Below are 48,194 nucleotides of genomic sequence, written 5' to 3' on the forward strand. Positions count from 1 at the left end.
AGACTGAGCGTATGGGCCAGAGCCGCCGCGCGCACAAACACCCCGTTGTAGATCGGCCGTCCCATCAGCTCGGCCTTGTGCCGCTCCACTGCGGCCACCGCGACACCGAGGTCATCCGGCGCCATGTCGCCCACACCGGCCTTCTCCACGACCTGAAGGATCCAGGCCAGATCAACCTCGTTGGACACGTGCGGCCTCGTTCTCGATGAAGTCGCCCCACTCTTGGATGAACGTCCCGGTGTACTCCAGCGAGGCCGCGCGCTGAGGATTGGTATCCGCCGTCACAAGCCGCTCGATGTACTCATTGAGGCTTATTCTCTGATCGGCAGCCGCCATACGGGCAGCGTCGGCAGCGGACTCGGACATCCGGACGTTGAATTGCGTCTTTGCCATACCGAGGACGCTAGCGCCTCCTATCACCGAATACCAGCAGACCGTCACCACGCAACGACTCAGCGTTGCGACACGAGAGATCGGCGCCATCACAGGCCAGGCCCCGTCACTGACGGACACCCTCATCGCCTTCCCTGGGGAGGTCGTTGCCGCTTCGGTGGGGTTCGGTGTGGGTGGGGTGCGGGAGCGCTGGCTCCCTTCGGTCGCAAAGAAAAAGGCGCTCCTACGGGAAGGGGGAGGGGCGCTGCCGCTTGTCACCGGGCTGTCGGGTGGGTGGGTTGCGGGCGTCAAGGCGGCTTGTGCGGCATCGGTCCGCGTCGGCAGATCCTGAACACTCGGCTTTCGCTGACACCGAGTTGCTCGGGGCGGCGTACCAGCGTCCTGGCTCACGAAACTGGCCGGCGGGGAAGGCTCTCAGCGGAGAGGGAGTTCAGTATCCGGCCGGGCGCACCAGCCCGGTCTCGTACGCGAAGACCGCGGCCTGGGTCCGGTCGCGCAGGCCCAGCTTGACCAGGATCCGGCCCACATGAGTCTTCACGGTCTGTTCCGCCACCACCAGATGCTTGGCGATCTCCGTGTTCGACAGGCCCTGGGCGATCAGGGACAGGACCTCGGTCTCGCGTTCGGTCAGGCGGCCGATGCGGCCTCTGAGCGGGGCGCGGGGGGCGTCGGTCATCCGGGAGAACTCGGCGATGAGACGCTTGGTGATGTTCGGGGCGAGCAGGGCGTCGCCCGCCGCCACCACCCTTACTGCCTGGGCGAGTTCGTCGGCCGACGCGTCCTTCAGCAGGAACCCGGACGCGCCCGCGCGCAGCGCCTCGTACACGTACTCGTCGAGATCGAAGGTGGTCAGGACGAGGACCTTGACGGTGGCGCCGGCCGGTTCTGTGATACGGCGGGTCGCCTCGATGCCGCCGAGTTCGGGCATCCGGATGTCCATCAGGACGACGTCGGGGGCGAGATCGGCAACCTTGGCGACGGCGTCCAAACCGTTCACGGCTTGACCGACGACCTCGATGCCGGGCTCGGCGTTGAGCAGCACAGTGAAGCCCTGGCGGACCATCATCTGGTCGTCGGCGATCAGCACGCGGATGGTCATGAACTGTCCTCCAGAGGAAGCATCGCCGCTACTTCGTAACCACCTTCGGGCGTAGGCCCGTTGGAGAATTCGCCGTCCAGCATGGCGGTGCGTTCGCGCATGCCGAGCAGCCCATGCCCGATGCTCTGCGAGGGCGTCACCGGTCTGTCCGGCGCGGTGTTGGTGACCCGGATGGTGATACCGGTCGACCGGTACCCGATCTCCACCCGCACCTCCGCTCCGGGCGCGTGCCGCATCACGTTGCTGAGCGCCTCCTGCACGATACGGAACGCCGACAGCTCGACGCCCGGCGGCAGCGGGCGCCGCTTGCCCCTGGTCTCGGTGGCGATGGTGAGCCCGGCCCCGCGCACCTTGCCGACCAGTTCGTCCAGCCGGTCGAGGGTGGGCTGCGGGGCGTGCCGCGCCCCCTCCGGCAGGGCGTCCTCGGAGCGCAGTACGCCAAGGACCCGGCGCAGCTCCGTGAGCGCCTCGACCGCGTTCTCACGGATCCCCGCGAGGTTCTCCTTCAACTCTTCGGAGGGGTTCTCGACCAGGTGCGGGGCGACCTGCGCCTGGATGGAGATCACCGACATGTGGTGGGCGACCACGTCGTGCAGCTCGCGAGCGATCCGGTTGCGCTCCTCGAGGAGGGTGCGCCGGGCCCGCTCCTCGGAGGTGATCTCCGCCTGTACGACCAGTTCCGTACGGGCCATCCGGCGACCGCGAAGCGCGGTGCCGACCACCACCGCGGCGGCGAGAATCGCGACAGCGCTGGGGACGTCGTCGTTGTGGGCCCGGGGAAAGAACGTGCTGCAGGCCAGTCCCGCCAGGACGCTGATCGTCAGCGCCTCGACCGCCACCCGGGGGCGGACCCGCAACGCCAACAGGAGCAGCACTCCGGCCTGCGCGGTGACCCCGGAGATGGCCCAGGGGTAGAGCTGGCCCGGGCCGACGTTGGGCTCCGAGACCAGCGCGACGGTGACCATGGCGATCGTCACCGCCCACCAGGCCGGCACCGGCCGGGACATCGCGACGACGAGCGCCACGGCCTGGGCCAGGCCGAGCAGGGTGGCGTAGTCGCCCAGCTGGTAGTACCAGCGGAACTGACTCACGCTGAACACGGCGACGAACGCCGCGAACATCACCATTACCAACCAGAACACCGGGCGCCAGACCGGATAACCCGGCTCCCCCATGCGCGGCATCGGATCGGCGGCAACCGTCCACAGATCCTCGCGCAGGGCGCGCGGCGCCTTCCGCAGGGCGGCCAACAGCCGCTCCCTGGACCCCGTTTCCCCCGGCTTCACGGGATCCACCCTAAGCATCGTGCACCACCTCCGCCCGGTCAGGGCGCCCTTCGCGCACCACTGTGGTGCTGCGCCGCTGTCTCTGTTCGTACGTCCTGAACGTCGCCCAGCACACCAGCAGCGACACCGCGAACACCGGCAGCCAGGCCAGCCGGGCCAGCACCCAGCCCAGGCCGTCGGGCACGGTGTGCAGGCCGGTCAGGGGCCGGCCCGCGAACAGGCCGATCGCGGTAACCGCCATCATCGCGGTCTGGTGCCAGAGAAAGATGGTCATCGCGGAGAGGTTCACCAGCGCCACCACCGCCCAGGCCGCGGGCCGCTTCAGCACCCGCCGCAGCGGGCCGAGCAGCAGCAGGGCCGCCCCGCACTGGGCGAGGCCGAAAGTGACGACTGCCAGGGTCGGCGGGTCGAGGTTGGAGATCTCGGCGCCGGGCACCCCGACCATGGAGGCCGGGTAGCCGGCGAACAGAACGAGGAGCGTGCTGGCGAGCGCGCCCCCGATCAGCAGCACCCAGCCGGTCGTACGGCCCCGCAGGCCCTCCCGCGCCCAGGCCGCGCCCAGGCAGTACGGGACGAGCCAGCCCGCCGCCACATTGATCCAGCCGAGCCAGCCGGGGCCGCTCAGGCCGAACCGGATCAGATCGATGTGCAGCACGACGGCGAGCGGCCACAGCGGATGCAGCCTCGCCACCAGCGGGGTCGCCGCCGTCAGCGCTGCGAAGACCAGCAGGAACCAGAGCGGGGACAGCACCAGCTTGCACAGCACGCGTATGGTCTCCTCGCCCACCCCGGAGGCGAGCATCGCGCACGCCGCGACGGTCCACACCACCAGCACGGCGGCGACCGGCCGGCTCAGCCGGGCCATCCGGGCGCCGAGCCACTGCCCGTACGTCACGCCCCGGGCGCGGGCGGAGGCGTAGCTCCTCGCACCCACCTGCCCGCCCACCAGAAAGAAGACCGCCAGGGTCTGGAACATCCAGGAAACGGGGGTGAATTGGGGCAGGTACTGAAGCGGGCTGGCGCCGTGCAGCGTGCCACTGTCGGCGACCAGGGCGGTGACCAGCCAGTGGCCGAGCACCACACCCAGGATGGCGAGGGCGCGCAGGGCATCGATAGCACGGTCGCGGTCGGGAGGAGTCGCGGAATCGATCCGCTGCACGAATTCACGCATGACGGCCCCCCGGAGCCCCTTCGGATTCGGCTTCTCCGGCGACGATCCGGGCGATGTTCTTCAGCGATAAGGAACCGGGCTTCAGATAGTCGCTGTGGCCGCCGTTGCCCGCCGCGAAGACCTTGGCGCCGAACTCCGGCGAAACCGGGTCGGTCCCGAACCCGACGGTGACGAAAGGCAGGTGGAGCTTCACGTGCGGCACGTCGGCGATCCAGTCGTTGCCGCCCCGGCCCGCCCAGACGGTGGCCCCGGTGTGCATCGCGGCGACACTGTCGACGCCGGTGCCGGGGCTGCCGTACAGGACGATGTCCGCGACCTTCAGCCCGGACGCGGCCCGGGCGCAGACGACGGAGCCGTAGGAGTGGCAGAGGACGGAGGTCCGGGCGGCAGGCTTGAGCTCGCTCAACTCCCGCACGAACGTGCGCAGCCCAGGAGCGGCGGCATCGGCCCGTCCCGATGTCAGCGCCTCCGGGCTCAGCGTGGCCGGCGTTTCGTATCCGAGCCAGGCAATGACGGCGGACCGGCCGCCCAGCTCCCGCCGGAGCGCTACAGCGTCGTTCCGTAAGCGCCGGTAACTGTCGAGACTGGTGTCCGCACCCGGGACCAGCACGGCGATGCGATCGGCCCGGGACAGATCACCGAAGACCTCGGCGGTGCGGCCGCCGTCGCGGCCGTCGAAGGAGAGGAAGTGTCGCGCCGGGCCCGCCATGACGCGCAGCTCGGCGGCCCGCTTCTGGTCGCCGTGGCCGACGGCCATCCGCTCGGCGGCCCGGATGCCGTCGCGGTTGGCCGTGTACCGCTCGGCGAGGGCCGCGGGTGTAGCTGCACGCAGCGGAGCCAGGACGGCCGGGACGGGCGCCGGAACGGCCGCGGGGCGGGCCGCACCCGACACCGGCACGGCCACCGAGGCGGTGACGAGGGCGGCGAGCAAGGTGCGGCGCAGGCGGCTTCTGCGCGGGGGGGACGCCATGTCGGTATGTGGTCCTTTCAGTACCGGATGTCTGTCGGTGCTTCCGGTACCGAAGCTATGGATCACGCCTTGTCGTCGGCGTCCCGCCGGGGAGTGCACTTCCGTGTAGCTCCGAAGTACTACGGGTAGTGCCCCCTCGCCCTGCACCCCCCGCCCACACCCCACATCAAGGGGCGGAGGCGGCGGCTCAGTAACGGCCGCACACCCGCCCGCCTGCGTGGAATCGTTGCTGATGTCATACGACGCCCGTACGAACGAGTACGCCCTACGGCTGCGCGCCCGGAAGGCGACCGAGGCGGAGGCCGTCACCTGACACGCCACGCAGGTTGCACCGCGCCCCGGTGGGGCCAGTTCGGCGTGGGTGTGTGCGGGAGCGCTGGCTCCCTTCGGTCGCAAAGAGAAAGGCGCTAACTGCGGAGGGGATGGAGGGGGGCTCGTCTCGTCGGTTGGCTCCCGGGCCGGTGGGCGGCGGGTGTCAAGGCGGCTTGTGCGGCTGTTGTCCTGTGGGTGTCCGGGGTCTCGTTGCCGGATCCTGGTAGAGATGGTCGGTGGCGACGCCTTTTGCCCGTGGGCGGCTGGGCTGCCGTAACCGGCGGCTGACGGGTGATTGGGAGCTGGGCTCCGGGGCGGGGGGCCGACGGGCGCCGGGGGGTCCCGTTCCGTCCGGTGGGCGGCTGGCGTCCAGGCGGGGGGTGCAGAAACGTTCCGGCGGGGCGGGTGGCTCCCTGCCTTGTTCGGGGCGGTGAATGGTTGGGGTCCGCGCAGCTAGGGTGCGGTCTCGGTCCGCGAAAGTCGCCACCGCCACCCCTTGGCGGCATTTGCTCCATTTCATGCCCGACTTATCAGGTCCACGTAGGCTCTCAGTGCCAAAAGTGAAGAGATATGCCTGAATTACCCACTTCCGGACTTCACTAACTGCACTCAAATCCACTCAAGGGACCACCCGGGGCCCACCAGGCTGCGGCGGCTCACCAACGGCCCCGCAAACCCGCCCGCCTGCGCGGACTCCCAGTCATGCCTGCGTACACTCCCGTCTCACCGAAGTGCGCGCAGGCATGACTGGGAGTGTACGCAGGCACGAGGGGAATTGCCCGATATGTCGACTGGGGGAAAGGCTGCAAGATCCCGCTGAAACGATTCTGCGGCGAGCGGATCCACGGGACCCGCATCCCCCGAGCCCTTCCCCCGCCTGGACGCCCGGCGCCCACCGGGCGGGAGGCCCCCGCCCGCCCCTCGACCCGGGGCCAAGCCACCAACTACCCGGCAGCCGCCGGTTACGGCAGTCCAGCCGCCCACGGAGTAGAGGCGTCGCCACCGACCATCTCTACCCGGATACGGCAACGAGACCCCGGACACCCACCGGACAAGAGCCGCACAAGCCGCCTTGACACCCGCAACCCACCCACCCGACAGCCCGGTGACAAGCGGCAGCGCCCCTCCCCCTTCCCGTAGGAGCGCCTTTTTCTTTGCGACCGAAGGGAGCCAGCGCTCCCGCACCCCACCCACACCGAAATGGCCCCACCGAAGCAGCCCCAGCCCTGCGCCCTGCGCCCTACGCCCTACCGCTGACGGAACCCAGGAGCGGCCGCCGTCTTGAGCTCGAACCAGACCGCCTTCGCGTACCAGCCCAGCGGATCGGCGTCCGTCGTGCCCCAGTTGTCGGCCAGGGCCTCGACGAGGCCCAGGCCTCGGCCGTAGCGCTCGGCCGTGTCGGGGATGGGGGCGGTGGTCGGCCGCGCCGGGCAGCCGTCGTACATGCCGACCCGCAGCAGGGGAGGCTCCAGACAGAGGACTACGCACGAGCAGTGCTGTCCGAGGCCGTCGACGCCGCCCACGGCTCAGCCTTTCTGGACGCAGAGGCGCAACTGGCCAACCACAGGGGGATCCTGGAGCGCACGGCGAAAGTAGCGCTGCCCACGAAGGAGTCTCGTGAGTTCGTCCATGCCATCGCTCAGCACACATAATGTCAGGGACATGTCTGAGATCAACTGGCAGAAGTCCTCCTACTCGGGACAAGGTGACGGGGCCGAGTGCATAGAACTGGCCGCCGCCGGAACCATCCGCCTCCGCGAGAGCGACGACCCCGGCGTGATCGTCACCACCACTCCGGCGCCGCTCAAGGCGCTGCTCCTCGGCATCAAGGCGAGCGAGTTCGACGGCGACGCCAGCCCCGTCACCACCGCCCCGCAGCCGCCACCCATCACCCAGCCGTGACGAGCCCCGCCATGTGATCGGTGAACCACTCGCAGGCGAGCCCGGCGACCTGCCGCAGGGCACCCGGCTCCTCGAAGAGGTGGGTGGCGCCCGGCACGACATGCAGCCGGTTCTCGCACCGCAGTTGCGCCTGGGCGCGGCGGTTGAGGTGGAGGACGAGGTCGTCGTGGCCGCCGACGATGAGGAGGGTGGGGGCGGTGACGTCGGGGAGGCGGGCGGCGAGGTCGGGGCGGCCGCCGCGGGAGACTACGGCGGCGATGGCGGAGCCGGCTTCGGCGGCGGCCGAGAGGGCGGCGGCGGCGCCGGTGCTGGCGCCGAAGTAGCCGATGGGCAGATTGTGGCGGTCGCGGAGCCAGCGGGTGGCGGCGGTGAGGCGGGCGGCGAGGAGCCCGGTGTCGAAGACATTGTCCCGGTCGAGCTCTTCCTCCTCGGTGAGGAGGTCGAGGAGAAGCGTGCCGAGGCCGGCCTGGTTGAGCTCGGTGGCGACGAAGCGGTTGCGGGGGCTGTGGCGGCTGCTGCCGCTGCCGTGGGCGAAGACCACGATGCCGACCGCCTGCTCGGGGAGGGTGAGCTGTCCGTCCAGCCGCAGGGAGCCGGCTTCGACAGCGACCTCGCCGTCCTTGGCGGTGCGGGTCAGGTAGGCGATGACCTCGTCGTCGGAGGTCTGGGTGAAGTCGGCGTACCACTCGCCGATGGAGGACAGCCGCCTCGGGGTCTGCACGGCGACCAGTTCGTCCGCGTCGTCCCCGAGCCGGGCGGCCCAGTCGTGGGGGGCGACGGGCACTGCGAGTACCACTCGGGCGGCGCCGCCGGCGCGGGCGATGCGGCAGGCGGCGCGGGCGGTGGAGCCGGTGGCGACGCCGTCGTCGACGACGATGACGGTCCGGCCCTCGATGCGGACGGGCGGTCGGTTGCCGCGGAAGCGGCGGGCACGGCGGGCGAGTTCGAGGCGTTCGCGGTCCTCGACGAGGGCGAGTTCGTCGTTCGAGACGTGCGCCATGTGCATGACGTCGCGGTTGACGACCCGCACCCCGCCCTCGCCGATGGCGCCCATGCCGACCTCCGGCTGATAGGGCACGCCCAGCTTGCGGACGACGCTGACGTCCAGCGGTGCGCCGAGCGCCTCGGCGACCTGGGCCGCTACCGGGACGCCGCCTCGCGGCAGGCCGAGTACGACGACGTCCCGGCCCCTGAGGTGGTCCAGTTCGGCGGCCAGGAGCCGGCCCGCTTCAATACGGTCGGCGAAGAGCACGGGGCTCACCTCATCCCTTTATGTCAGCATATGCCGCTGCCGCTCTGCCGCCGCTCCTCACTTCTCGTCGTTGCGCCAGCGCGGGTCGGATTCCCACTCCTCATTGCGCTCTTCGACCGTCTCGACGGCATGCGCGGCTTCTTCGGGGGTTGGGTAGGGGCCCAGGCGGTCCTTGGCCGGGCATTCCGGACCTTCCTCGACCTTCCTGTGCTCCAGGCAGTAGAACCATTCGCCGGGCTTGCCGGTGTGCTTGGGTGCGCGCTTGAACAAGGCCATGGAGCCATGCTGCCCGACAGCCCGCCGATACACTCGTTGGCATGTCTGTCCTGGTACCCGGCAAGCTCTCGCCCCCCCGCCCCGTCCCCGCGTCGATCCCGCGTCCCGAGTACGTGGGGAAGCCCGCGCCGACGCCGTACACAGGCCCGGAGGTGCAGAGCGCGGAGATCATCGAGAAGATGCGGATCGCGTCGCGGATCGCCGCCCGGGCGATGGAGGAGGCGGCGAAGCACATAGCGCCGGGCGTGACGACGGACGAGTTGGACGCGGTGGCGCACGAGTACATGTGCGACCACCAGGCATACCCGTCGGACCTGGGCTACCGGGGGTTCCCGAAGTCACTGTGCGCGTCGGTCAATGAGGTGATCTGCCACGGCATCCCGGACTCGACGGTCCTTCAGGACGGGGACATCGTCAACCTCGATGTGACGGCGTTCATCCACGGGGTGCACGGCGACACCAATGCCACGTACTTCGTCGGGGACGTGGACGAGGAGTCGAAACTGCTGGTGGAGCGCACCCGGGAGTCGCTGAACCGGGCGATCAAGGCGGTCAGGCCGGGCCGGCAGATCAATGTGATCGGCCGGGTGATCGAGTCGTACGCCAAGCGCTTCGACTACGGCGTCGTAAGGGACTTCACCGGGCACGGCATCAATACGTCGTTCCACTCCGGGCTGATCGTTCCGCACTACGACGACCCTCGCGCGACCACCGCGATCAGGCCCGGGATGACCTTCACCATCGAGCCGATGCTGACCCTGGGTACGTACGAGTACGAGGTCTGGGAGGACGGCTGGACGGTCGTCACCAAGGACCGTAAGCGCACCGCGCAGTTCGAGCACACGCTTGTGGTGACCCACACCGGCGCGGAGATCCTGACGCTTCCTTGACTATTCCATTACTTTTGCTTGACTAAAATCCGGGCAAAGTAAGGTGAGCCTAAGATAAGTTAGGGCAGCCTTCCCAAAGGTGATGTCCGCTCGATCTTTTGGCCTGCCTTCTTTCTGAGCTTTCTGAGCCGCCTGGAGTAGACCCATGTCGTCCGTCCGCATGTCAGCTGTTGCCGCCGCAGGCATGGTGGTCGCGGTCACCGCCGTCACAGGCTGCGCAGAGAAGTCGGAGGGTAAGGGGAGCTCCGGCGCGATCACGGTGACCGCGACCGACAGCAAGTGCGAGGTGTCGAAGACCTCCTTCCCTGCCGGGCATGTGCAGCTGGCGGTGCAGAACAAGGGATCCAAGGTCACCGAGGTCTACGTCTACACACCGAGCGACAAGATCGTCACCGAGCGGGAGAACATCGGCCCGGGTACCAGGGCGACCGTCACCGCCGAGATCAAGGCGGGCACATACGAGATCGCCTGCAAGCCCGGCATGAAGGGCGACGGCATCCGGCAGAAGATCACCGCCACCGGCAAGGGCGCGGCCAAGAAGACCGACCCCCGGCTGGACGCCGCGGTGGCCTCGTACCGCAAATACGCCCAGGAGCAGGCGGACCTGACGATCCCGGCGGTGCAGAAGTTCGCCGACGCGGTCAAGAAGGGCGACGTCGAGGCCGCGAAGGCGCAGTTCGCCACCTCCCGGATCGGGTGGGAGCGGACCGAACCGGTCGCGGAGTCCTTCGGCGACATCGACCCTAAGACCGACACCCGTGAGGACGGTCTGGAGGACGGCCAGAAGTGGACCGGTTGGCACCGCCTGGAGAAGGCACTGTGGAAGGACAAGAAGATCGGCTCGGCGGAGAAAACCCTCGCCGATCAGCTGGTCACCGACCTCAAGGACTGGCAGAAGCGGGTCGGCAAGGCCGACATCACCCCCACCAGCATGGCCAACGGCGCCAAGGAGCTGATGGACGAGGTCGCCACCGGCAAGGTCACCGGCGAGGAAGACCGCTACAGCCACACCGACCTCTCGGACTTCAAGGCGAATGTCGAGGGCGCCCAGCAGGCGTACGAGCTGCTGAAGCCGGTCGCCGCCGAGAATGACGCGGCGCTGACCAAGGAGCTCGACAAGCAGTTCACGGCGATCGGCACCCTGCTCGTCCAGTACCGCAAGAGCGGTAGCTCGTCGGGGGTGGAGTTCGTCTCGTACGACACCGTCGGCAAGGCCGACCGCAAGAAGCTCTCGGACGCGGTGAACTCGCTGGCCGAGCCGCTGTCGCGGCTGGCCGCCGCAGTGGTCGCGAAGTAGCCGGGTCCGCACCGGCACGGGTTCGTCCTCAATCGCCGGACGGGCCGGACGGGTGGACGGGCCGGACGAGCCGGAAAAGGGCGCTCCAGGACACAGCGGCAGGAAGGCAGAAGCTCATGGCTGACGAACCCGCGCTCAGCGCGGGCATCGCGTTCGCGCCGGCCGAGGCGAGCGCGGTGGTAGCCCGCCGGCGAGTCATCGGCTGGGGCGGCGCGGGCGTCGTGCTCGGTGCCACCGCGGGCGGGAGCGCCGTGGCGGCCGTGCGGTCGGACAACGGTACGCGGACCGCTGCCGCGGCCGGTGAGGCGGTGGCGTTCCACGGCACGCACCAGGCCGGGATCGTCACACCGGTGCAGGACCGGCTGCACTTCGCGGCGTTCGACATCACCACCGACGACCGGGACGAGATCGTCCGGCTGCTCAAGGACTGGACGGCGGCGGCCCGGCTGATGGCCGAGGGCAGGCCGGTCGGCGAGGGCGCGGTCGGCGGACTCGCGGAGGCGCCGCCGGACGACACCGGGGAGGCGCTGGGCCTCCAGCCGTCGCGGCTGACGCTGACGGTGGGCTTCGGGCCCGGATTGTTCAGCCGGTTGGGACTGAGCCGTCCCGAAGCCCTGGTCGACCTGCCGAAGTTCCCCGGCGACGCGCTCGACACGCGCCGCAGCGGCGGCGATCTGTGCGTACAGGCGTGCGCGGACGATCCGCAGGTCGCGGTGCACGCGATCCGCAATCTGGCCCGTATCGGCTTCGGGAAGGTCGCGGTCCGCTGGTCGCAGCTCGGCTTCGGCAAGACGTCCTCGACAACGCCGGAGGCACAGACCCCGCGCAATCTGATGGGCTTCAAGGACGGCACGCACAATGTCGCCGGTTCCGACCGGGCCGCGCAGAGCAAGCACGTGTGGGTGGCGCAGAAGGACGGCCCGGCCTGGATGGCCGGCGGGTCGTATCTGGTCGCCCGCCGCATCCGGATGCACATCGAGACCTGGGACCGCACCTCGCTCAAGGAGCAGGAGGACGTCTTCGGCCGCACGAAGGGCGAGGGCGCCCCGATCGGCCGGAAGCGCGAGCGGGACACCCCGGACTTCAGGGCGATGAAGGCGGACGCGCATGTCCGCCTCGCGCACCCGGACAACAGCGGGGCGACGATCCTGCGCCGGGGCTACTCCTTCACGGACGGCACCGACGGGCTCGGCAGGCTGGAGGCCGGGCTGTTCTTCCTCGCGTACCAACGTGATGTGCGCTCGGGCTTCATCTCGCTGCAGAAGCAGCTGGCGAAGCACGACGCGCTCAACGAGTACATCCAGCATGTGGGTTCGGCGGTCTTCGCCGTGCCGCCGGGCGTCAGCGGCAGCGACGACTGGTGGGGCCGGACCCTTTTCGAGACCGCTGAAGGAGCGTGATCAAGCGTGATCGGCAACTATCTGATCGGCCTGCGCGAGGGGCTGGAGGCCAGCCTGGTCGTCTGCATCCTCATCGCCTACCTGGTCAAGTCCGGCCGCAAGGAGAAGCTGCCGCCGGTCTGGGCGGGTGTCGGCCTCGCGGTGGCGCTCAGCCTCGCCTTCGGCGCGGCCCTGCAGTACGGCTCGTCGACGCTGACCTTCGAGGCCCAGGAAGCGCTCGGCGGCTCACTGTCGATCATCTCGGTGGGCCTGGTGACCTGGATGGTCTTCTGGATGCGGCGCACCGCGCGGCACCTCAAGGCCGAGCTGCACGGCAAGCTGGACGCCGCGCTGGCACTGGGCACCGGCGCACTGGTGGCGACCGCCTTCCTGGCGGTGGGCCGCGAGGGGCTGGAGACCTCGCTGTTCATCTGGACGGCGGTACAGGCCACCGACGACGGGGTCCGGCCGCTGGTCGGGGCCGCCCTGGGGCTGCTGACCGCGGTGCTCCTGGGCTGGCTGTTCTACCGGGGCGCGCTGCGGATCAACCTGGCGAAGTTCTTCACCTGGACCGGCGCGATGCTGGTCGTCGTGGCGGCCGGCGTGCTCGCGTACGGCGTCCACGATCTCCAGGAGGCCGGCTGGGTGCCGGGGCTCGGCAGCCGGGCCTTCGACATCAGCACGACGATTCCCCCGGACAGCTGGTACGGCACGCTCCTCAAGGGCGTTTTCAACTTCCAGCCGGACCCGACATGGCTGCAGGTCACGGTCTGGGTGCTCTACCTCGTGCCGACGATGTTCCTCTTCCTGGCCCCCGGTAGGGTGGCGGCGCCGACCACCACTCCCACTGCCCCGAAGGAGCCCCAGCCCGATGACTCGCAGGTCCCGGACGCGCCGGTCGCGCTTGCTGACGGCGGCGGCACTGTTGACGCTGACGGCGGCGACGATGACCGGGTGCGTGACGGTGCACGGGGAGCGGGCGCTCGTACCGGCGGTGACGAAAGCTGAGGCCGCCAAGACCCTCAGCGATTTCGCCAGGACCAACAACAAGGCCAACCGGGCGTACGACGCGACACTCATCTCCAGCATCGAGACCGGCTCCCGGGGCGCCATCGACGAGGCCGGGCTGAAGGCGCACCACGCCGCCTCGCCGGGCGGCAATCCCACCTACACGCCCATCAAGCTGACCGACGCGCACTACCTCATACCCCAGCAGCGCGGCTGGCCCAAGTGGTTCGTCGCCGACGTCCACAGCAGTCAGACGCCCAACAGCCGCTGGCTGCTGGCGTTCCAGCGCGGCAGCGCGAGCGACTCGTGGAAGGCGTCGTACCTCGGGGTGGCACCGGAGAGCGCGCTGCCCAAGCTCGCCCGGGACAAGGACGGCTATGTCGAGCCGGTGCCGGTGACCGGCTCCGATCTGCTGGTGCAGCCGGCCCTGCTGGGCAGCGACTACGCCGACTACCTGCAGCGGGGCGCCAAGGGCTCGGATGTCTTCGCCGCCGGTGACGCGACCTCCGGGGAGCGCGCCACACGTGCCAAGGATTCCCGCTCCGCCGACTCCGTGACGCTGTACGCCGACCAGCCCGCGAGCCCCGGCGCCTTCCTGCCCTTCGCGCTGCGCACCAAGGGCGGCGGTGCGCTGGTGTTCTTCAGCACCCGCCACACCGCGAAGACCGCCTACCGCACCGGTGTGACCCCGCCGGTCGACCAGTTCGTCACGGCACTCATGACCGGCACCGCCAAGCACGCGGTGACCCTGGACCAGGTCTCCGAGCAGTTGGTCACCGTGCCGGCCAAGGCGGACGGCGGCAAGGTGCGGTTTCTGAGCCGGCTGGTGGGGCTGGTGGCGGCGAAGGGCGAGTAGATCAGGGCTGGGCCCGAATAGGGTCTAAAGCGGCCAGGCCGCCGCTTCTGGCTGGTGCCCCATCTGGGAGCTCGCGTCGTTGAGGATCTCCAGCAGCGGCAGGGGGTCGGGAAGTGCCCGGTCGGGGCCGTGTCCCGGGAGCCATTCGACCCCGTCGCCGGACGGCAGCCGGGAGGGCGGCAGCAGCACATAGCTGCCTCGGCAGTGCCAGCGCAGACCGGGGTGCTCGTCGAGGGTCTCGGGATGGCAGTCGAGCTCGCAGGGCCACCACTCGTCCTCGTCGACGGGCGTGCCCCGGGTGGCGGTGAAGAAGAGCAGCCGCTCCGCGCTGTAGGAGGCGACGGGGCCGACGGCCGAGGCGTCCTCGGTCGCCAGCCGCGCCAGGGCGATCCGCCCCGCTCCGGCGGGGACGTCGAGGACGTCGTGGCTGCTGCCGGTGGGGGTGATGAAGTTGGCGAGCGGCTGGCCGCGCAGCCAGTGCGTGATCTTCTCCGGGTCGGTGGTGGCCTGGCTGGCCCAGGCGAACGAGACCGGGTGCATCCCCGGTGTGGGACAGCCGATCCGGTCGCAGGAGCAGCGGTAGCCCGACACGCCCGAGGGGTGGGCCGCGGGTGCCAACGAGAAGGTCGCGGCGGCGGCCGACAGCAGCAGGTCCTCGCGGCGCAGATCCTCGCGGCTCCGGGCTGCCGGGGCCGCGTCCGCCCTGTCGTCGCCGTCCCCGGATCGGCGGCGCAGCCAGTCGGACAGCCTGCTCTTGCCTGCCATCAATCCCCTTCCCTCGCCCCGTGAACTCCGTATTCCACCGTACGTAACGCCCACATGACCAGAAGTGGAATCCACGGATGGTGCACCTATCCTGCTCCCTGTCAGGGCGCTGTGCGTACCCGGGGTGGCATCTGAGTGTCACCCATTCGGGGGATAATTACTGATAATGGCGGTACATTCGCTTAATGTGATTCAGGTGATCAAGCGAGCCATCTTGACCTTCGCCGCGGCACTGTCGCTCACCAGCCCGGCCCTGCCTCCCGCGACAGTGGCCTACCAGACACCCGTGAAGCCCACCCCGATCACCTACATCGCCCACCGGGGCGGCTCCCTGGAAGTGCCGGAGAACAGCATGGAGGGCCTGCGCGCGGCCTACCAGCGGGGCACCGCTCAGATCCTGGACTTCGACACCCGGCTGCTCGCCGACGGCACACCCGTCGTCATGCACGACGCGACCCTGGACCGTACGACCGAGGAAACCGGCCCGGTGCGGAACCTGACCCTGGCGGAGTGGAAGCTCGTACGGATCATGCCGCGCCCCGAGCTGGGCCCCGGCTGGCATCCCGAGCGGCCGCCGACCGTGGCGGAGGTGCTGGATGCTTTCGGCGGCCGGATCCGGCTGACGCTGGAGGCGAAGGACCCGGAGAGCCTGCCCGCGCTGGCCCGGATGATCAAGGAGCGGAAGCTGACGGCCTCGGTGTATGTCAACACCAATCTGCCGTCGCTCGCCCAGCAGATCAAGAAGGACGGCCTGCTGACACAGCTGTGGCGGTCGGCTGCGCAGATGCGGACCGACCGGCCCGAGCAGTGGCGGGGCTTCGTGGACGCCTTCGATGTCGACTACCTCGCGAGCGACGCGGACCTGCGGAAGTTCGTACAGTCCGGGGTGCCGCAGGTATGGGCGCACACCATCACCACCGTGCGGGACCGGGACCGGGCACTGCGGCTGGGGTGCAACGGGATCATGACGGACGCGCCGGGACTCATGCGCCGGGGGGAGACGGGAGTAGGATCAGTTTTCCGACAGCATGTCGGCAACCTATCGACTTAGGTATACCTAAGTTAACAGGATTCCCTCCAGGCGGAGGCCCGACGCAGGAGGTCCTCTTGGCTACGTACACGTCCCCGCCCACCTCACCCTCCCCGTCTCCGTTCTCCACTGTCATCCGCACCGCGAGCCACGACCAGCACACCGAGGCCGAGAACTCCACCTTCATCAGCGACCTGCTCGGCGGACGCCTCGGCGTCGACGCCTTCGCCCGCTACACCGAGCAGCTGTGGTTCGTCTACCGGGCTCTGGAGGTCGCGGCGGACGGCCTGTCCGGCGACCCGGTCGCCGGACCCTTCGTACGACCGGAGCTCATGCGCGTCGCCGAACTCGAACGCGACCTCGACCACCTGCTCGGCACCGGCTGGCAACGCCACGCCGCGCCCCTCCCCGCCACCGCTGTCTACGCCGCCCGGGTCACCGAGACCGCCCGCGAGTGGCCGGCCGGCTATGTCGCCCACCACTACACCCGCTATCTCGGCGACCTCTCGGGCGGCCAGGTGATCCGTGACATCGCCGAGAAGACCTGGGGCTTCCGGCGCAAGGGTGACGGCGTCCGCTTCTACGTCTTCGAGCGGATCGGCAATCCGGCCGCCTTCAAGCGCGAATACCGCGCGCTGCTCGACGCCCTGCCGGTCGACGACCTGGAGAAGCAGCGTGTCGTCGACGAATGCCGGCGCGCTTTCGCTCTGAACAGCCGGGTCTTCGCGGAGCTGGGCGCCCGCTTCCCGCTCAGCGCGTAAGAGGCCGCGCGAATAGGTGGGGCGGGTAAAAGCCGGGCTGCCGCAGGCACGTTCGGGTCTGCACAATCCGCCCCTCGTGCACGATCATGTGCGCTAAAGTGTGCGTTACCGCACACAAACTCGGGGGAGTACTCGTGTCGGAAACGGAAGTCACCACGGCCGACGGCGCCACTCCGGCGGAACCGGATGCCCTGCTCACCGAGATCGCCGCACTGCGCGCCGCGGCCCAGCAGTTCACCACGGCCACCGCGCAGCAGCACGCTCTGGCGGAGCGCCGTGAAGAGATCATCACCCGGCTCCATGACGAGTTGCAGCGGTCGCGCCGCGGCGAACTCGACGCCGCGCTCGATCTCGTACGGAATTCCCTGATCCGGCTGCACGACCAGATCATCCGGCAGGCCGCCCAGCTCAAAGCGCCGCTCGGCGTGGAGGAGTTGACGGCGCTACTGCGGGCGGTCGCCGATGACGCCGCGGACGCGGTGGCACAGACCGGCGTGGACCGGTATACGCCGAAGGCCGGAGAGCCGTACAACTCCGCGTGGCACCGGCCGGTGGGGCGGGTGGCGGCGGAAACGCCCGACGCGCACAATACGGTGGCCTCGTCGGTGGCGGCGGGCTTCGCACAGGACGAGCGGATCGTTCGCAAGGCCGAGGTGGTGGTGGCACTCTGGAGTCCACCGGTGGGAGCCGTGGACCCGACCACGCCCACGCCACCATCGCCGGAAGCGCGGTAGGGCACTTCACGGAACGTCGGACACGAGGGGGCCGTATGGCCGTTTACGGCATCGACCTTGGCACCACCTACTCCTGCATCGCCTGCATAGACGACGTGGGCAGACCGACGGTGCTGCGGAATCTGGAGGGCTCGGACACCACCCCGTCGGTGGTGTACTTCGAGGGCCCGGAGAGCACGGTCGTCGGCCAGAGCGCCAAGGACTCGGCGGTGCTCGACCCGGAGGGCGTAGTGGCCCTGATCAAGCGGGACATGGGCGAGCCGGTGGTGCGCAATTTCCACGGCAAGCCGTTCACGCCGGAGGAGATCTCGGCCCGCGTGCTGCGGAAGCTGGCCGACGACGCGCAGATCAGCGGCGGGCACGAGGTGCTCGATGTGGTGATCACAGTGCCGGCCTATTTCGGGCTCGCGGAGCGCGACGCGACCCGCAAGGCGGGCGAGATCGCCGGGCTGCGGGTGCTGGACGTGGTGGCCGAGCCGATCGCGGCGGCGCTGGACTACGGGGCGTTGAACGCGGCTGACAACAGCGACCGGGCGATCCTGGTGTTCGACCTGGGCGGCGGCACCTTCGACACGACCGTACTGACGCTGCACGGGACCGAGTTGAAGGTGGTGTGCACCGACGGGGCCAAGGAGCTGGGCGGTTCGGACTGGGACGACCGGATCGTGCTGCACCTGGTGGAGGAGTTCCGCACGCGCTATCCGGACGCCGGGGACCCGCTGGCGGACGCTCAGACCGAGACTCAGCTGCGGAAGGACGCCGAGGAGGCGAAGAAGTCGCTCTCCTTCAGGGAGAGTTACACGGTGCGGGTGATGCACCAGGGCCTGGTGGCGCCGGTGGAGCTGACCCGCGAGCTGATGGAGGAGCTGACCCGGGATCTGCTGGACCGCACCCTCGATCTCACCCGGCGCACCGTGGAGCTGGCGCGCGAGCGCGGAATCGACCGGTTCGACGATGTGCTGCTGGTCGGCGGCTCCACGAAGATGCCGGCCGTCGCCCAGCGGCTGAACGAGGAGTTCGGCTTCGAGGCGAAGCTGCACAACCCCGACCTCGCGGTGGCGCGCGGCGCTTCGCTGTACGCCCTGGACCGGGCGCTGTATGTGATCTCCACCGGCGAGGTCAGCCTCGACAAGGTGCCGACCGTGCCGGACCTGGGCCCGATCAGCCACAAGCCGTACGAGATCTCCACGGTCGCCTCGCGCGGCTACGGAGTGAAGTGCTGGGACCCGGACACCGACCGCGACTATGTCTCGCACCTGGTACACGCCAATGACGGGCTGCCGGCCTCGGTCACCGAGGACTTCTTCACCACCGCGGCCAACCAGCGCCAGGTCCATGTGCAGGTGATGGAACAGGCCGGTTCGGTGGAGTCCGAGGAGCTGGACCACAACGCGGCGGTCGCCGACGGGATGCTGGACATCCCGCCGGGGAAGCCACGCGGCTTCCCGATCCAGATCGCCTTCACGCTCAACTCCTCCGGGCTGCTCGATGTGGTGGCGACCGAAGGGCAGTCCGGCAAGGAGCTGCGCATGACGGTGCAGATCGGCGGCATGACGGAGGAGGCCGTCGAGGACGCCCGGGTCTCGCTGAGCCGCGAACGCGTCTCCTGACTGATCGCCAGGAGCGGGGGGCGGCATGGCATTCGACGAGGTGCGGTACCGGCGCGAGGTCCTCGACAAGGGGCTGCCGCTCAGGGACGACCTGCGGTGGCGGTACCAGCTGCCCCACCAGCTGAACGGCCCGGCGGTCGCCGAGAGCGTCAAGGAGGTACGGGCCTGCTGGCGGCGGAATCGCTCCCGGCTCAAGTACCGGCCGGTCATCGATGAGCTGGAGGCCGGTCACCTGGTGCACCAGGCGGCCTTCACCGCCGCGGCCGCAGGTGACCTGGGGCCGCTGCTGACCGCGTTGGACGCGCAGAACAAGGAGGACGGCGCGGGCCGCAAGCGGCTCGCCGCCGCACTGGAGGACGCGGCGGCCGGACTGGGGCTGCTGCCGCCCGGCGTCCTGGCGGAGCTGGCCGCCGCGCACGGCACGGACGTGGGCGAGGCCCGCAAGCTGTTGGGGCGGCTGAAGATCGCCGTCGCGGCGCCGGAGCGACTGCCGGAGGCGGTGCCCCATGCCGCGTACGCCCGGTGCCCGGGCCATTTGCGCAAGCTCCAGCTGCGCCACCTCGCCGACTTCCTCGCCGCCGGCCGCCCCGGGGAGCGTACGACGGGACCCGTCGCGGTCTTCGACGGCGCCCTGCCCGGCGGCCCCGAGGTGGACGCCGCCGCCGCGCGCTGGGGCAGGCTGCCGCACGGCGCCGCCCAGACAGCCGCCCAGTCGGTGGTCGCCGCTGCCCGGCAGGTGCTCGGCGCGCAGGGGCCGGAGGGGCTGCGCGACGTCCTGCGGTACGAGTTGGCCGCCGCCCTGCGCGACCGCCGCGCCGCCCGTACCGCGCCGGACGCGCTGGTCGCGTACGCCGTGCGGGAGCTGTCGGTCGGCGAGGCCGACGCCCGGCGGCTGGTCTTCGCGGTGGTCCACGAGCGGGCCGCCGACCCGGTCACCACCCAGCTCCAGCGGCTGGTCGCCGACGGCCGGCTCGCCGCTGCCACCGCCCTCGCCGACTCCTTCCCCGACGAGGCCGGGCCGCTGGCCGAGCGGATACGCGTCCGGCTCGACCGTGCCGTACGCCTGCGCGACGAGGCCTCCCGGCTGCGCGGCACCGACCCCGACCGGGGCTGGACACTGCTCGACGAGGCCGAACTCCTCGTCACCGACCTGCCCGGCGCCGACGACCTGCGCCGCACGCTGGCTCCCCGCCCGGCCTCCCGGGTCACCGCCACCCCGGACGGCTCGGCGATCCTGCTCTCCTGGGACCCCTCCCCCTCCACCGCGGGCGGCCCGCAGTATCTCGCCGTCCGCCAGTCCGGCCACCGCCCCCGCTCCCCCGACGACGGCACCCCGCTCCCCCTCGGCTCCCCCGCCGCCACCTCGGTGCGCGACGCCGCACCGCCCGTCAACACCCCCATCTACTACGCCGTCGCCGTACGCCGCGCCGCCGAACCCGACGGCCGGCCCTCGCCGCTGGCGGTCTGCGGGCCGGTACTCCACCGGCCCGAGGTGTCCGGCTCGGTGCTGCACGCGGGCGAGGGCACGGTGACGGCGTCCTGGCGGCTGCCGAAGGAAGCGGAGTCCGCCGAGGTGACGCGGGAGTCCGGCGGCCGCAGCGTGCGCATCGCCGCCCGGCGTGACGGCTTCACCGACTCAGGGCTGGTGAACGGCACCGTGTACCGCTACCGGGTCAAGGTCGTGTATCCCTGGTACCCGGGCCAGGACGGGGTGGCGGCCACGACCCCCGGTGTGGTGCTGTCCGCGACGCCGACCGCGCCGCCCGAAGCGGTGCGGTCCCTGCGCGTCGAGCCGGTCGCCGGCGACCGCACGGCGCTGGTCGCGCGCTTCTCCCGGCCGCACAGCGGCGAGGTCCGGCTGTACGCCCTGGACGGCCCCCCGCCGTGGCCGCCCGGCACCCGGCTGGCGGCGTCCGAAGTGCAAGGCGTCGGGCGGCCGTTGACTGCGGCACCGACGCCGCGCGGTCTGCGGTTCGCGACCCCCCTCCGGCGTACCGTCGTCCTCGCCGTCACCCTCGCCGGGGAGGAGGCAGTGGTCGGCGGCCACGAGCTCATCGCGCCGGTCCCCGACCTCGGCGGAGTCGAGGCCCGCAGGCACGGCGCGGAGGTCACCCTCGCCTTCGACTGGCCCGAACACGGCGTCGGCGAGGTCGAGGTCAGCTGGGGCGCCCCAGGCGGCACCGTCCGCAGACGGAGCGTCACCCGTGCCGAGTACCTCCACGAAGCCGGCGCCCGGCTCAGCGTCCCCGACGGCGCCGCCGTCGAGATCGAGGCGCGCCCGGTGGACACCGCCGGCGCCGCCAAAGTGCGTGGCGCCCCCTCCCGCGCTTCGCTGCCGGCCCGCATCGAGGTCGCTTACGCCCTCTCCCGCACCGGCCTCCCCGGAAAGCGCGTCCTGCGTGCCGTCTTCACCGCCACCGCCGCCACCCGCGCCGACCGCCTCGTCCTCGTCCGTACCCGTGGCGCCACCTGGCCCCTTTCCCCCGACGACGGCGAGGAACTCGGCGCCCTCACCGCTGTCGACCTCGCCGCCGGCCAGCCCGTGGAACTCGCCGTCCCAGCCCCTGGCAGCCGGCGCGGCGGCTACTGGCTGCGCTGCTTCGCGATCGGCGGCGGCGCGGTCCTGCGCGATCCGCCCGTCCGCGATCTGAGGGTCAGGTGAGCGCCGGTGCTCCGGCGACGGATTCCGGCACGGCGCCGGGCGGCACGCCCTTCGGCCTCGCATGCCCTCCACGGCCGGTCCGTTACCGCCGGACCGCACCATCGTGCTTGCCCGCCGTCGCGGCGGGATCGGTGCCCCGGCACCACACAAAACCCACAACGACGCCTCCGATGCCGCCCGCCGGGCCGGGTCGGGCCGTTTTTCCGCCGCAGCGGACAGCGGGCAACGCGGCGCGGCCCGGCGGTGTCAGGACCACCGCAAGCCGCTGGCCGCGCAGGGACGCTGCGACCACCGCGAGAGGGATGAGCGATAGATGGCACGTACCTTTGTGTGCCCGCACTGTTTTCGCCGGATAGGCCACAGCGAGGTCTCCTTCGTGTGTGTGACCGGCCGGGCCTGCGAGGGCGACAGCGCGCTCGGCGCCGCCGATCCGCGTGCGCGCAGCGCGACGTGCGGCACGTGCGGCCGGGTCACGACCCGAAGGGTCTGCGGCAGGTGCCATGACCGGCTGCCGGAGGGATACCTGGAGGCGCCGGGGAAGATGGTCGCGCTGGCCGGGCCCGCGCACTCGGGCAAGAGCACGTATATCGCGGTGATCGTGCATGAGCTGTTGCAGCGGCTCGGAGGTGAGCTGGAGGCGGCGCTGGTGCCGTGCGACGACGAGACGGTGACGGAGTACCGCGAGCGGTACGAACGGAGCCTGTACGACGACAACGCGGTCGTCCCGAAGACCGTGGACACCCGGGACTCCCGGCCGCTGGTCTACCAGCTGAGCCGGTCCCGCCGGGGCGCCTTCGGCACCAGCCGCGACACCGTGCTGACTCTGGTCTTTCTCGATACGGCGGGCGAGCGGTTCACGTCCCAGGAACGGATCGAGACCGAGCTGCGCTATCTCGCCGAGGCGGACGCGGTGCTGGTGCTGGTCGACCCGCACGACCTTGCCGGTACCCAGAAGCCGGCCGCGGCCGCCACCGCCGAGGCGGGCGGGCGGCTGCGTACGGCCGAGGCGACCGCGCCGTCGACAGATGTACTCAACCGGGTGTTGCAGCACCTCAAGGGCGTGCACGGGATACAGGGCAACAAGAAGCTGAAGCTGCCGGTCGCGGTCGCGGTGACCAAGCTCGACCTGCTGTGGCCGCAGTTGGGCGCGAACTCGCCCCTGCACCGCAGCCGCGCACCGGGGGCGGTCTACGACGCGGAGGACCGGGCTACCGTGCACACGGAAGTGCAGGCGCTGCTGAGCGGCTGGCAGGAGCAGCAGGTGGAGCTGCGGCTGCGGCAGTCCTGCTCCGACTACCAGCTGTTCGCGATGTCCATGCTGGGGGCGGCGCCGCGCGGCGACAACCTGGGGCTGGGCGGGGTCCGGCCGCACCGGGTGGAGGATCCGCTGATGTGGCTGCTGCACCGCTTCGGGATGCTCGACCGCGGGAAGGTGTGAGGCCGCGTGGCCGGACAGGCGCACTACACTTCCGCCCCGCCACGCCCGGAAGGTGGCCAGGGCGGCTTCCAGTTCACCGCGGTGTCGGCGGGCGCGCGGGACGCGCTGACCGCGCTGCGGCCGATGCTCGTCTATGTGCCACCGCCCGGGGCGCCGAGCCGGCCGGGGCCGGCGGACCTCGCGGCGTTCCCGGTGTCGTTCGGGTACGACCTCGTCGAGGGCGCGGGGGTGCTGGCGCTGTGCCGGTATGTCGGCCAGGACTACACGGGCCGCTACGGCAATTACTTCGGGCAGGCGGTGCTCGCGTCCCCCGAGGAACTGGTCGGCGTCCGGCCGGTCGAGCTGTGGGGAGCGCCGCTGTGGGCGTCGGCACCGGTGCTGGACGGGCGGGAGTTGCCGGAGGTGGGCGAGCTGCGGACGAACAGTGCGGTCTCCCCGGACCGGGTGCGGGGGCTCTTCCGGAAGACGGATGCCGCGGGCGTCCAGCTGCTGCGGTATCTGCTGGAGGCGGTGCTGGAAGCCCTCGACGGCGGTCCCGGGGTGTTCCTTGTCGCCGCCGAGACCGAGACCGTCGTCGACTGGCTCGCCGCTGTCTCCTTCGCCCTGCCGGCGCCGCTCGCCGCGAAACTCACCTTCACGACGTACACCGACCGGCCCCGCGATGCCCGGCAGCACATCGTCGGCACCGTCCCGGAGGCCTGGGAGCGCGGCGCGGCGGGGCGCGGGCCGGCCTTCCTGCTCGACCGCCTCGCCCAGGAGGGCGGCTCCGAGCGCCGGGACCGCGTCTCCCGCGCCCCCCGGGTGCTCGCCCGAGCCTGGGCCGAGGACGACCTCGACCTGTTCGACACCCTCGCGGACATCTGGGACTCGGTCCCTGCGGCTGGTGCCGCCAAGCCCGGCGGGGCCCAGCCCTGGCCGCAGCCGACGCGGGGGAGGTTCGCTGGTTCGGCCGGGGCCCCCGTCGGCTGGGACGACGGGGGCCCCGGCTGCCCCGCCTCCCCCGACGGAGGCGTCGTACGGCTGCGGGCCGCGTGCGCGCTGGTGGCGCTGGCCCGGGGCGGTCTGTCCCACGAGCCGCTGGGGCCGGCCGAGCGGAGGGCGCTGGAGACGCTGCTGGACCGGTTCGCGGGGCGCGGGGAGCTGTTGCCGGAGAGCGTGCACCAAGGCCTGTCGGAGGGGCCGCCGGGGGTGGACTCGGCGCTGGCGGCGCGGCTGATGGCGGTATCGGCGGACTACCGGGACACCGCGCGCGCACTGATCGTCGGGGACCTGGAGGCCGGGGAACTGCCGGGCGGGCCACCGGACCCCGCGCTGAGCCCGCTGGCGCAGTTCGTGAACGGTGCGGTGGCCCTGCGGGGGACGGGGATAGCACCGGCGAAGGTGCGGGACGCGGCGGCGAATTGGCTGCTGAAGCGGCCGGCGCCGCTCGGCGACGTACTGGCCCGGCTGCTGCCGGACGGGGCACGGCCATCGCCGGTGGGGCTGACCGAGCCGTTCCGGAAGGCGGTGCTGAGCGGGCTGCTGGGCGCGCTGGAGAGCTCCGCGACGCTGCGCCGCGCCACGCTGGACACGCATACCTGCGAGCTGCTGGTGCGCTTCCCGCCGGACCCGCTGGGTGTCCCGGAGGGTGCCGACCCGTGGAGCGAGGCACCCCGGACCGCGGCCCGGGTGCTGAATTTCGGCACCGGGGACGACCGGGTCCGGCGACGGGAGGCCGGGCTGCGCCTGCTGCGGCTGTACCAGCGGGGGCTGCTCACTGACGTCGAGGCGTACGACGCGGTCCGCGACATGGTGATGCCCGGCCCGCCGCCCGCCCCGCCGCCCGCCCCTGCGGGCGCGTCTGCGGAGGAGCCGGAGCACCGGGGCGAGCGCGGCGGTTTCTGGCGCCGCGGCCGGCCGGGCGCGGAGTAGCCGGTGGGAGTGCTCTCGACGCTGCTCGTGGTCGGGCTGGTGATCACCGGCGTCATTGTCGGCATCTCGGTTCTGGTCGCCGTAGGCCCTCCGGTGGTGAAATTCGTGGGCCGGCTGCTGTTCTTCGTCGTGATGGTCCTCACGCAGCTGGCTGCGGGCGCGGTCGGCCTACTGGCGTTCCCGCTGGTGCTGCTGTGGTCGATGTGGCGGCACCTCGCCACCGTGTGGCGGATGATGGCGCTGCCGAAAGTCCGCGGCCCGGATCCGGCGGGCGGCGCCGAGCCCGCGTATCCGGCGTACTTCCGCCGCTCGGCGTGGCAGGACCTGCGCACCGTGTGGGCGGCCGTCCAGCGGGGGCAGGAGCGAGGGCGGGACCGGGCCCGCGATACCGCCGCGAATGCCTTCACGGCGGGCGACCGCGACGGTCTGTTCGCGCTCGGCCTGGCCTCGGCGTCCGTCGCCATCGCGCTGACCACGCCGGTCGTCTGGCTGCTGCTGCTGGTCGCCGCGGCGTTCCATCTGCTGGCGCTGGGCCTGGGGTTCGCCCTGTGGCACGTGCTGCGGTTCCTCGCGGCGGGCGCCGACCGGACCGCCCGCCGGGCGCGCGGGGTGCGGCTCGCCTGCCCGCACCTCGGCTGCGGGCGGCCGATCGCGCTGCCGGTGCACCAGTGCCCCGCGTGCGGCGCCGAGCACCGCGCGCTCGCCCCGAACCGGTACGGAGCCCTGCGGCACACCTGCCGCTGCGGCGCCCGGCTGCCGTCCGCCGCGCTCTTCGGCGCGCACCGGCTGGAGGCCCGCTGCCCGTCCTGCGGCGGCGCGCTGCCGCGCCGGGCGGCCCGCGCCCGGCTGCGTACGGTCGTACTGGCCGGCGGGTCCGGCTCCGGGCGCAGCACCATCCGCGGCCGGGCGGCGGGGCAGATCCGGGACCTCGCGAAGGCGCTCGGCGGCACGCCGCGCACCGACCTGCCCGAGCCTGCCCTCCTCGACCTCACCGGCCTGCGCGGGCAGGGCGCGCTGCTGGCCCTGCTCGACCCGCCGGGCGCGGCCTTCGGCACCCAGGAGGCCACCGAGTCGCTGGGCTGCCTCGGCCATGCCGACGGCCTGGTTCTGGTCGTCGATCCGCTGGCGCTGCCGGAGGTCCGCCGCTCCCTGGGCCAGGAGGACCGGGTCCGCATCGGCCGGGTGCCGGCCGATGCGGACGATCCGGCGCGGGCGGTCGAGCGGGTGCTGCATGTCGTACGGGCGCTGCCCGCCGCCGGCCGGCCGCGCCGGATCGCGGTCGTGCTGAGCAAGTCCGGTGTCCTCCGGCGCACTTCTGCGGGCGCCGGGTTCGACGGCGGCGACGATGCGGCGGTACGCGTCTGGCTCGACCGGTCCGGGGGCGGCAACCTGGTGCGCACGATCGAACTGACCGGCGCCAAGGTGCGGTACGCCGCCACCGGCGAGGGCGGCACCGACGACTCCACCGCGCTGGGTGAGCTGCTGCTGTGGGCTGCGGGCGCCCGGGTCGCCCGGCGGATCCTGCGGGTGCCGGGCGGCCGGCGGCCGGCGCAGGCCCGCCGGGAGTCGCGCCTGGGGCGGGCGCTGGCCGGGGCCGCGCGCCGCGGGCGGTGGCTGAAGCGCGTGCCGGGCAGCGGCCGGGACCCGCTCAGCCGGCTCCTCCGAGCCGGCCGGCAGCGCCGGCGCGAACGGGCCGTACTCCTGCGCCACTGCGACCCCTACGCCGAGCGCCGCCCCGACGGCTGGGTCCCCAGCGGCCGTCAGGGCGCTCCGCCGCCCGCGCTCCTCGCGGCCCGCCGAGGGCTGCTGCTCTGCCACCTCGCGGGCCTGGCGGCGCTGCCGTTGGCGCTGGCCCTGCTGCTCACCGGTGCCCTGCCTGCCGACGCCTTCGGCGGGACGCCGGTGGCGGCGGCGCACCGCAAATGACGGCACCGACCGGACGACCGGGCCGGCCACTGCCCGGGATCGCCAACGCACCCAGCGCCAGGTAACAACTGAGCACCCGCAGGAGCCCTGTCGCGCCGACATCACCGCCGCATCGGGCCCAGCGGACGCACCGCAACCGCACCAGTCTCTGCGCCCCAACTGCCGGGGCCGAGGTCGCGGTGGCGGTCCAGATCCAGTCACCCGGGCACTGGGTCGCGCCAATCGGACCGGCACCGATCGCTCCCTGTACCTGGGCCTCGATCCGACGTTCGCCCAGATCCTCGCCGACCCCGCGGTCCGTGCGTCGATCCCCGAGGGCACGCAGCCCATCGTTCGTACTGCGCTCGAACTCTACGACCGGGGCCCGGTCGCCACGACCAACGCCTGCCACGCGTTCGCGACCGGATCGACCGGGAGTACGCGCAGCCGCTGGACGTCGAGGCGCTCGCCCGCGGCGTGAACGTGTCGGCCGGGCACCTCAGCCGCCAGTTCCGGCTCGCCTACGGCGAGTCGCCGTACAGCTACCTGATGACGCGGCGCATCGAGCGCGCGACGGCGCTGCTGCGTCGTGGCGACCTCAGCGTCACCGAGGTCCGCTTCGCGGTCGGCTGCTCGTTGCTGGGCACCTTCAGCACCCGCTTCACCGAGCTGGTCGGCGTGGCGAAACAGGTGACCAGACCGATCAGGAATCGAGAAGCGCGGACCCCCGAGCCGCAGCTAGCGTGACCGCCATGGACATCACGATTCACGCGAGCTTCTTCCCGCACGACAGCCCGGACGCATCCCTGGCCTTCTATCGCGACCGCCCGGAGGTGGTCCCGCCCCGCCTTCTGCCGGGCCCTCTAAGACGAACGGCCAACGGCTAAATCGCCATCCGGGACGATCGGGCTGTCGATTTCCGGACTTCCCGTTCGTCTTCAAGCCAGACAATCCCGACCAGACCCACGACTTCAGGAGTGACCATGAGCGGCTCTTCCACCCAGGGAATCAAGACCGTGCTGCATCCCGTTTCCGACCTGGCGACGGCCAAGGAGGTGTACGCCGCCCTGCTCGGCGTACCGCCGCAGACCGACGAGTCCTACTACGTCGGCTTCGAGGCCGCGGGCCAGCACATCGGGCTGGTGCCGGGCGGTGGACCGCAGGGCATGACCTCACCGGTGGCCTACTGGCACGTGCCGGACCTCAAGGCGAAGCTGGCCGAGGTGACCGCCGCGGGTGCCACCGTGAAGGAGCCCGCGCACGACGTCGGTGGCGGCCGCCTGGTGGCCACCGTCACCGACCCCGATGGCAACGTCCTCGGGCTGCTTCAGGACCGATGAGTGCCGACCCTGCGCTCCCGCGCTCAGCGTCGACTGGGGCGGCGAGGCGCTGCTGGTGGCCACGCCGACGGACAGCCCGACCGGCAGGAACCGGCAGGAACCTGGCTGCCACCCGAACCGTTCGGCTGGGGCTGGGCCCACACCCGCGACGTGTCCATGATCGAGGGTGAAGTCGAGGTCCTCGAGATCGACGCGCTGCCGCAGCAGCGGTTGACAGGTTCGCCGCGCGCACCGGCTTCGACCCGCGTGCGCCGGCCACCCCGCACCGCTGGTTTCGCAGCTCCCCGCGCCGCATCCAGGCCTGGCGCGAGGTGAACGAGATGCCCGACCGCGAGCTGATGCGCGATGGCCGCTGGTTGGTCTGACGCCTCGGCCGGGCACGCCGCGTGGCCGGGTCCCAGAAGCTCCACAGGCCGAAGCGAGGAGAACCAGACGTCTGTGCGAGGCTGGTCAGATTGAGCCAGGCGACGCCGACGGAGACCGCGAAGACGGCCCCGCCCAACAGATGGAGACACGATGAGCATGGCCACGAGGACGGACACGCAGTCGCCTGCGCTGCACGTTGCCGACAGCCACGACCTGATCCGCGTGCACGGCGCGCGCGTGAACAACCTCAAGGACGTCAGCATCGAGATCCCGAAGCGCCGGCTGACGGTGTTCACCGGTGTCTCCGGCTCGGGCAAGAGCTCGCTGGTGTTCGGCACGATCGCCGCGGAGTCACAGCGGCTGATCAACGAGACCTACAGCGCCTTCGTGCAGGGCTTCATGTCGACGCTGGCGCGGCCCGAGGTCGACGTACTCGAAGGGCTGACGACCGCGATCATCGTCGACCAGCAGCGGATGGGTGCCGACGCCCGCTCCACCGTCGGCACCGCCACCGACGCCAACGCGATGCTGCGCATCCTCTTCAGCCGACTCGGGCAGCCGCACATCGGCTCGCCCCAGGCGTTCTCTTTCAACGTCGCCTCGATCAGCGGAGCGGGTGCGGTCACCCTGGAGCGCGCCGGACGGACCGTGAAGGAGCGTCGCAACTTCAGCATCACCGGCGGCATGTGTCCGCGCTGCGAAGGCCGGGGCACCGTCTCCGACATCGACCTCACCCAGCTCTACGACGACTCCAAGTCGATCGCCGAGGGCGCGTTCACCATCCCCGGCTGGAAGTCCGACAGCTTCTGGACCGTGCGCGTCTACGCCGAGTCGGGCCTCCTCGACCCGAACAAGCCGATCTGCAAGTACACCAAGAGGGAGATGCAGGACTTCCTCTACCGGGAGCCGACCAAGGTGAAGGTCGAGGGCGTGAACCTCACCTACGAGGGGCTGATCCCCAAGATCCAGAAGTCGTTCCTGTCCAAGGACAAGGAGGCGCTGCAGCCGCACATCCGGGCGTTCGTGGAGCGGGCGGTCACCTTCACCACCTGCCCCGAGTGCGATGGCACCCGGCTCAGTGAGGCGGCCCGGTCGTCGCGGATCGGCGGGATCAACATCGCCGACGCCTGCGCGATGCAGATCAGCGACCTGGCCGAATGGGTCCGCGGCATCGACGAGCCATCAGTGGCGCCGCTGCTCACGACGCTGCAGCAGACTCTCGACTCGTTCGTGGAGATCGGGCTGGGCTATCTCTCGCTCGACCGGCCGTCGGGCACGCTGTCGGGCGGCGAGGCGCAGCGCGTCAAGATGATCCGCCACCTCGGCTCCTCGCTCACCGACACCACCTACGTCTTCGACGAGCCCACCACGGGCCTGCACCCCCATGACATCCAGCGGATGAACAACCTGCTGCTGCGGCTGAGGGACAAGGGCAACACGGTGCTCGTCGTGGAGCACAAGCCGGAGACGATCGCGATCGCCGACCATGTCATCGACCTCGGCCCCGGCGCCGGTACGGCGGGCGGCACCGTCTGCTTCGAGGGCAACCTTGAGGGGCTGCGAGCCAGCGGCACCATCACCGGCCGCCATTTCGACGACCGCGCCGCCCTCAAGGAGACGGTGCGGAAGCCCACCGGCACGCTGGACATCCGCGGCGCGACGGCGCACAACCTGCGCGACGTCGACGCCGACATCCCGCTCGGGGTGCTTGTCGTTGTCACCGGCGTCGCCGGCTCCGGCAAGAGCTCGCTCGTGCACGGGTCACTGCCACAACAGTCGGGGGCCGCCGCCGCGGGTGTGGTGTCGATCGGCCAGGGCGCGATCCGCGGCTCGCGGCGGAGCAACCCGGCGACGTACACCGGACTGCTCGACCCGATCCGCAAGGCGTTCGCGAAGGCCAACGGCGTGAAGCCGGCGCTGTTCAGCGCCAACTCCGAGGGCGCCTGCCCCAACTGCAACGGCGCCGGCGTCATCTACACCGACCTGGCGATGATGGCCGGCGTCGCCACCACCTGCGAGGAGTGCGAGGGGAAGCGGTTCCAGGCATCGGTGCTGGAATACCACCTCGGCGGCCGCGACATCAGCGAGGTGCTCGCGATGTCGGTGACCGAGGCCGAGGAGTTCTTCGGCTCCGGCGAGGCGCGCACGCCGGCCGCGCACGCCATCCTCGACCGGCTCGCCGACGTCGGTCTCGGCTACCTCAGCCTCGGCCAGCCGCTCACCACGCTGTCCGGCGGCGAGCGGCAGCGGCTCAAGCTGGCCACTCACATGGCCGAGAAGGGCGGCGTCTACGTCCTCGACGAGCCGACCGCCGGCCTCCACCTCGCCGACGTCGAGCAGCTGCTCGGCCTGCTCGACCGGCTCGTCGACTCCGGCAAGTCGGTCATCGTCGTCGAGCACCACCAGGCGGTCATGGCACACGCCGACTGGATCATCGACCTCGGCCCCGGCGCCGGCCACAACGGCGGCCGGATCGTCTTCGAGGGCACACCCGCCGACCTCGTCGCCGCCCGCTCCACCCTCACCGGCGAGCACCTCGCGGCCTACGTCGGCACCTGACCGAGGCCCTCGCGGACACCGTGGGACAAGTTCTCTCATCTGTTTGGACTCCTCCTACTTGAGTCCGCATAAGAGGCCGCGAGCGGTCCTCGCCGCGCCGGCTTCACCGCTGTGCCGGGCCCGGCACAGCGGTGAGGCGTCCGGGGACGGGCTCGTCGCCGCCGCCTGCGGAAACGGCGGGCCGTGTCCTCGCGGCCGGCTGATTCGTTGACCCGGCCATGGACGGCCGGGGGCGATGGACATCGAGCGCTCCCGTCGTGGTTGCGGCGGCAGCAGCGCTCGCAGGCTGCCTGAATCTGCTGTGGGCGTGGTTCCTGGCGACCGGTGGCGGGGACCTCGCCGCGCAGAACGCCTGGGCGTGGTTCGCCGGACGGCACCCCGGCTCCGCGTACAGCCTCGCCTGGTACGGGGGCATCCACCCGTTCTCGTACAGCGTCATTTCCCCGTACGTCATGGCCCTGCTGGGGGTGCGCACCGTAGCGGTGGCCGCGGGCACCTTTTCGGCCGCCGTCCTGGCGCTGGTGCTGGTGCGCTCGGGGATCACCCGGCCGTGGTGGCCGGCGCTGTGGGGAGCGCTCGCGCTGTCGTGCAACGTCGCCTCCGGGCGGGTGACGTTCGCGCTCGGCGTGCTCTTCGCGTTGGGCGCGGTGGCGGTGACGGTGACGGTGGATCCGCAGGACCGGCCGGGAGCCCGGTGGCAGGCGCCTGCCGTCGTGTCGCTGGGCGTCCTGGCCACCCTGGCGAGCCCGGTGGCCGGGCTGTTCCTCGAAGTGGTCGCCGCCGGGCTGTACCTGACGGGACGCCGGCGCGCCGCCTGGACGCTGGCGCTCGGTCCGCCTCCGGTCGTGGCCGCCGGCTCGCTGCTCTTCCCCTTCAGCGGTGTGCAGCCCATCAGCGGCTCCTCGGTCGTGCTGCCGGTCGGCTGCGCGCTGGCCCTGGCCGTTCTCGCGCCCCGGGCCTGGCGGACCGTGCGGGCGGGCGCCCCGGTCTACGCGGTCGGCGTGCTGGCCACCTGGGCGGTCGCCTCGCCCATCGGGAGCAACGTCGAGCGGCTCGCCCTTCTGTTCGGCGGTGTCCTGCTGCTCGCGGCGGCCACCCAACGCCGGACCATGGCCCTCTGGGTGGCCTTCGCCGTCATCGCCTGCTGGCAGGTCCTCAAACCCATCGGCGATCTCTCGGTCACCGCCGTCGGCCCCTCCGCCCTCTCCTGGGTCCGGCAGACCGAGCCCCTCCTGGCCGAACTACGGCGCCTGCACGCCGACCGGGGCCGCGTCGAGGCGGTACCCGTCGCCACCCACCGTGAGGCCTTCGCCCTCGCGCGCCACGTCAATCTCGCCCGTGGCTGGAACCGCCAACTCGACACCGAACGCCACCCCCTCTTCTACGACGGCACCCTCACCCCGCGCAGCTACCACGCCTGGCTGCGCCGCTGGTCCGTCCAGTACGTCGTGCTGGCCCGCTCCGCCCCCGACTGGGCCGCCGGCGCCGAATCACGCATCGTCCGGCACGGCCAGCCATGGCTCCGCCCCGTCTGGGCCGACCGCAACTGGCGGCTCTACCGGCTCGCCGACCCTGCGCCCCTCGTCGACCCGCCCGCCACCATCCAGTGGGCCGGCCCCGCCGAACTCGTCGTCAACGTCCCCGCCAGGGCCTCCATCACCATCCGCATCCCCTGGTCCCCCTGGCTCCGCATCCTCGGCGACTCCCCCGGCTGCGTGGCGCCTCACGGCGAGTGGACCCGGCTCAACGCGCCCGTACCGGGCCGGTACCGGATCGGGGGGCCGTACGAACTGCCTCGCGGCACGCCGTGTGCGTAGCGCCTCCTGCGGGTCGGTGGCCGGGTTGTGCCCACCCTCCCCCAGCTACCGCTGGGAGGTGCCCCCAGTGCCAGGGCACGCGACGCCGCGGAGATCGTCCGGACAGGGCTTAGCTCGCGCGCCACCCGCCGGGGTCGGTGCCGCCCGGGACCGGGGCGGCCGGGTCGTAAGGAGCCCGGGTCAGCACGAAGGACCCGAGGTCGAGGTGGCTGACGGCACCGTCCGGCCCCCGCACGGCGCGCAACGTCTCGCCGGCGTAGTAGCCATCGAGGCCGGTCCATGTGCCGTCGGGCTCCGGGCGGAAGCGGGAGGCCCGGCCGCTCCCGGCGATGGGCCCGAGCTCAAGGGCGCGGCCTTCGCGGAGGCGCAGGGCGAGGGCCGTGGGGCCCCAGTACCAGGGGCCGGTGAGGGCGAGCAGGGCGGGATCGGGGTCGGACAGGGGGCGCCAGGGCTCGGGGATGCGTGGTTCGCGCTCGGCGACGAGCTTGAGGAGGTCGGCGGCGACGGGCCCCGTGCCGCTGGTGGAGTTGGCCAGCGCGACAGCCCCGACGCCGTCCGCGACGCTCACCCAGAGGGCGCCCACGAAGCCGGGCATCGACCCGGTGTGCCCGGCGAGGGTCCGCCCGCCCGTGCGCAGGAGTTGCAGGCCAAGGCCGTACGGGGCGTCCAGGGCCGCCCTCTCGCCGCCCTCGGCCGGCGCGGCGGGTTCACGCATCTCGGCGACGGACCCGGCGCTGAGCACCGCGTCGTCGCCCCCGGCGAGGAACGCCGCCCAGCGGGCGAGGTCGTCGGTGGTGGACCACAACTGCCCGGCCGGAGCCATCAGCCCGGTGTCCTGCACCGCTTCCGGCAGCATGAGGTCGGCCCAGGGGTGCACCGCCCAGCCGCCGGCGTGCGGAGCCTGCGGCAGGAGCGTCGTACGGGTCATGCCGAGCGGCTCCAGCACCTCGCGCCAGAGCACATCGCCCCAGGGCTCGCCGCGCAGCCGTTCCACGAGCGCGCCGAGCAGTGTGAAGCCGGGGTTGGAGTAGTGGTAGCGCCGCCCGGCGGGGTGCAGCCGCGGCTTCTCGCCCAGCACATCCGCGAGCGCTGGCCGCAGCTCCCCCGGCGTCCGCTCCCACCAGGGCCCGGGGGACTCGGAGGCCAGCCCCGCCGTGTGCGAGAGCAGCTGGCCGACCGTCAGCTCGCCGACGCCCGTCCCTTCGCCGACGTCCGTCCCGTCGAGGTGCTTGCCCAGCGGGTCGGTGAGGTCCAGCAGCCCCTCGTCGCGCAGCCGCAGCACCAGCACTGCCGCGAAGGTCTTCGTGATCGACCCGATCCGGTACTGCGTGTCCCCGTCCGGCTCATGCCCCGGCACGCAGCTGCGGGCACCCGTCCACACCGTACGGCCGTCCCGTACGACCGCTGCCACCAGCGACGGTGCCCGGGATTCGGACTGCGCCACGGCGATCCGGTGGAGCAGGGCGCGGCGCGTTTCCGGGAGCAGCTCTTCGTACGGTGAGGGCGTAGGCATGGGCGACACTTTACGACTCGGCCGGACGGTGCCAAACGGGTTAAAAGCTTCGCGCTGGCTTCCATGTCACAACAAATACGCTAAACCTCTGATAAGCCTGAATCATGCTTGATCAATACCATAGGGTCCTCGTGTCCGGCGGCCTGGGCTTTGTGGGGAGACACCTCACCAACGCCCTTCTCTCCCTGGGCAAAGAGGTGGTGATCGTCGACAACGCACGTACGTCGGTGACCACTTCGCCGCCGCCGGGAGCCACCCTCCATTCGGTCGACATCCGCGATTCCGCCGGTGTCGCCAAGGCCGCCGCCGGAGCGGAACTCGCCTTTCACCTCGCGGCCAATGCCAACGGGACACTGTCCGTGACCCAGCCCCGCCTCGACTTCGAAATCAACGCCCTCGGCACCTTCTCCCTCGCCGAGGCGCTGCTCTCCGTCGGCATCCGCCGGTTCGTGTACACCTCGTCCGCGTCGGTCTACGGGACGCCGCGCAGGTTTCCGATGGACGAGGACCACCCGACCCGGCCCTTTGTCCCCTACGGCGCCTCGAAGCTCAGCGGAGAGGTCACCTGCCTCGCCCTGCATCACGCCTGCGGCCTGCCGGCAGTGGCGGGCAGGCCGTTCTGCGTCTACGGCCCGGGGGAGAATCCCCATGAGGCGATGGTCGAGGTGGGCCGCTTCCTGCGCTGGCACCTCAACAAGCAGCGCATCCAGATCGTCGGCGACATCGACCGCAAGACCCGCGACTTCGTGCACGTCAGCGATCTGGTCGCGGGACTCCTGACCATCGCCGACCGGGGCGAGCTGGGTCAGGCCTACAACATCGGCTCCGGAACGGAGACATCGATGCGCCAGCTCGTGGAGGCGATCGCGGCGGCGACCGGCCGGAAGCCCGAGCTCAAAGTGATCCAGGAAATCGAGGACGACACCTACCGCCTGGTCGCTGACATCTCCAAACTCGAGGGTCTCGGATACCGGCCCGCCACCTCGCTCCTGGACGGTGTGGCCGATCTGGCGGAGAAGCTCGGCCCCTCTCCCGAACTCCCCGGCACCCCGACGATCTTCTCCCGGGGCCAGCGCGCGGAATCGTGACCTGACGGCGGGGAATTCCCTGTCCGTAATCCGGTGCGGAGTGTCCGCCTCAGGTTCATCATGTGCTCAGTGAGTCCCGAACGGTGCCCTACCGGACCCTGAGGAGCCCTCTTTGAGCACACCCCGCGCCGCCACACCCCGGCGGTATCTGATGTGCCCCCCGACCCACTTCCGGGTGACCTACTCGATCAACCCATGGATGGACCCGGCCAAGCCGGTCGATTCCGCGCTCGCACTCTTCCAGTGGGAGGACCTGCGCGACCGCTACCGCGCCCTCGGCCATACGGTCGAGATCCTCGACCCCGTGCCCGGCCTGCCCGACATGGTCTTCGCCGCGAACGGCGCGACCGTCGTGGACGACCGGGTCCTCGGCGCCCGGTTCGCATGCGAGGAACGGACGGCGGAAGCGCCCGCCCACCTCGCCTGGTACCAGGCGAATTTCGCCGAGGTACAGGAGCCACGGCACATCAACGAGGGTGAAGGGGACTTCGCCGTCACCACGTCCTGGATCCTGGCCGGCCAGGGCTTCCGCAGTAGTCTGCTCTCGCACTCCGAGGCCCAGGAGTACTTCGGCCGCCCGGTCATCAGCCTGGAGCTGACCAATCCGCACTACTACCACCTCGATACGGCCCTCTCCGTCCTCGACGGGGACCAGGACGAGGTCATGTACTACGCCGAGGCCTTCTCCCCCGGCAGCCGGGCGGTCCTGCGCCGGCTCTTCCCCGACGCCCTGCTCGCCACCGCCCAGGACGCGGCGGCCCTCGGGCTGAACGCCGTCAGCGACGGGCTGCACGTGCTGCTCCCGGCCGGCGCGAAGGGCCTCCTCGGCCCTCTGCGGGCGCGGGGGTACGAACCTGTCGGCGTCGACCTCTCCGAGTTGCACAAGGCGGGCGGCAGCGTGAAGTGCTGCACGAACGAGCTGCGCTCAGCTTCGGGGTGACCGAAACTGGAGGCTCTGCCCCCAGATCCCCAGTCCTCAAACGCCGGACGGGCTGAATTTACCCACGTTGTGGGCACCCCGTTCCGCTGGTCGGAACGGGGTGGGCACAACGCCGGCCACCGGCCCGCGCCCAAGGGCCATTGCCCGGTGCCGGGCGGAGCGTGGTACGAAGGGGCGCATGCGCATGCCCCTCCGTACCTCCTACGATGCCGTGATCGTCGGCGGCGGCCACAACGGCCTGGTCGCCGCCGCATACCTCGCCCGCGCGGGCCGCTCCGTGCTCGTACTGGAACGGCTGGACCACACCGGCGGGGCGGCGGTGTCGACCCGGGCCTTCCCGGGGGTGGACGCACGGCTGTCGCGCTACTCGTACCTGGTCAGCCTGCTGCCGAGAAAGATCACGGACGACCTGGGACTGCGCTTCGCGGTACGCAGGCGCCGGATCTCCTCGTACACCCCGAAGGGCGACGGAGGGCTGCTGGTCGACTCCGGCTCCCCGGCCCGCACCCGCGAGAGCTTTCTCCGGATCACCGGTTCCGACCGGGACTTCGAGGCGTGGCAGCGCTTCTACGGGATGACGCAGCGGGTCGCCGAGCGGGTGTTCCCGACCCTGACCGGGCCGCTGCCGAGCCGCGCCGGGCTGGAACGGATCGTGGACGATCCGGTGGCCTGGGAGGCCCTGTTCGAACGGCCGCTGGGCGAGACGGTGGAGGCGGTGTTCGATGACGACCTCATACGCGGCGTCGTTCTCACCGATGCCCTGATAGGCACATTCACGTACGCCCACGACCCTTCGCTGCTGCAGAACCGCTGCTTTCTCTACCACGTGATCGGCGGCGGCACCGGCGACTGGGATGTACCCGTCGGCGGCATGGGCGCGCTCACCGACGCCCTCGCGGACGCCGCCCGTGCGGCGGGCGCGGAGATCGTCACCGGCGCCGAGGTGACGGCCGTGGAAACCGACGGCACGCAGGCCGAGGTCAGCTACGCCGGAGGCCGGGTCGGAGCCCGGCACGTCCTCGTCAACGCCTCGCCGCACGCGCTGGCCGGGCTGCTCGGCGAGGCACCGCCCGCCAAGCCCGAGGGCGCCCAGATGAAGGTCAACATGCTGCTGCGGCGCCTGCCCCGGCTCCGTGACACCGGTATCGACCCGCGCGAGGCATTCGCCGGGACCTTCCACATCGCCGAGTCGTACAGCCAGCTGCAGACCGCGTACGAGGAAGCCGCCGCCGGGGCGGTCCCCGCCACTCCCCCGTCCGAGATCTACTGCCACAGCCTCACCGACCCCTCCATCCTCGCCCCCGACCTGGCCGCCCAGGGCCTGCACACCCTCACCCTCTTCGGCCTGCACGCCCCCGCCCGGCTCTCCTCGTCGAAGGACGCCCTGCTCAAGGCCATCCTGGCGCAGCTCGACGCGGTACTCGCCGAACCGCTCACCGACTGCCTGGCCGAGGACGCCGACGGCCGCCCCTGCATCGAGGCGAAGTCCCCGCTCGACCTGGAGCGCGAGGTCGGGCTGCCGGGCGGCCACATTTTCCACCGCGACCTGGCCTTCCCCTACGCGTCGGAATCCACCGGCCGGTGGGGAGTCGAGACGGACCGCCCGAACGTCCTGATCTGCGGCGCCGGCGCGGTACGTGGTGGCGGGGTCAGCGGCATTCCCGGGCACAATGCTGCGATGGCCGTGCTGGAGCAGGCCACGTAACTGTGCAGTTGGGTAAGAGGAGTGGCGCGATGGCAGGTCAACGGCAGTGGTTGAGCACCGGCAGGACCGGGAAAGCCGACAAGGCCGGCAAATGGGTGGAGGCCCCGGTCCCGCCCGCGCCTCGCAAATGCACCGATGACGTGGTCGTCGACTGCGCCGTGTACGAGGACGGCGTACGCAAGGCGACCCTGCCGCCGCGCGAGGCGCTCAAGGCCGCCCGCGAGCGGCCCGGCGGCTTCACGTGGATCGGCCTCCACCAGCCGGAGGCCGATCACCTCGCCGAGATCGCCGAGGCCTTCGACCTGCACCCACTGGCGGTGGAGGACGCGGTCAAGGCGCACCAACGGCCGAAGCTGGAGCAGTACGGCGACACGCTCTTCCTCGTCCTCAAGACGATCGTCTTCGTCGATCACGAGAAGCTCACCGCGACCAGCGACGTCGTCGACACCGGTGAGATCATGATCTTCCTCGGCGCCGATTTCATCGTCGTCGTCCGGCACGGCAGCGCGCCCGACCTGGCCCGGGTCCGGCGCAATCTGGAAGCCCGCCCCGACCTCCTCACCCAGGGCCCGGCGGTCGTGCTCCACGCCATAGCGGACCAGGTCGTCGACGACTATCTGGAGGTCGCTGACGCGGTCGAGCTGGACGTCGAGCAGATGGAGTCCGATGTCTTCTCCCCCGGACACGGCGACGACGCCGAGCGGATCTACCAGCTCAAGCGCGAGCTGCTCGAGTTCAAGCGCGCCGTCCTGCCGATGGCCCGGCCGCTGCAGCGCCTCGCCGATGAGCCGCAGCCCGGCATCGGCCCGGAGGTGGCCCGCTATCTGCGGGACGTCGCCGATCACCTCGCCCAGGTGCGGGAGCGGCTCGGCGGCTACAGCGAGCTGGTCGACGGACTGCTGGCGGCCAATCTCAGCCAGCTCGCCGTACAGCAGAATGTCGACATGCGGCGGATCAGCGCGGCGGCGGCCGTCCTGGCCATCCCCACGATGATCGCCGGGTTCTACGGGATGAACTTCGAGAACATGCCGGAGCTGAAGTGGTCCTTCGGCTATCCGCTGATGATGGCCTTCACCGCCACGGTGTCCTATGTCGTCTACCGGGCCTTCCGGCGTTACGGCTGGCTGTGACTCGGGCGGATATTCGCAGCGGCGGCGGGCGGTCGCCGCGTAGCGTTGGCCGGTCAACGATCACGGTCAACCCACTCAGGGAGCACTCATGTCGCATCTCACCCACATCTCCGGACCGGACGGCGTCGCTCCGGGAAACGGCTACAGCCATGTCGTCTTAGGCGAGGGCCGGTTCATCGCCGTCTCCGGGCAGGTCGCCCTCGACGAGGACGGCAAGCTCGTCGGCGAGGGGGATGCCGCCGCCCAGGCGGCTCAGATTTTCGAGAACCTGCGCCGATGCCTCGCCGCCGCCGGTGCGACCTTCGCCGACGTCGTGAAGCTGACCTTCTACGTCACCGACATCGCCATCCTTCCGGCGGTACGGGTGGCCCGTGACGCCCACATAGACACCGAGCGCCCGCCGGCCAGCACAGCGTTCCAGGTGGCCGCCCTCTTCCGGCCGGACCTGCTGTTGGAGGCGGAGGCCTTCGCCGTCATCCCGCCGAGGGAGTAGAGGCCGCGCGAACAGGTGGGGCGGCCTCTAAGGCGGCCACGCATCGCCCCAGTCGGCATCGCGGGCGGCACGGTAGTCCACACCGTGCCGCTTGGTGACGGTGGTGCGCCGCAGGCCCTCGTCGCGGGTGCAGAGTTCGAGCAGGACCTGGCCCTTGCGCAGCTGGGGGTGGCGTACGACGCGGCTGACGGCCGGGGTGGCGGGGAAGCGGGCGGCGGCGACGTAGCTGAACTTCTCGTCCTCGTACGGGAGCGAGCCGCCCTTGACCTGGCGGTGCAGGGAGCTGCGGTTGACGCGGGCGGCGAAGTGGCACCAGTCGGGGGCCTGGACGGGGCAGGCCGCGTCGTGCGGGCAGGGGGCGAGGATCCGGTAGCCGGCGGCGATGAGCTGGTCGCGGGCCGCGATGACGCGGGCGTAGCCGTCGGGAGTGCCGGGCTCGACAATGATCACGGCGCCGCCGGCCGCTCGCGCCGCCTCCGCGACCAGGGCGGTGCGGTCGGCGGCGGTGAGCTCGCCGATGACGTACGAGATGGTGACGAGGTCGGCCTCGGGGAGCCGCTTGCCGCTGCTCAGGGAGACCTTGCGCCACTCGGCGGCGCGTACGGCGGCGGAGTCGGCGCCCCGGGCCAGGGTGCGGCCGAGGTCCAGGGCGGCGTCGGACCAGTCCAGGACGGTGCTGCCATGCCTACCGTCGTCCGCCCAGGCGTCACCGACCGCCCAGGTCGCCGCGCCGGTGCCGCCGCCGACGTCGAGGTGGCTCGCCGGGCTCCACTCACCTGCCCGGGCCCGGAACGCGGCCAGTGCCGACCGCACGGCGGCGTAGGTGGCCGGCATCCGGTAGGCCGCGTAGGCCGCGACATCGGAGCGGTCGCGCAGGATCGGCGCGTTCGTCGGCGTACCGCCCCGGTAGTTCGCGATCAGCCGGTCGACGGCCCGGGCGGCCTGCGTCGGGGGCAGCCCGTCGAGCAGCTCGGCCAGGGCGGCACGCAGATCGTCGGGGGCTTGGAGAGTGGGCACAGCCGACAATTCTAAGGGCGGCCGGCTGCGGCAGGGGCGCCCGTCCCGGGCTCCTCATCCGGTTCGCCAACGAGGGGCAATTCTCACCTCAGCGATTCGGATTCACGCAGGTCACAGCGTTAAATGTGGGTCAATTCCGACTGCGAAACGAACGTCTGTGTTAACTCTCCGGCCATGCGTGGACCCTATGGTCTGGCTCTCCTACGGTCGGTGGGACATGGGTCGGCAGGCATGCTGAGCCGACGCACGCGGTCCAGGCAACGGGACGTGCCCTCATGCCGCATGCTCCCTCCGGAGCCGGGCGGCCCGCAGAACGGAGAGCCACTCTTGAGCGGTTACACCGCCACCCTCGGCGTCCGCCGCTACCGGTTCACCGGTCTCGCCCACCTCCTCGCCGCCGCGAGTCCCGAACGCACCGGTGACCGGCTGGCCGGGCTCGCCGCCGAGTCCGCGCAGCAGCGCGTCGCCGCCCGGATGGCCCTGGCCGAGGTACCGCTGCGGCAGTTCCTCGCCGAGCCGGTGATCCCGTACGAGGACGACGACGTCACCCGGCTCATCCTCGATACGCACGACGCCGCCGCCTTCGCGCCGGTCGCGGATCTCACCGTCGGCGAGTTCCGGGATTGGCTGCTGTCGGAGGCCGCCGACGGTCCGGCGCTGGCCGCCATCGCGCCGGGGGTCACCCCCGAGATGGCCGCGGCTGTCTCGAAGCTCATGAGCAACGCGGACCTCGTCGCCGCCGCCCGTAAAGTGCGCGTCGTCACCGCCTTCCGCTCCACCATCGGCCTCCCCGGCCGGATAGCCACCCGCCTCCAGCCCAACCACCCCACCGACGATCCGGCGGGTGTCGCCGCCGCGCTGCTCGACGGGCTGCTGATGGGCTCCGGTGACGCGGTCATCGGCATCAACCCGGCGACCGACAGCCCGCGCGCGGTACGGGCGCTGCTGGAACTGCTCGACGGGGTGATCGAGCGGTACGGCATACCCACCCAGTCCTGCGTGCTCAGCCATGTCACCACCAGCATCGGTCTCATGGAGCAGGGCGCCCCGCTGGACCTGGTCTTCCAGTCCATCGCCGGGACCCAGGCGGCCAACGCGTCCTTCGGTGTCACCCTCGGGATCCTCGACGAGGCCTTCCAGGGCGCGCGCGAGCTCGGCCGCGGCACCGTCGGGCAGAACGCCCTGTACTTCGAGACGGGCCAGGGCAGCGCCCTCTCCGCCGACGCCCACCACGGCGTCGACCAGCAGACCTGCGAGGCCCGCGCGTACGCCGTCGCCCGGCGCTACGAGCCGCTCCTGGTCAACACCGTCGTCGGCTTCATCGGCCCCGAGTACCTCTACGACGGCCGGCAGATCCTCCGCGCCGGGCTGGAGGACCACTTCTGCGGCAAGCTGCTCGGCCTGCCCATGGGCCTGGACATCTGCTACACCAACCACGCCGACGCCGATGACGACGACATCGCGACGATGCTCACCATGCTCGGCGTCGCGGGCGCCTCGTTCGTGATCTGCACGCCCGGCGGTGACGACATCATGCTCAACTACCAGTCGGCCTCGTACCACGACGCCCTCTACCTGCGGGAAGTGCTGGGGCTGCGCCCCGCCCCCGAGTTCGAGGCCTGGCTGGACGGCATCGGCCTGCTGGACGACCGGGGCACGATCCGCGACGTATCCGGCGCCGCCCACCCGCTTGCCGCCATCGCGGCGGCCGCCGGGAAGGAGATCGCCGCATGACGAGCCGTCACCTCACGCCTGCCGGCGAGTCCGCGAGCCCAGTCCCGGCCGTTCCCGGGGTCGGCCACGACGACCGGACGCCCGTCACCGCGACCGGCTCCGGCACGCCCCCCGAGGGCTCGGCCCACGATCCCGGCGCGCCCGCGACCGGCGTGGCCGACGCCGCCCTCTGGTCCGCCCTGCGCCGCCACACCCAGGCCCGCATCGGCCTCGGCCGGGCCGGCTCCGCCCTGCCCACCCGGCACCGCCTGGAGCTCCAGGCCGCCCATGCTGCCGCCCGGGACGCCGTCCACACCCCGTTCGACCCCGACATCATCGCCGCCGCCCTCCCCGGCACCCCGACCCTCCGGGTGCACAGCGCCGCCCCCGACCGCCTCACCTATCTCCAGCGCCCCGACCTGGGCCGCCGCCTCGACGACGCCGACCGCGCCCGCCTCCCCCACGGCGACTGGGACGCCGTCGTCATCATCGCCGACGGCCTCTCCAGCCGCGCCGTCCACGACCACGCCGCCGCCGTCGTCCGCGCGACCACCGCCCTGCTCCCCGGCTGGAACCTCGCCCCCGTCGTCCTCGCCGGCCAGGCCCGCGTCGCCCTCGGCGACGACATCGGCCACGCCCTGGGCGCCGCCATGTCCGTCGTCCTCATCGGCGAACGCCCCGGCATGTCCGCCGCCGACAGCCTGGGCGCCTACCTCACCTACGCCCCCGGCCCCGGCCGCACGGACGCCGACCGCAACTGCGTCTCCAACATCCGTCCCCCGCTCGGCCTCTCCCACCCCGAGGCCGCCCGCAAGCTCGCCGCCCTCATGCACCGCGCCCGCGACCTCCGCCTGACGGGCGTCGCCCTCAAGGACGAGTCCGACGCCGCGATGCCTCTGTCCGCCGCGGAGGAATAGCGGGGCCGGCTCCGAGTTGTCCCGGGCACGGCGGCCCGTCCTCTCCCCCAGGGAGGACGGGCCGCCGTCGCGCTGCCCGACCGAGCGGGCTATGGTGCGCCACTCGCTCAGTAGCGCAGCCACCACCAGGTGTGGGCACCGACGATGCCGTCCACCTTGAGCTTCGGCGAAGGGTGCTGGTTCTTGTTGATCTGAGTCTGGAACGACTTGACCGCTGCCTTGGTCTTCGAGCCGAACTTGCCGTCCACCGCCAGCTTCTTCCCGGGTGTGGTCTTCCAGTGGTACCTGAGCAGCGCCTGGATCTCCTTCACGGCGCTGCCGGAACTCCCGGAGGCCTTGGTGGCGGTCCCCTTGTAGTAGCCGCAGTAGTAGCCGACGCCACTCAGGTGCTTGCACTTCACCGCCTGCGGCGACGCTGCCGGGGCCGCCGCCCAGGAGACACCGGCCTGAGCCGGCGGGGCGAGGGCTGCGCCGCCGCCGAGGAGGGCCGCCGTCAGGGCAGTGGCCGCGAGTCGCTTGCTTACGTTCATGTCTCGGGATTCCTTCCGGGTTGCGATGGGGCGCGGTTGACCGTGCCGCCCGTCCTGCCTGACCGATGCTGCCGGTCGGCTTCCGGCCGAGTCCAGACCGGCTGGCCAAGTGAGGTGCCAGCGGGACGTCCCACCTTCTGACCTGCAGGGACGACGGAGGGAATGCTGCCGTGCCGGGACGCCCTGGTGGCCTGATCGCCCGCGTGGTACGTATACGGGGGAACTACGGCCGGACGGACGTCATCCGGATTCCGTAGAGTGCCGATGCCGGGGAACGGACCGGCGTGCGTGAACGGGGAATGGACATGTCGCGTTGGAAAGCGCTGCCCGAGTCAGTGGATCCACAGGTCCGGCAACTGGTGGTGCAGCTGCGCAGGTTGAAGGACCACAGCGGGCTGAATCTGAAGTCTCTGGAAGCCAGGACCGGCTACAGCAAGTCGTCATGGGAGCGGTATCTCAACGGGAAGAGCCTGCCGCCGCGCCAGGCCGTCGAAGAACTGGCGCGGGTGTGCGTGGTCGATCCGACCGGGCTGCTCGCGCTGCACGAGGTCGCCGAGACCTGCTGGGGGGAACGCGGGACGGCGGCCGGCCAGCAGAACCCGGAGGCCGAGGAGCGACCAGTGCTTCCGCCGGAGCCGAGGCACCGGCCCACCAAACGGCAGCTGCTGGCGGCCGCCGTAGTGGTGGCAGCAGGCGTACTCGTGGCGCTGCTGGTCACCGAGCCCTGGCATGAGGACGCGGTCCGGACTACGGCCAAAGCCGGCGCGCAGCCGAGCTACGCATGCGACGTCCACCGCAAGGAGGGCAGCTGGTATGCGGGCAACAGCCCGACTCGGGACGCCGTGCTCCAGATGGGTATGGCGGGCCCGGAAGTCGCTGAGGTTCAGTGCCTGCTGCAGCGGGCCGGCTTTTCACCAGGCGGGATAGACGGTGTCTTCGGCAACCGTACGCAATGGGCCGTCAGGCAGGAGCAGCAACACGCGAAGCTGGTCGTTGACGGCATTGTCGGGCCACACACCTGGACGGCGCTGCGCGGATGACTTCCCGGTTGTCGGAGCCCGAGTGCAGGCAGCTGGTTGAGGGGCTCTGTGAACTGAAGCACCGTACGGGCCTCAGCCTGGCAGGACTCGCTGACCAGACTCCGTACAGCAAGTCGGCGTGGGGGCGGTATCTCGGCAGGCAGGTGCTGCCACCACGGGAGGCCGTGGAAGCGCTGTGCCAGGTAGCCGATGAGCCCAAAGGCCGGCTCATGGCGCTGTGGGAACTGGCGGACCTCGCCGTCAGCCGGCGGGGTGCGTGCAGGCCCCCCGAGCCCGAAGCCGGGTCGGCGTCGTCGTCATCAGCGGCGCCGCCGCCGCTGACGACGACGCAAACGGCACGGAGGCGTGGCCGGACGGTGTACGCGGCCGGCCTGGCGGTCGCGCTGGTCTGCGCGGCAGCGGTCGGGCTCGGGATTTCCCGGTCGGCACGCCCGGCGACTCCCGAGCTGTCACCCGCTGGGCCCCGGTGCCATGGAGAGTCCTGCGCCGGGAAGAGCCCGGAGGGCATGTTGTGCGGTGCCCCACCACGGTCCCTCGGCTTGCACCGGGCCGCCACCGGCGCCCAGGTGGAGATCCGCTACAGCGTGGAGTGCGGCGCGGCATGGGTCCGGATCTGGCAGAGCCGGATCGGCGACCGGATCGAGGTGTCCGCACCCGGCGGACCGGCAAGAACTGCCAAGGTCACCGACACGTACGACGCGCAGGGCTATCTCTTCACCCCGATGGTGGCGGTGACCGCCGGGAACCGGGTGCGCGGCTGCCTGGAGCCGACGGGCGGAGGCGCGCGGGAGTGCTTCGAAGGCACAGTCGGCCCGTAGGCGATCGCTACGGAGCATTGGCGCCGAAGCGGGCGCGGTACGACTCCAGGTCGTCGTCGGTGATCTTCGCGAAGAGCACCGGCGGGACGGCGAAGGCGGTACCGGCCGGGATGAAGTCCAGCGCGCGGGCCTGGTCGGCGGAGACCCAGCGGAGCTGCGCCGCGGGGGAGTCGGCGGGCAGGGCGAAGGCGGCGCGCATGGCCTTGGTGGTGGCCGGGATGAGGGGTTCGGACACCACGGCGTACAGATGGATCAGGTTCATGGCGGTGCGGAGCGTGAGGGCGGCGCCCTCCTGGTCGGTCCTGATCTCCGTCCAGGGGGCCTTCTCCTCCAGGTAGGAGTTGCCGGCGCTCCACAGGGCGCGCAGTGCGGCGGCGGCCTTGCGGAATTGCAGGGTGTCCATGTGCCCCTCGTACTCGGCCAGGAGCCGCGCGATCTGCTCGCCGAGCCGGGCCTCCGGGGCGCCGCTCTCGCGGCCGGCCGGGACGGTGTCGCCGAACCGCTTGCGGCTGAAGGAGAGCACGCGGTTCACGAAATTGCCCAGGTTGTCGGCGAGGTCCTTGTTGACGCCGGACGAGAACAGCTCCCAGGTGAAGCTGGTGTCGTCGGACTCGGGGGCATTGGCGATCAGGAAGTAGCGCCAGTAGTCGGCGGGCAGCAGATCGAGGGCGGCGTCGGTGAAGATGCCGCGCTGCTGGCTGGTGGAGAATTTCCCGCCGTAGTAGGTCAGCCAGCTGAAGGCCTTGACGTAGTCGACCTTCTTCCAGGCGTCACGGGTGGCGAGCAGTGTGGCCGGGAACATGATGGTATGGAACGGGACATTGTCCTTGGCCATGAACTGGGTGTAGCGGACGGAGTCATCGGCCTCGTACCACCAGGACTTCCAGTCGCGGAACTCGCCCGCGGGCGCGGCGTCGGCCCACTCCTTTGTCGCGCCGATGTACTCGATCGGGGCGTCGAACCAGACGTAGAAGACCTTGCCCTCGGCGGCGAGGTCGGGCCAGGTGTCGGCCGGGACGGGCACGCCCCAGTCCAGGTCGCGGGTGATCGAGCGGTCGTGCAGGCCTTCGGCGAGCCATTTGCGGGCAATCGAGGACGCCAGGGCGGGCCAGTCGGCGCTCTGGGCGTCGAGCCAGCTCTCGACTTCCGCTGCCAGCTTGGACTGGAGGAGGAAGAGGTGCCTGGTCTCACGGATTTCGAGGTCGCTGCTGCCGCTGATGGCCGAGCGCGGTTCGATCAGGTCGGTCGGGTCGAGCACCCGGGTGCAGTTCTCGCACTGGTCGCCGCGGGCCTTGTCGTAGCCGCAGTGCGGACAGGTGCCTTCGATGTAACGGTCGGGGAGGAAGCGGCCGTCGGTGTTGGAGTACACCTGGCGGATCGGGCGCTCCTCGATGAAGCCGTTCTTCTGCAGCTCGCGCGCGATGGTCTGGGTGATCTCGACGTTCTGTGCCGACGAGCTGCGGCCGAAGTAGTCGAAGGCGAGGTGGAAGCCTTCGTAGATCGCCTTCTGCGCCTCGTGCTGCCGCGCGCAGAACTCGTCGACGGGGAGACCGGCCTCCTTGGCTGCCAGCTCGGCGGGGGTGCCGTGCTCGTCGGTGGCGCAGATGTAGAGGACATCGCGGCCGCGCTGCCGGAGGTACCGGGCGTGGACATCCGCCGGGAGCATGGACCCAACCATGTTGCCCAGGTGCTTGATCCCATTGATATAGGGCAGAGCACTGGTGATCAACTGTCGAGTCATCCTTGGATGCTCCAATTTGTTCGGTATCGATAGGCCGCGGCCGACCCTGATACGGGCCAGACGGTCGCCGCAGATCACCGTCATCGTATCCAAGCCGGGCGGGCCGCTCGCACGCTCTCTTGCGCGCGCGGCCGCGGCCCGGGCCTGGCGGCCCCGCCCCGGGCGCCACACCCAGAGCAGAGCTGGCGGGACCGCCGACCCGTCACCAGCTGCCTTTTGACCCCTGACAGCTGGCCGTCATGTGCCATCTCCCGCAGTCGGCCGCGACGCCGACGGTGTCGACGAATGGCGTGACCAGCTTACCCTGATGTGAAAATGAAAACCACTGCCGTACGCCAAGTGTTGGGCAAGCACGGGAAAAGCGCCGGACAAGCGCGGACTGACACCGTGCGAGATCACGCCAAATCGCAGCGAACGTACAACCGTTTGGCTTAGTGCGTTGTGGCAAACCGGATCTCGTTCGAGGTGTGCGGCGTGGGTGATCATCTGGACGGAGGTTCGGGTGCGGCCGCGGGCATGAAAGAACAGGCCCCTTGGTAGTGACGCGGTTACGACACCCA

Annotated in this window: 41 protein-coding genes and 1 pseudogene (1 of these 42 only partly in view); 28 read left to right on the top strand and 14 right to left on the bottom strand. The window is 71.2% G+C overall.

Translation table 11 applies throughout. From position 1 onward, the window contains the following. From FCI23_RS18655 to FCI23_RS58310, 7 genes are all read right to left on the bottom strand, one after another. Positions 1 to 188, bottom strand: the 5' portion of a protein-coding gene (locus tag FCI23_RS18655; RefSeq protein ID WP_136725037.1) for a fic family toxin-antitoxin system, toxin component. Its footprint begins 181 nt before the window's first position; 188 of the gene's 369 nt are visible here — the first part of the coding sequence; its start codon is at positions 186 to 188; the stop codon falls past the left edge of the window. Then, on the bottom strand, positions 172 to 393 hold the full coding sequence (locus FCI23_RS18660) for a toxin-antitoxin system HicB family antitoxin (protein WP_136725038.1): 222 nt from the start codon (positions 391 to 393) through the stop codon (positions 172 to 174). Before FCI23_RS18660 ends, FCI23_RS18655 begins: the two co-directional genes overlap by 17 nt. A gap of 430 nt (positions 394 to 823) precedes the next feature. Continuing rightward, positions 824 to 1,492, bottom strand: a complete 669-nt coding sequence (locus FCI23_RS18665; protein WP_136725039.1) for a response regulator — start codon at positions 1,490 to 1,492, stop codon at positions 824 to 826. Further along, positions 1,489 to 2,796 carry a sensor histidine kinase gene (locus tag FCI23_RS18670; protein WP_136725040.1) on the bottom strand — a complete coding sequence of 436 codons (1,308 nt, stop codon included), beginning with the start codon at positions 2,794 to 2,796 and terminating at the stop codon, positions 1,489 to 1,491. The genes FCI23_RS18665 and FCI23_RS18670 overlap by 4 nt, the downstream gene beginning before the upstream one ends. Beyond that, on the bottom strand, positions 2,789 to 3,949 hold the full coding sequence (locus tag FCI23_RS18675) for an acyltransferase family protein (RefSeq protein WP_136725041.1): 1,161 nt from the start codon (positions 3,947 to 3,949) through the stop codon (positions 2,789 to 2,791). The genes FCI23_RS18670 and FCI23_RS18675 overlap by 8 nt, the downstream gene beginning before the upstream one ends. Continuing rightward, the gene (locus tag FCI23_RS18680; RefSeq protein WP_136725042.1) at positions 3,942 to 4,919 is read right to left on the bottom strand and encodes an alpha/beta hydrolase; all 978 of its coding nucleotides are present in this window, start codon (positions 4,917 to 4,919) and stop codon (positions 3,942 to 3,944) included. The genes FCI23_RS18675 and FCI23_RS18680 overlap by 8 nt, the downstream gene beginning before the upstream one ends. Positions 4,920 to 6,478: 1,559 nt before the next feature. Beyond that, entirely contained in the window at positions 6,479 to 6,754 is a 276-nt protein-coding gene (locus FCI23_RS58310; RefSeq protein WP_211265389.1) for an ATP-binding protein, read from the bottom strand. A gap of 139 nt (positions 6,755 to 6,893) precedes the next feature. Between FCI23_RS58310 and FCI23_RS18690 the strand changes: the two genes are divergently transcribed. After that, positions 6,894 to 7,133 carry a DUF397 domain-containing protein gene (locus FCI23_RS18690; protein WP_136725043.1) on the top strand — a complete coding sequence of 80 codons (240 nt, stop codon included), beginning with the start codon at positions 6,894 to 6,896 and terminating at the stop codon, positions 7,131 to 7,133. Here the strand turns inward: FCI23_RS18690 and FCI23_RS18695 are convergent. Both FCI23_RS18695 and FCI23_RS18700 read right to left on the bottom strand, forming a co-directional pair. Then, on the bottom strand, positions 7,120 to 8,385 hold the full coding sequence (locus FCI23_RS18695; protein ID WP_136725044.1) for a phosphoribosyltransferase family protein: 1,266 nt from the start codon (positions 8,383 to 8,385) through the stop codon (positions 7,120 to 7,122). The genes FCI23_RS18690 and FCI23_RS18695 overlap by 14 nt on opposite strands. A 57-nt stretch (positions 8,386 to 8,442) precedes the next feature. After that, complete coding sequence (locus FCI23_RS18700) at positions 8,443 to 8,661, bottom strand: hypothetical protein (protein WP_136725045.1); 219 nt, start codon at positions 8,659 to 8,661, stop codon at positions 8,443 to 8,445. 41 nt (positions 8,662 to 8,702) lie between these two features. On the opposite strand from FCI23_RS18700, the gene map reads away from it, so the two are divergent. From map to FCI23_RS18725, 5 genes are all read left to right on the top strand, one after another. Further along, positions 8,703 to 9,551, top strand: a complete 849-nt coding sequence (gene map, locus FCI23_RS18705) for a type I methionyl aminopeptidase (RefSeq protein WP_136725046.1) — start codon at positions 8,703 to 8,705, stop codon at positions 9,549 to 9,551. 145 nt (positions 9,552 to 9,696) lie between these two features. Further along, entirely contained in the window at positions 9,697 to 10,848 is a 1,152-nt protein-coding gene (gene efeO / locus FCI23_RS18710) for an iron uptake system protein EfeO (protein ID WP_136725047.1), read from the top strand. Between the two features lie 116 nt (positions 10,849 to 10,964). Further along, positions 10,965 to 12,248, top strand: coding sequence for an iron uptake transporter deferrochelatase/peroxidase subunit (gene efeB, locus FCI23_RS18715; protein ID WP_136725048.1), 1,284 nt, complete (start codon positions 10,965 to 10,967; stop codon positions 12,246 to 12,248). 6 nt (positions 12,249 to 12,254) lie between these two features. Continuing rightward, positions 12,255 to 13,235 (top strand): iron uptake transporter permease EfeU, encoded by a 981-nt coding sequence (gene efeU, locus FCI23_RS18720; protein WP_136725049.1) that lies wholly within the window; start codon positions 12,255 to 12,257, stop codon positions 13,233 to 13,235. Further along, complete coding sequence (locus FCI23_RS18725; RefSeq protein WP_136725050.1) at positions 13,186 to 14,091, top strand: hypothetical protein; 906 nt, start codon at positions 13,186 to 13,188, stop codon at positions 14,089 to 14,091. Before efeU ends, FCI23_RS18725 begins: the two co-directional genes overlap by 50 nt. A 24-nt stretch (positions 14,092 to 14,115) precedes the next feature. On the opposite strand, the gene FCI23_RS18730 is transcribed toward FCI23_RS18725, so the two are convergent. Beyond that, on the bottom strand, positions 14,116 to 14,856 hold the full coding sequence (locus FCI23_RS18730) for a bifunctional DNA primase/polymerase (protein ID WP_136725051.1): 741 nt from the start codon (positions 14,854 to 14,856) through the stop codon (positions 14,116 to 14,118). A 196-nt stretch (positions 14,857 to 15,052) separates the two neighbouring features. Here FCI23_RS18730 and FCI23_RS18735 point away from each other — a divergent pair, with 196 nt between their 5' ends. From FCI23_RS18735 to FCI23_RS18800, 13 genes and pseudogenes are all read left to right on the top strand, one after another. Further along, entirely contained in the window at positions 15,053 to 15,907 is an 855-nt protein-coding gene (locus tag FCI23_RS18735; RefSeq protein ID WP_407645985.1) for a glycerophosphodiester phosphodiesterase, read from the top strand. 56 nt (positions 15,908 to 15,963) lie between these two features. After that, the gene (locus FCI23_RS18740) at positions 15,964 to 16,647 is read left to right on the top strand and encodes a biliverdin-producing heme oxygenase (protein WP_169316845.1); all 684 of its coding nucleotides are present in this window, start codon (positions 15,964 to 15,966) and stop codon (positions 16,645 to 16,647) included. A gap of 134 nt (positions 16,648 to 16,781) precedes the next feature. Continuing rightward, positions 16,782 to 17,381 carry a nucleotide exchange factor GrpE gene (gene grpE, locus FCI23_RS18745; RefSeq protein ID WP_246143816.1) on the top strand — a complete coding sequence of 200 codons (600 nt, stop codon included), beginning with the start codon at positions 16,782 to 16,784 and terminating at the stop codon, positions 17,379 to 17,381. 35 nt (positions 17,382 to 17,416) lie between these two features. Next, positions 17,417 to 18,991, top strand: a complete 1,575-nt coding sequence (locus FCI23_RS18750) for an Hsp70 family protein (RefSeq protein WP_136725055.1) — start codon at positions 17,417 to 17,419, stop codon at positions 18,989 to 18,991. 25 nt (positions 18,992 to 19,016) lie between these two features. After that, positions 19,017 to 21,653, top strand: coding sequence for a hypothetical protein (locus FCI23_RS18755; RefSeq protein ID WP_136725056.1), 2,637 nt, complete (start codon positions 19,017 to 19,019; stop codon positions 21,651 to 21,653). A 313-nt stretch (positions 21,654 to 21,966) separates the two neighbouring features. Then, the gene (locus FCI23_RS18760; RefSeq protein ID WP_246143817.1) at positions 21,967 to 23,091 is read left to right on the top strand and encodes a TRAFAC clade GTPase domain-containing protein; all 1,125 of its coding nucleotides are present in this window, start codon (positions 21,967 to 21,969) and stop codon (positions 23,089 to 23,091) included. A 6-nt stretch (positions 23,092 to 23,097) separates the two neighbouring features. Further along, a complete protein-coding gene (locus tag FCI23_RS18765) occupies positions 23,098 to 25,002 on the top strand; it encodes a GAP1-N2 domain-containing protein (protein WP_136725057.1) in 1,905 nt (634 codons plus the stop codon). 3 nt (positions 25,003 to 25,005) lie between these two features. After that, positions 25,006 to 26,928 carry a TRAFAC clade GTPase domain-containing protein gene (locus FCI23_RS62390; RefSeq protein ID WP_136725058.1) on the top strand — a complete coding sequence of 641 codons (1,923 nt, stop codon included), beginning with the start codon at positions 25,006 to 25,008 and terminating at the stop codon, positions 26,926 to 26,928. 384 nt (positions 26,929 to 27,312) lie between these two features. After that, positions 27,313 to 27,654: a helix-turn-helix transcriptional regulator gene (locus FCI23_RS18775; protein WP_136725059.1), complete on the top strand. Its 342-nt coding sequence runs from the start codon at positions 27,313 to 27,315 to the stop codon at positions 27,652 to 27,654. Between the two features lie 5 nt (positions 27,655 to 27,659). Then, positions 27,660 to 27,731 (top strand): annotated as a pseudogene (locus FCI23_RS59815) (VOC family protein); the annotation flags it as partial. Positions 27,732 to 27,890: 159 nt separating this feature from the next. Further along, a complete protein-coding gene (locus FCI23_RS18785; protein WP_136725060.1) occupies positions 27,891 to 28,247 on the top strand; it encodes a VOC family protein in 357 nt (118 codons plus the stop codon). 516 nt (positions 28,248 to 28,763) lie between these two features. Next, positions 28,764 to 31,172: an ATP-binding cassette domain-containing protein gene (locus FCI23_RS18795; RefSeq protein WP_136725061.1), complete on the top strand. Its 2,409-nt coding sequence runs from the start codon at positions 28,764 to 28,766 to the stop codon at positions 31,170 to 31,172. 257 nt (positions 31,173 to 31,429) lie between these two features. Continuing rightward, positions 31,430 to 32,989 (top strand): class-II aminoacyl-tRNA synthetase family protein, encoded by a 1,560-nt coding sequence (locus tag FCI23_RS18800; RefSeq protein ID WP_246143818.1) that lies wholly within the window; start codon positions 31,430 to 31,432, stop codon positions 32,987 to 32,989. A 109-nt stretch (positions 32,990 to 33,098) separates the two neighbouring features. Here FCI23_RS18800 and FCI23_RS18805 read toward each other — a convergent pair whose 3' ends face one another. Further along, on the bottom strand, positions 33,099 to 34,502 hold the full coding sequence (locus FCI23_RS18805) for a serine hydrolase domain-containing protein (RefSeq protein WP_211265390.1): 1,404 nt from the start codon (positions 34,500 to 34,502) through the stop codon (positions 33,099 to 33,101). Positions 34,503 to 34,606: 104 nt separating this feature from the next. Here FCI23_RS18805 and FCI23_RS18810 point away from each other — a divergent pair, with 104 nt between their 5' ends. The 5 genes from FCI23_RS18810 to FCI23_RS18830 all read left to right on the top strand — a co-directional run bounded on the left by FCI23_RS18810 (position 34,607) and on the right by FCI23_RS18830 (position 39,858). Beyond that, positions 34,607 to 35,590, top strand: coding sequence for an NAD-dependent epimerase/dehydratase family protein (locus FCI23_RS18810; RefSeq protein ID WP_136725063.1), 984 nt, complete (start codon positions 34,607 to 34,609; stop codon positions 35,588 to 35,590). A 112-nt stretch (positions 35,591 to 35,702) separates the two neighbouring features. Further along, positions 35,703 to 36,530, top strand: a complete 828-nt coding sequence (ddaH, locus tag FCI23_RS18815) for a dimethylargininase (RefSeq protein ID WP_407645986.1) — start codon at positions 35,703 to 35,705, stop codon at positions 36,528 to 36,530. Between the two features lie 184 nt (positions 36,531 to 36,714). After that, complete coding sequence (locus FCI23_RS18820; protein WP_136725081.1) at positions 36,715 to 38,235, top strand: phytoene desaturase family protein; 1,521 nt, start codon at positions 36,715 to 36,717, stop codon at positions 38,233 to 38,235. Between the two features lie 29 nt (positions 38,236 to 38,264). Next, on the top strand, positions 38,265 to 39,365 hold the full coding sequence (corA, locus tag FCI23_RS18825) for a magnesium/cobalt transporter CorA (RefSeq protein ID WP_136725064.1): 1,101 nt from the start codon (positions 38,265 to 38,267) through the stop codon (positions 39,363 to 39,365). An 88-nt stretch (positions 39,366 to 39,453) separates the two neighbouring features. Next, a complete protein-coding gene (locus tag FCI23_RS18830) occupies positions 39,454 to 39,858 on the top strand; it encodes a RidA family protein (protein WP_136725065.1) in 405 nt (134 codons plus the stop codon). A 27-nt stretch (positions 39,859 to 39,885) separates the two neighbouring features. Here the strand turns inward: FCI23_RS18830 and FCI23_RS18835 are convergent, their stop codons facing one another. After that, on the bottom strand, positions 39,886 to 40,884 hold the full coding sequence (locus tag FCI23_RS18835; protein WP_407645987.1) for a small ribosomal subunit Rsm22 family protein: 999 nt from the start codon (positions 40,882 to 40,884) through the stop codon (positions 39,886 to 39,888). Between the two features lie 318 nt (positions 40,885 to 41,202). Here FCI23_RS18835 and FCI23_RS18840 point away from each other — a divergent pair, with 318 nt between their 5' ends. Continuing rightward, positions 41,203 to 42,609 carry an ethanolamine ammonia-lyase subunit EutB gene (locus FCI23_RS18840; RefSeq protein ID WP_246143819.1) on the top strand — a complete coding sequence of 469 codons (1,407 nt, stop codon included), beginning with the start codon at positions 41,203 to 41,205 and terminating at the stop codon, positions 42,607 to 42,609. After that, positions 42,606 to 43,505 carry an ethanolamine ammonia-lyase subunit EutC gene (gene eutC / locus FCI23_RS18845; RefSeq protein ID WP_136725068.1) on the top strand — a complete coding sequence of 300 codons (900 nt, stop codon included), beginning with the start codon at positions 42,606 to 42,608 and terminating at the stop codon, positions 43,503 to 43,505. Before FCI23_RS18840 ends, eutC begins: the two co-directional genes overlap by 4 nt. A gap of 107 nt (positions 43,506 to 43,612) precedes the next feature. On the opposite strand, the gene FCI23_RS18850 is transcribed toward eutC, so the two are convergent. Then, positions 43,613 to 44,035, bottom strand: coding sequence for a peptidoglycan-binding domain-containing protein (locus tag FCI23_RS18850; RefSeq protein WP_136725069.1), 423 nt, complete (start codon positions 44,033 to 44,035; stop codon positions 43,613 to 43,615). Between the two features lie 305 nt (positions 44,036 to 44,340). On the opposite strand from FCI23_RS18850, the gene FCI23_RS18855 reads away from it, so the two are divergent. After that, on the top strand, positions 44,341 to 45,075 hold the full coding sequence (locus FCI23_RS18855) for a peptidoglycan-binding protein (RefSeq protein WP_136725070.1): 735 nt from the start codon (positions 44,341 to 44,343) through the stop codon (positions 45,073 to 45,075). After that, positions 45,072 to 45,893, top strand: coding sequence for a helix-turn-helix domain-containing protein (locus FCI23_RS18860; RefSeq protein ID WP_136725071.1), 822 nt, complete (start codon positions 45,072 to 45,074; stop codon positions 45,891 to 45,893). Before FCI23_RS18855 ends, FCI23_RS18860 begins: the two co-directional genes overlap by 4 nt. Before the next feature lie 7 nt (positions 45,894 to 45,900). Here the strand turns inward: FCI23_RS18860 and metG are convergent, their stop codons facing one another. Next, positions 45,901 to 47,634, bottom strand: a complete 1,734-nt coding sequence (gene metG, locus FCI23_RS18865) for a methionine--tRNA ligase (RefSeq protein ID WP_136725072.1) — start codon at positions 47,632 to 47,634, stop codon at positions 45,901 to 45,903. Positions 47,635 to 48,194 lie beyond the last annotated feature (560 nt).

It is taken from the genome of Actinacidiphila oryziradicis (genome assembly GCF_005047355.1).
GTDB lineage: Bacteria > Actinomycetota > Actinomycetes > Streptomycetales > Streptomycetaceae > Actinacidiphila > Actinacidiphila oryziradicis.

What these genes read in the sequence shown, in the direction of transcription:
- FCI23_RS18660 (WP_136725038.1), bottom strand. Translation starts at nt 393, where the DNA reads ATGGCAAAGACGCAATTCAACGTCCGGATGTCCGAGTCCGCTGCCGAC.
- FCI23_RS18665 (WP_136725039.1), bottom strand. Translation starts at nt 1,492, where the DNA reads ATGACCATCCGCGTGCTGATCGCCGACGACCAGATGATGGTCCGCCAG.
- FCI23_RS18670 (WP_136725040.1), bottom strand. Translation starts at nt 2,796, where the DNA reads ATGCTTAGGGTGGATCCCGTGAAGCCGGGGGAAACGGGGTCCAGGGAG.
- FCI23_RS18675 (WP_136725041.1), bottom strand. Translation starts at nt 3,949, where the DNA reads ATGCGTGAATTCGTGCAGCGGATCGATTCCGCGACTCCTCCCGACCGC.
- FCI23_RS18680 (WP_136725042.1), bottom strand. Translation starts at nt 4,919, where the DNA reads ATGGCGTCCCCCCCGCGCAGAAGCCGCCTGCGCCGCACCTTGCTCGCC.
- FCI23_RS18690 (WP_136725043.1), top strand. Translation starts at nt 6,894, where the DNA reads ATGTCTGAGATCAACTGGCAGAAGTCCTCCTACTCGGGACAAGGTGAC.
- FCI23_RS18700 (WP_136725045.1), bottom strand. Translation starts at nt 8,661, where the DNA reads ATGGCCTTGTTCAAGCGCGCACCCAAGCACACCGGCAAGCCCGGCGAA.
- map (WP_136725046.1), top strand. Translation starts at nt 8,703, where the DNA reads ATGTCTGTCCTGGTACCCGGCAAGCTCTCGCCCCCCCGCCCCGTCCCC.
- efeO (WP_136725047.1), top strand. Translation starts at nt 9,697, where the DNA reads ATGTCGTCCGTCCGCATGTCAGCTGTTGCCGCCGCAGGCATGGTGGTC.
- efeB (WP_136725048.1), top strand. Translation starts at nt 10,965, where the DNA reads ATGGCTGACGAACCCGCGCTCAGCGCGGGCATCGCGTTCGCGCCGGCC.
- FCI23_RS18730 (WP_136725051.1), bottom strand. Translation starts at nt 14,856, where the DNA reads ATGGCAGGCAAGAGCAGGCTGTCCGACTGGCTGCGCCGCCGATCCGGG.
- FCI23_RS18750 (WP_136725055.1), top strand. Translation starts at nt 17,417, where the DNA reads ATGGCCGTTTACGGCATCGACCTTGGCACCACCTACTCCTGCATCGCC.
- FCI23_RS18755 (WP_136725056.1), top strand. Translation starts at nt 19,017, where the DNA reads ATGGCATTCGACGAGGTGCGGTACCGGCGCGAGGTCCTCGACAAGGGG.
- FCI23_RS18760 (WP_246143817.1), top strand. Translation starts at nt 21,967, where the DNA reads ATGGCACGTACCTTTGTGTGCCCGCACTGTTTTCGCCGGATAGGCCAC.
- FCI23_RS18785 (WP_136725060.1), top strand. Translation starts at nt 27,891, where the DNA reads ATGAGCGGCTCTTCCACCCAGGGAATCAAGACCGTGCTGCATCCCGTT.
- FCI23_RS18795 (WP_136725061.1), top strand. Translation starts at nt 28,764, where the DNA reads ATGAGCATGGCCACGAGGACGGACACGCAGTCGCCTGCGCTGCACGTT.
- FCI23_RS18805 (WP_211265390.1), bottom strand. Translation starts at nt 34,502, where the DNA reads ATGCCTACGCCCTCACCGTACGAAGAGCTGCTCCCGGAAACGCGCCGC.
- FCI23_RS18810 (WP_136725063.1), top strand. Translation starts at nt 34,607, where the DNA reads ATGCTTGATCAATACCATAGGGTCCTCGTGTCCGGCGGCCTGGGCTTT.
- FCI23_RS18820 (WP_136725081.1), top strand. Translation starts at nt 36,715, where the DNA reads ATGCCCCTCCGTACCTCCTACGATGCCGTGATCGTCGGCGGCGGCCAC.
- corA (WP_136725064.1), top strand. Translation starts at nt 38,265, where the DNA reads ATGGCAGGTCAACGGCAGTGGTTGAGCACCGGCAGGACCGGGAAAGCC.
- FCI23_RS18830 (WP_136725065.1), top strand. Translation starts at nt 39,454, where the DNA reads ATGTCGCATCTCACCCACATCTCCGGACCGGACGGCGTCGCTCCGGGA.
- eutC (WP_136725068.1), top strand. Translation starts at nt 42,606, where the DNA reads ATGACGAGCCGTCACCTCACGCCTGCCGGCGAGTCCGCGAGCCCAGTC.
- FCI23_RS18850 (WP_136725069.1), bottom strand. Translation starts at nt 44,035, where the DNA reads ATGAACGTAAGCAAGCGACTCGCGGCCACTGCCCTGACGGCGGCCCTC.
- FCI23_RS18855 (WP_136725070.1), top strand. Translation starts at nt 44,341, where the DNA reads ATGTCGCGTTGGAAAGCGCTGCCCGAGTCAGTGGATCCACAGGTCCGG.
- FCI23_RS18860 (WP_136725071.1), top strand. Translation starts at nt 45,072, where the DNA reads ATGACTTCCCGGTTGTCGGAGCCCGAGTGCAGGCAGCTGGTTGAGGGG.
- metG (WP_136725072.1), bottom strand. Translation starts at nt 47,634, where the DNA reads ATGACTCGACAGTTGATCACCAGTGCTCTGCCCTATATCAATGGGATC.